This window comes from Kitasatospora sp. NPDC058478, assembly GCF_042720345.1.
Taxonomy (GTDB): domain Bacteria; phylum Actinomycetota; class Actinomycetes; order Streptomycetales; family Streptomycetaceae; genus Kitasatospora.
In genome coordinates, this window is record NZ_JBHXML010000022.1 from 60,609 (window position 1) to 113,239 (window position 52,631).

Sequence of the window (52,631 nt, forward strand, 5' to 3'; positions counted from 1 at the left end):
GGTGGATCAGGCCCAGATTGCGGGCGCCCCCGGGGATTGCGAGCTCGTCGAACAACTCGACGTTATTTTTGTTGTTCTGGGTGCGCTGGCCCCGGGGATGATCCCCGGGGCCGCCTCCGTACCGCGGCTCGAACGAGCGTCGAGCGGTGCTGCTCAGGCCTAGCTGAACGAGTCGCCGCAGGCGCAGGAGCCGGTGGCGTTCGGGTTGTCGATCGTGAAGCCCTGCTTCTCGATGGTGTCGACGAAGTCGACGGTGGCGCCGCCCAGGTACGGGGCGCTCATCCGGTCGGTGACGACCTTGACACCGTCGAAGTCCTTGAGCACGTCGCCGTCGAGCGAGCGCTCGTCGAAGAACAGCTGGTAACGCAGGCCGGAGCAGCCACCGGGCTGGACGGCGACGCGAAGTGCGAGGTCGTCGCGGCCCTCCTGCTCCAGCAGGCCCTTGACCTTGGCCGCGGCGGCATCGGTAAGGAGGATGCCACTCTCGACGGTGGTCTCGTCCTGGACGGTCATCTGCTTTCTCCCGGTCTTTGACGACGGTTTGCCCCCAGTGCCAACCAACGGCCGTCCGGATTCATTTCCCGAACGGCGATTGTCTTCGTCGGCTTGCTGGTGGCGGAATTTCCGTGGGCCGGGTGTGCCACCCGTGTCCCCTACGCTCCCCATGCTCGCACAACCCGGGAGGGCGGGTCACCGCCCGAGCCGCGGAATCCGGGGAACCGGCCCCGGGCCGGGCCGGCGGACGCCAGGATGGTGGCCATGATCCTGCGCCAGGTCAGGGACACCGCCGCAGACGCGGAGGCCGTCCAGGAGCTCTCCCTCGCCGCGTTCGCCGATCCGGCCCTGCCCGGTCCGGCGGCCGTGCCGACCCCGTTGCAGCTGGCCCGGACGAGACATCTGGCGCGCACCGATCCGGAGGGCTGCTGGCTGGCGGAGAGCGGCGGGGAGCCGGTCGGCGCGGTGCTGTCGATGCGCCGGGAGGGCCTGTGGGCGCCGTCCCTGTTCGCGGTCCGGCCGCAGGCGCAGGGCAAGGGCGTCGGGCGGCTGCTGCTGGAACGGGCGGCGGCGCACTCGCGGGGCTGCCTGCGCGGGATGGTCTGCGCGTCGGCGTCCCCGGCGGCGGTCCGCCGCTACCGGCTGGCCGGGTTCACCCTGCACCCGGCGATGCGGCTGACCGGGCGGGTGGACCGGGCCGGGCTGCTCGACCCGGGGGACATCCCGGTGCACCGGGGCGGCGCCGTCCACCGGTACCTGCTGGACTCGGTGGACCGGCGGCTGCGCGGGTCCGCGCACGGCCCGGACCACGAGCTGATGCTGGGCCACTTCGAGGAACTGCTGATCGCCGACGCGCTGGCCGGCAGCGGCTACTGCTACCGGGACGGCGGCGAGGTGAAGCTGCTGGCGGCCACCACCAAGCGGATCGCCGCCCGGCTGCTGCGCGAGGCGCTGGCCCGGGTGCCGGACGGGGTCGAGGCGCGGGTGGAGTTCCTGACCGCCGAGCAGGAGTGGGCGCTGGACGTCGGCCTGGAGGTGGGGCTGACCCCGCAGAGCCGGGGCTTCGTCGGGCTGCGCGGGATGCGGCCGCCGGCGCCGTACCTGCCGAGCGGCGCCTTCCTGTGAACGACGGGACGACGGGACGATCGGACGACGGGACGACGTGGCCCCCGCCGGCTGCCTGCTCCGACGGGGGCCACGGGTCACCGGGGGCCGATCAGGCCATGGTGTCCAGGATCTCCCGGACCATGTCCATCGTCGTGCCCGGGTGCAGGAAGGCGAAGCGGGCGACCGTCTCGCCGTCCCAACCGGTGGGGGTGACGAAGCCGATCTGGTCCGCGAGCAGCTGCTGCGACCAGCGGTAGTAGTCCTCGTTGGTCCAGCCCTTGCGCTTGAAGCAGACGGCCGAGAGCTGCGGGTCGAACAGCAGCTCCAGGTGGTCGGTGTCGCGGATGAGCTGGGCGGTGTCCCGGGCGAGCGTGAGGCCGGCCTCGATGGCGTCGGTGTAGGCCTGGGTGCCGTGGACGGCGAGGGAGAACCACAGCGGCAGGCCGCGGGCGCGCCGGGTGAGGTGGTAGGCGTAGTCGGTGGGGTTCCACTCGTCGCCCTCGGTGTGCAGGACGTCGAGGTAGGAGGCGTCCTGGGTGTGCACGGCCCGGGCGAGCTGCGGGTTGCGGTAGATCAGCGCGGCGCAGTCGAAGGGGGCGAACAGCCACTTGTGCGGGTCGACGACGAAGGAGTCGGCGTGCTCGATGCCGTTGTAGCGCTCGCGCACCGAGGGGGCGAACAGGCCCGCGCCGCCGTAGGCGCCGTCGACGTGGAACCACAGGTCCCGCTCGCGGGCGACCTCGGCCAGGCCCTTGAGGTCGTCGACGATGCCCTCGTTGGTCGTCCCGGCCGTGCCCACGACCGCGATGACGGTCTCCGGGTTCGGGTCGGCGGCCAGCGCGGCGCGCAGCGCCTCGCCGGTGAACCGGCGGTTCACGGTGGGGACCTTGAAGGCCTCGACGCCGATGATGTTGAAGGTGTTCTTGACCGAGGAGTGGACCTGGTCGGCGACGGCGATCCGCAGCCGCGCCTCCGGCCCGACGCCCAGCTTGCGGCGGGCGGTGTCGCGGGCGACGACGAGGGCGGAGAGGTTGCCCGCGGAGCCGCCGGAGACGAAGGTGCCGCCGGCCGAGGCGGGCAGGCCGGCGCGGTCGGCGATCAGGCGCAGCACCTGGTTCTCGGCGGCGATCGCGCCGGCCGCCTCCAGCCAGGAGATGCCTTGCAGGGACGCGCAGGAGACCACCATGTCGAAGAGCAGCGCGGCCTTGGTCGGGGCGCACGGGATGAACGACAGGTAGCGCGGGCTGTCGGCGGAGATCACCGCGCGGGACAGCTCGTGGTCGTAGAGCTTGAGCACGTCGGCGGGGGCGTTGCCGTCCGCGTTCAGCAGACCGGCCAGCTGGGCGCGCAGGTGCTCGCCGTCACCGGGGTGGTCGAGCGGGACGGGGTCGTACTGCAGCCGGTCCCGCATGTAGTCGAAAACCAGGTCGACCAGTTCGTTGTCGGGCCGGTGCATGCGGTCGGGGGCTGCGGACACGGCTGTCCCTCTCGGCTGTGGGATGTCGGGGGATGCCCGGTCGGCGGGGCGGTTCACCGCGTGGACCGGACGTGATCAGCGTAGGCAGCGGGAGGGGTTCGCCGCGCGTCGGAACCCGGCTGGTCAGGCAGCTTTCGGGCGTCTTCGGGCCGGTCCGCGCAGGATTCCTGCGCACCGGCCGGAGGGGGCCGGACGGGGCGCGCCTCAACCGATGAGCTGGGAGAGGACGACCGAGGAGCGGCTGCGCTGGACGCCGGGCTCGCGGCGGATGCGCTCGATGACGGCCTCCAGGTGGCGCATGTCGGCGGCGCGCAGGTGGACCAGGGCGTCCGGGTCTCCGGTGACCGTCCAGGCGGCGATCACCTCGGGGAACTGGCGCAGGCTGGCGAGGATCTCCTCGGGGGCGGTCCGCTCGCGGCAGTAGACCTCGACGAAGGCCTCGGTCTGCCAGCCGAGCACCGACGGGTCGAGCACCACGGTGAAGCCCCGCACCACGCCGCGCGCCCGCAGCCGGTCGATCCGGCGGCGCACGGCGGTGGCGGAGAGGTTGACCTGGAGGCCGATCTCGGCGTACGAGGCGCGGCCGTCGCGGCCGAGCCGGGCGAGCAGGAGCCGGTCGGTCTCGTCCAGGTCGGCCCCGACCACCTCGTGCGCTCGGCTGCTGGTCATCGGTGCGGGGCTCCACGGGTCGTACGGGTCGGTTGCGGCCTCGGGCGGCGGCCCTCGGACGGAGGGCGGTAGGGGCGGCTGCCGAAACGGTTCGCCAACCATTCTGGCGGATGTCAGGAGCGAGTTCACCGCTCGCAGATGACGGCCGGTGGTCCGCCGCCGGTCGGCAGCCGGTCCGCCGTCAGTCGGCCAGCAGGACGATCTTGCCCCGGGTGCGGCCCTCGGCGCTGAGCGCCTGGGCGGAGGCCGCCTGGGCGAGCGGGAAGGTGGAGGCGACGGTGACGGTCAGCCGGCCGTCGTCGGCCAGCGCGGCCAGTTCGGCGAGGTCCGCGGCGTCCGGGCGGACCCAGACGTAGTGGCCGCCGAGGGCCTTCACCCCGAAGTCGGTGATCGAGGCGATCCGGCTCTGGTCCGCCACCAGGCTCGCCGAGAGCGGGACGGCGCCGTGGCCGACCAGGTCGAGGGCCGCGTCGACCCCGCCCGGGGCGAGCGCCCGGACCCGGTCGGCCAGGCCCTCGCCGTAGAGCACCGGCTCGGCGCCGAGGCCGCGCAGGTAGTCGTGGTTGCGCTCGCCCGCGGTGCCGATCACCCGGGCGCCGAGGGCCCGGGCGATCTGGACGGCCAGGTGCCCGACCCCACCGGCCGCGGCGTGCACCAGCAGGGTCTCCCCCGCCCGCAGCCGCAGCGCCTTGAGGCTCTGCAGCGCGGTGAGCCCGGCCAGCGGCAGGCCGCCGGCCTGGGCCCAGTCCAGTGCGGCCGGCTTGCGGGCGAGGGTGCGGACCGGGGCGGAGACGAGTTCGGCGTAGGTGCCGTGCTCGACGGTGTCCTTGCGGACGTAGCCGTAGACCTCGTCGCCGGGCGCGAACTCGGTGACGCCGCCGCCGACGGCGCGGACCACGCCGGCCAGGTCCCAGCCCATGACGAGCGGGAAGTGCACGTCCAGCAGGCCGTCCAGGGCGCCGTCCCGGATCTTCCAGTCCACCGGGTTCACCCCGGCCGCCCGCATCTGCACCAGGACCGAGTCCGGGCCGACCTTGGGGTCGGGCAGGTCGGTGTACTCGACGACTTCGGGGCCGCCGTAGCGGTTGATCGCGATTGCCTTCATGGCCTCAGCCATACCCGGGCCCGGCCGGATATCGATTCGGCCACGCGAGGACCACCCCAAAACGGTCATCCGGCTCCGCCGGGGGTCCGATTCGGCGAGCGGTTCTCGTCACATCGACAGGATGGCCATCGTCACTCTGACGCTAACCGGTTATCATAGATAGCGTCAGATAGACGAAAAGGCTTCAGGCTTGATCGGCCGCACAGAAGGGCACCCGCCCGTGACCACCACCATCACCGAGACCCACGGCGTCGACCCCACTCCGACGCCGCTCGCTCTGCTGCTGCTCGGCCGCGAGGCCGACCCGAACAGCGAGCGCGGCGTCGAGTGCCCCGGCGACCTCCCCCCGGCCTCCGACCCGAACCTCGTCGAGCGCGCCCGCGCCGCCAAGGCCGCGCTCGGTGACCGGGTCTTCATCCTCGGACACCACTACCAGCGCGACGAGGTGATCGAGTTCGCCGACGTCACCGGTGACTCCTTCAAGCTCGCGCGCGACGCCGCGGCCCGCCCGGAGGCCGAGTACATCGTCTTCTGCGGCGTGCACTTCATGGCCGAGTCCGCCGACATCCTGACCGGTGACGCCCAGCAGGTCGTCCTCCCGGACCTCGCGGCCGGCTGTTCGATGGCCGACATGGCCACCGCCGAGCAGGTCGCCGAGTGCTGGGACGTGCTGACCGACGCCGGCATAGCCGACGTCACCGTCCCGGTCTCCTACATGAACTCCTCCGCCGACATCAAGGCCTTCACCGGCAAGCACGGCGGCACCATCTGCACCTCCTCCAACGCCGAGCGCGCCCTGGAGTGGGCCTTCGAGCAGGGCCAGAAGGTGCTGTTCCTGCCCGACCAGCACCTCGGCCGCAACACCGCGGTGCGCGATCTGGGCCTCTCGCTGGACGACTGCGTCCTGTACAACCCGCACAAGCCGAACGGCGGCCTGACCGCCGAGCAGCTGCGGGACGCCAAGATGATCCTGTGGCGCGGCCACTGCTCGGTGCACGGCCGGTTCAGCGTGGACTCGGTGAACGACGTGCGCGCGCGGATCCCCGGCGTCACCGTGCTGGTGCACCCCGAGTGCAAGCACGAGGTCGTCTCGGCCGCCGACATGGTGGGCTCGACCGAGTACATCATCAAGGCGCTGGACGCCGCCGAGCCCGGCTCCAAGTGGGCCATCGGCACCGAGCTGAACCTGGTCCGCCGCCTGGCCAAGGCCCACCCGGACAAGGAGATCGTCTTCCTGGACCGGACGGTCTGCTTCTGCTCCACCATGAACCGGATCGACCTGCCGCACCTCGTCTGGGCGCTGGAGTCGCTGGTCGAGGGCCGGGTGCCGAACGTGATCACCGTCGACCCGGAGACCGAGAAGTACGCCAAGGCGGCGCTGGACCGGATGCTGGCCCTGCCGTAGCCGGCCCGGCCCGACCCGGCCGCCGGAACACGGCGACACGACGAAGGGCGGGTCCCCTCCCACCGGAGGGGACCCGCCCTTTCGTCTGGCACCGGCCGCGGCGGCTACTCGGGGTAGCCCGGGATCACACCCTCACCGTCGGCCATCAACATCTCGCGGACCTCGTCGATCGTCGCCTCGGCGCTCGGCAGGATCAGCTCGGACGGCGCCAGTGAATCCAGCGGCACCGGGGTGCCGAACTGCTTCACCGCGTCCAGCAGCTTGCCGTAGGCCCGACGGAAGTGCTCCTCGTCCCCCGACTCCACTGCGGTGACGAGCTCGGCGTCGAGCTCGTTGAGCAGGTTCAGATGGGCCTCGCCCACCTCGTACTGCCCCTCACCCATGACCCTCATGATCATGCCGTGCGTCTCCCTGGTTCGTGGGATGGAGCTCAGATCACTTGTTGTAGTTGATGCGCGGGGTGTCCTGCTGGGGGTGGGCCTGCGGCTGCTGCGGCTTGCCCTGCTCGATCGCGGCCGGACCGGAGGACGGGCCCCCCAGCTCGGCCTTCATCCGGGCCAGCTCCAGCTCGACGTCGGTGCCGCCGGCCACCCGCTCCAGCTCGGCCTCGATGTCGTCCTTGCGGCCGAGACCGCTCGCGTCATCGAGCGCACCGGACGCCAGCAGCTCGTCGATCGCACCGGCCCGGGCCTGCATCTGGGCCGTCTTGTCCTCGGCCCGCTGAATGGCCAGGCCGACGTCGCCCATCTCCTCCGAGATCCCGGAGAAGGACTCGGCGATGCGGGTCTGCGCCTGAGCGGCGGTGTACGTGGCCTTGATGGTCTCCTTCTTGGTGCGGAAGGCGTCCACCTTGGCCTGCAGCCGCTGGGAGGCGAGCGTGAGCTTCTCCTCCTCGCCCTGGAGGGCCTGGTACTGCGTCTCCAGGTCGGTGATCTGGGACTGCATGTTGGCCCGGCGGGTCAGCGCCTCGCGCGCGAGGTCCTCACGGCCCAGGGACAGCGCCTTGCGGCCCTGGTCCTCGTACTTCGCCGACTGCTGCTGGAGCTGGGTCAGCTGGAGTTCCAGGCGCTTGCGCGAGGTCGCGACGTCCGCGACGCCACGCCGTACCTTCTGCAGCAGTTCGAGCTGCTTCTGGTAGGAGTAGTCGAGCGTCTCTCGGGGATCCTCCGCCCGATCCAAGGCCTTGTTCGCCTTGGAGCGGAAGATCAACCCCATACGCTTCATGATTCCGTCGCTCATGGGCCTCGGGTGCCCCCTTCTCCGGCCTGCGGTCTCTATCTCGATACCAGACACGACGAGTGTATGTGCAGCGAGCCCGTCGCCGCAGTGCACCTGCCTGCTACAAGACTGCTACAGCGACCAGCGGAGTTCCTCCTCCCCCGGGTGGATCCGCCTCTCATCCCCTCCATAGTCCATCCGATTGATCCCCTACGGGAAGGGGCCGGGAAACCCCGGCGGGCGGCCGACCTCGCGGATCGATACGCGTTTGGGTCCGAGGGGACCCCGAGAAGCCGCCCGGCACCCCGTACGCTGGTGGTGTGTTCCGACGCCGTTCAGATGATGCAGCCGCCTCCGCCACCGTGCTGGAGAAGCCGGACGAGACCCGCCACCCCCAGGCCAAGAAGGGTCGGCCAACGCCCAAGCGCAGTGAGGCCGAGGCCCACCGGCGTACCCGGGTGACGGTGCCCAAGGACCGCAAGGAGGCCGCCCGCCAGGCCCGCGAGCGGATGCGCTCCGAGCGCGAGAAGCAGCGCACCGCGCTGATGGAGGGCGACGAGCGCCACCTGCCGGCCCGTGACAAGGGCCCGGTGCGCAAGTTCGCCCGTGACTACGTGGACGCCCGCTGGTCGCTCGCCGAGTTCTTCCTGCCCGCCGCCGTGGTCATCCTGGTGCTGAGCATCATCAAGGTGCCCGCCATCCAGCTGCTGTCCACGCTGCTGTTCCTGCTGTTCTTCGTGCTGGTGATCCTGGACTTCGTCCGCCTCGGCTTCGGTCTGCGCAAGCAGTTCGCCGAGCGCTTCGCCGGCCAGAACACCCGCGGCGCGGTCGCCTACGGCCTGATGCGCATCCTGCAGATGCGCCGGCTGCGACTGCCCAAGCCGCAGGTGCGGCGCGGGGAGAAGCCCTGACCGCCGAACCGGTGGACTCCGGCTGGGCCCCGCCTTCCTGGGAGGGGCCCGGCCTGTACGCGTTGCCGGGGCAGGGGGACGGCGGCCACGACCGGATCGGCCAGGAGCGCCGGCTGCCCTCGCGCAGCGGCTCCTTCGCCGGCGGTACCGGCGCCTGGCTGGACCGGCTCGGCGGACTGCGCAACTTCGTCCGCCAGGAGCTGGTCTCCCGGCAGCTCGCCGAGCAACTGGCCGGCCGCACCGCGCAGCGCGTCCTCGACATCGGCTGCGGCCAGGGCACCCAGGCGCTGCGCCTGGCCCGGGCCGGCCACTACGTCACCGGCATCGACTCCGACCCGGTCGCGCTCGGCGTCGCCCAGGGGGCGCTCGCCGAGGAACCGCCGGAGGTCGCCGGCCGGCTGCAACTGCTCAGCGGCGACGCCCACCAGTGCGGGCGCTGGTTCGGCCCGCGCAGCTTCGACGTGGTGCTCTGCCACGGCGTCCTGATGTACCTGCCCGCCCCCGACCCGATGATCGCCTCGCTGGCCCGGCTGCTGGCCCCGGGCGGGCTGCTCTCGCTGCTGGTCCGCAACCGCGACGCGCTCGCCCTGCGGCCCGCCGCCGCCGGGGACTGGCGGGCCGCCCTGCACGCCTTCGAGAGCGACCGGTACTACAACCGGCTCGGGCTGGCCGCCCGCGCCGACCGCCTCGCCGACCTCACCGTCACCCTCTCCGAGGTGTCGGTGCCGCTGAAGCACTGGTACGGCGTACGGGTCTTCACCGACAACGCGCCCGACGACGCGGCCCCGCCGGTGGACGGGCGGCAGCTGGCCCAGCTGCTGGAGGCCGAGGACCGGGCCGGCCGCACCGACCCGTACCGGCAGGTCGCCGCGCTGCTGCACGTGGTCGGGGCCAAGTAGCGGCCCCGCGACGGCGGTTACGCCTCGTGCAGGCTCATCGAGTAGATCACCCGGTCGTCGTCCAGCAGGACCGCCGTGTCGATGCCGTCCTCGGCGAGCTGCTTCCAGGACTCCCCGATCCAGGTCTCGGCGTCCCCCTGGCCCGCGAACTCCTCCTGCGCGCCCTCCGGCACCACCGCGGTGCCGTCCGCCTTCTCGTACCGCCACGTCCAGACCATGCCCGGCTCCTCCCACCGACGACGCTGCCTGCGTGCTGCGCACCTTAGCCTGCCCGGCCCGATCTTCCGTATGCCTGGCCGGACGCTCCGGATGCCCGGTCGGGCAGGATGGGCGGCATGGCGATCCACCACCCGCTCCCCCGCACACTGCTGCTCGGCGGCGCCCGCTCCGGCAAGTCCACCCGGGCCGAGCAGCTGCTCGCCGACCACCCGGACGTCCTGTACGTGGCCACCGGCGGCACCCGGGACGGCGACGCCGAGTGGGCCCAGCGGGTCGCGCTGCACCGCGAGCGGCGGCCGGCGAGCTGGCGCACCGCCGAGACCTGCGACCTGGAGGCCGTGCTGGCCGACCGGACCGACCCGGCGCCGGTGCTGGTCGACTGCCTGGCGCTGTGGCTGACCGCCGTGATGGACGAGTGCGGCGCCTGGGACGACGCGGTCTGGGCGGCGGGTGGGGAGGCCGCCGTCCAGCGGCGCTGCGAGGCCCTGGCGCGGGCCTGGGCGGCCACCGGGCGCACGGCCGTCGCGGTCAGCAACGAGGTCGGGATGGGCGTCGTCCCGGCGACCGCCGCAGGCCGGCGCTTCCGCGACACCCTGGGCCGGCTGAACATGGCCGTGGCGGACGCCTCCGAGCGTGTGCTGCTGGTCGTGGCCGGGCAGGTTCTGACCGTCAAGCCAGCCGCCGCCTGAACATCTGCGGCGTGTAGCCTTCCGGACGATGGACACGACCGTGGATCTCGATACGTTCTCCTCGCTCGTCGAGCGCCCCGACGAGAGCGCCCGACGGGCCGCCGAGGAACGCTGGCAGGAGGCCGGCCGGCCGCGCGGCGGGCTCGGCAAGCTGGAGGAGCTGGGCAGCTGGCTGTCGTCCGTACAGGGGCGATCCCCCGTGCGGCCGGTGTCGGCCCCCAAGGTGCTGCTGTTCGCCGCCGACCACGGCGTGGCCGCGCTCGGGGTGTCCCGGCTGCCCGCCAAGGGCGGCACCGCCGCGCGGGTGCGCGCCGTCCTGGACGGCACCGCGCCGGTCACCCGGCTGGCCCGGCGCTACGGCGCCGAGGTGCGGGTCGTCGACGTCGCGGTGGACGCCGACCCCGCCGACTTCCCGGACGACGTGGTCACCCACCGGATCCGGCGCGGCTCCGGCCGGATCGACGTCGAGGACGCGCTCACCCCCGCGGAGACCGCGCGGGCCTTCCGGGCCGGCATGGCCGTCGCCGACGAGGAGGCCGACGCCGGCACCGACCTGGTGCTGCTCGGCGACCTCGGCGTCGGCGCCACCACCGTCGCCGCCGTCCTGGTCGGCGCGCTGTGCGGAACGGACGCGGCCGCCGTCACCGGGCGCGGCTCGGGCGTCGACGACCGGGTCTGGATGGTCAAGTGCGCCACCATCCGCGACTCCCTGCGGCGGGCCCGGCCCGTCCTGGGCGACCAGCTGGCGCTGCTCGGCGCCACCGGCGGGGCCGACTTCGCGGCGATCACCGGCTTCCTGCTCCAGGCCGCGGTGCGACGGCTCCCGGTGGTGCTGGACGGCGTCGTCTCGGCGGCCTGCGCGCTGGTCGCGCAGCGGATCGCCTTCCGGGCGCCGGAGTGGTGGCGGGCCGGGCAGTCCAGCGGCGAGCCCGCCCAGGCCAAGGCCTACGACCGGCTCACCCTGACGCCGCTGCAGGACCAGGGGATCACCATGGGCGAGGGCCTCGGCGCGCTGCTGGCCCTGCCGCTGCTCCAGGCCGCGGGCGACGCGCTCGCGGACGAGGCCCCGCGGCCGTTCGTGCCGTCGGCGCCGAAGGAGCAGCCGAAGCTGCCCTCGGCGGCGGACCTGCTGCGGCGGATGTAGCAACCCGCGGCAACCTGTGGCACCAGGATCATGGGCGCCCCGTCCGGCACATCGGACGGGGCGCTTCCGTTCGGAGGGAAACACGTCGTGCAGGGCGCCAGTTGGGCCGAGGGGCTCCGGTTCGGGTTCGGGACGCTGTCCGTGCTGCGGGTGCGGGTGGAGCGGTGGGACCGGGCCGCGGCGGCGCGGGCGATGACGGCGGCCCCGGTGGTGGGGCTGGTGCTCGGCGCGGCGGCCGCCGGGGCGGGGTCACTGGTGGCCTGGCGGGCCGGCGGGCTGCTCGGGGCGGTGGCGGCGGTGGGGGTGCTGGCCGCGCTCACCCGGGGGCTGCACCTGGACGGTCTGGCGGACGTGGCCGACGGCCTGGGCAGCGGGAAGCCGGCCGAGGACGCGCTGCGCATCATGAAGCAGTCCGACATCGGCCCGTTCGGCGTCCTGACCCTCCTTCTCGTGCTGCTGGCCCAGATCGCGGCGCTGGCCGGACAGTTCGCCGAGTCGACCACACGCGGCGCGCTCGCGGTGCTGGCGTCGGCGGTGACCGCGCGGTGCGCGCTCGCCTGGGGCTGCCTGCGGTCGGTGCCGGCCGCCCGGCCGGGCGGCCTGGGCGCGATGGTGGCGGGCACCGTGGCACCCGCCGGAGCGGTCGCGGGGACGGCCGCCGCGGCGCTCGCCCTGGCCGCCCTCGGACTGTTTGACGGATCGTCAACCCTTCGCATCCCCACGGCCGTTGTGCTCGGCGTGGGCTGCGCCCAGCTGCTGCTCCGGCGCTGCGTACGGCGGTTCGGCGGAATCACCGGGGACGTGCTCGGCGCGATGGCGGAAACCGCCGCGACCGCTTCGCTGTTCGCCCTGGCGTTGCTCGGCTGACACCGGGCGGCGCGTGATCCCACCATGCGGACTACCATGCGGGGAGCACCGCAGCCCTGCACCGTCGCAGGTCCTGCCCGCCCGGCCTGACCCGAGGAGCCGGGGCCTCTGGTGTGCGTGGCCGCGACCTGCGCGGGTGCGCGCGCCAGGGGGCCCGGACCCGGGGCGTGCCGGGCGGTCCGGCCTGCGACGGCGGGTTGCGCCGGTGCGGCAGCCTCGCCGCAACCGGCCGTGGACCGCGAAAGAACAGGACGCATTACGTGACTGCATTGTCTGTGAGCACCTCCTCCGCCGCCTCGCTGCGCGCGGACGCCCTGGTGGTCGGTGTCGCCAAGGGCCCCAAGGGCATCGTGCTGGCCCCCGGCTCCGAGGCCGTGAACGAGGCGTTCGAGGGCAAGCTGACCGAGGTCCTCAGCACCCTGGGCGCGACCGGCGCCGAGGGCGAGGCCGTCAAGGTGCCCTCCCCCGCCGGCCTGAAGGCCGCGCTCGTGCTCGCGGTCGGCCTCGGCGAGGCCGCCGAGACCGGCTACCAGCTGGAGGCGCTGCGCCGCGCCGCTGGTGTCGCCGCCCGCACCCTGGCCGGCGCCAAGAAGGCCGCGCTGGCCCTGCCGGCCGAGTCCGCGGACGAGGTCGAGGCCGTCGCGCTGGGCGGCCTGCTCGGCTCGTACGCCTTCGGCACCTACAAGGCCGACGGCAGCGGCAAGGAGCCGGTCGGCGAGCTGGTCGTGCTGGCCCCCCGCAAGGGCAGCAAGGACGCCAAGGCGGCCGTGGAGCGCGCCGCCGCGGTCGGCGAGGAGATGAACCGGGCCCGTGACCTGGTCAACACCGCGCCGAACGACCTGAACCCGAAGAGCTTCGCCGCGATCGCCCAGGCGGCCGGCAAGGAGCACGGCCTCAAGGTCGAGGTGCTCGACGAGAAGGCGCTGCTCAAGGGCGGCTTCGGCGGCCTGCTGGGCGTCGGCAACGGCTCGGCCAACCCGCCGCGGCTGGTGAAGGTGGCCTACACCCACCCGAAGGCGAAGGCCACGCTGGCCTTCATCGGCAAGGGCATCACCTACGACTCGGGCGGCATCTCGCTGAAGCCGGCCGGCCACAACGAGACCATGAAGTGCGACATGGCCGGCGCCGCCGCCGTGTTCGCCGCCGTGGTGGCCGCCAAGCGCCTGGGCCTGGCCGTCAACGTGACCGGCTGGCTGGCGCTGGCCGAGAACATGCCGTCCGGCTCCGCCACCCGCCCCGGCGACGTGCTGCGCATGTACGGCGGCAAGACCGTCGAGGTGCTGAACACGGACGCCGAGGGCCGTCTGGTGCTGGCCGACGCGATCGTGCGCGCCGGCGAGGAGAACCCGGACGTCATCGTCGACGTGGCGACCCTGACCGGCGCCATGGTGCTGGCCCTGGGCAACCGCACCTTCGGCGTGATGTCCAACAACGACGAGCTGCGCGCGACCCTGCACACCGTCTCGGGCGAGGTCGGCGAGCAGTCCTGGCCGATGCCGCTGCCGGCCGAGCTGCGCAAGGGCATGACCGAGTCGACCATCGCCGACCTGGCGAACATGGGCGAGCGGATGGGCGGCGGCCTGGTGGCCGGCCTGTTCCTGAAGGAGTTCGTGGCCGAGGGCATCGACTGGGCGCACCTGGACATCGCCGGCCCGGCGTTCCACGAGAGCGCTCCGTTCGGCTACACCCCGAAGGGCGGCACCGCGAGCGCGGTGCGCACCCTGGTCCGGTTCGCCGAGCAGACCGCGGCGGGCGGCAAGGCCTGATCAGGCACCCGAGTCGACGGGGGTCCGGCGCGCGTGCGCCGGGCCCCCGTCGGCGTTCGCGCGCGGGTCCGCCGTGGGTTCGCGCGCGGGTCCGCTGTCGGCCCGTCGCGGGTCCGTCACGTTCCGGCGCCGGTTACCTGCGAGTAGGCCGGGACCTCGCCCCGCACCTCTGTTCGCTGCGGGCGAAACTTTGTTCCACCCTGCGGAAGACGCGGCGCCGCAGGGCCGCCCCGACGCCCGTCCGGCGGCTGTCAACCCCGCGTTGAGCTGCAATGATGCCCTTCCGTCGGGGGTATTCCCGCCCCGGTGACCGCTCTGTGGGACACCCCTGGGGTGGACCCGGACATCAGCCACCGCGAACAAGTGCGAAGATGTATTTCCGGCACGACTGGGCGCCTCACAAAGGCTTCCGACCCACCGGACCGCGACCGGCCCGGCGACCCACCCCATTGCATGGAGGACGTGACGTGGCGAACGACGCCAGCACCGTTTTCGACGTAGTCATTCTCGGAGGCGGAAGCGGCGGTTACGCCGCGGCGCTCCGCGCCGCTCAGCTGGGCCTGAGCGTCGCCCTGGTCGAGAAGGGGGAGCTGGGTGGCACCTGCCTGCACCGCGGCTGCATCCCGACCAAGGCTCTGCTGCACGCCGCCGAGATCGCGGACGAGACGAAGGAGGCCGCCGAGTTCGGCGTTCTGGCCACCTTCCAGGGCATCGACATCAACGGCGTCCACAAGTACAAGGACGACGTCGTCGCCGGCCTGTACAAGGGCCTCCAGGGCCTGGTCGCCTCCCGCAAGGTCACCTTCATCCAGGGCGCGGGCAAGCTCTCCTCGCAGACCTCGGTGGACGTCAACGGCCAGCGCATCGAGGGCCGCCACATCCTCCTGGCCACCGGCTCCGTGCCGCGCTCGATCCCGGGCCTGGAGATCGACGGCAACCGCGTGATCTCCTCGGACCACGCGCTCAAGCTCGACCGCATCCCGAAGTCGGCCGTCATCCTCGGCGGCGGCGTGATCGGCGTCGAGTTCGCCTCCGTCTGGAAGTCCTTCGGCGTCGAGGTCACCATCGTCGAGGCGCTGCCGCACCTCGTCCCGCTGGAGGACGAGAACTCCTCCAAGCTGCTGGAGCGCGCGTTCCGCAAGCGCGGCATCAAGTTCGAGCTGAAGGCCCGCTTCTCGGGCGTCGAGTACACCGAGGCCGGTGTCCGCGTCTCCACCGAGAACGGCAAGCAGATCGACGCCGACCTGCTGCTCGTCGCCATCGGCCGCGGCCCGGTCTCGTCCGGCCTCGGCTACGAGGAGAACGGCGTCGCGATGGACCGCGGCTACGTCCTGGTCGACGAGTACATGCGCACCAACGTGCCCACCATCTCGGCCGTCGGCGACCTCGCCCCGACCCTGCAGCTGGCCCACGTCGGCTTCGCCGAGGGCATCCTGGTCGCCGAGCGCCTGGCCGGCCTCAAGCCGGTGCCGATCGACTACGACGGCGTCCCGCGCGTGACCTACTCCAACCCCGAGGTGGCCTCCGTCGGCATCTCCGAGGCCAAGGCCGTCGAGCTGTACGGCAAGGAGAAGGTCGTCACCCTCAAGTACAACCTGGCCGGCAACGGCAAGAGCAAGATCCTGAAGACCGCCGGCGAGATCAAGCTCGTCCAGGTCAAGGACGGCGCCGTGGTCGGCGTCCACATGGTCGGCGCCCGCATGGGCGAGCAGGTCGGCGAAGCTCAGCTGATCTACAACTGGGAGGCCCTGCCGGCCGAGGTCGCGCAGCTCATCCACGCGCACCCGACCCAGTCCGAGGCCCTGGGCGAGGCGCACCTGGCGCTGGCCGGCAAGCCGCTGCACGCGCACGACTGATCACGCCACCACCCCCCATTTCCAGTACGCAAGACTTGATAGGAGTCGCTGAAACCATGGCGGTCTCAGTAACACTGCCCGCGCTGGGCGAGAGCGTTTCCGAGGGCACCGTCACCCGTTGGCTGAAGGCCGAGGGTGAGCGTGTCGAGGTCGACGAGCCGCTGCTCGAGGTGTCGACCGACAAGGTCGACACCGAGATCCCGTCGCCGGCCTCCGGCATCCTGGCCTCGATCAAGGTCGGCGAGGACGAGACCGTCGACGTCGGCGCCGAGCTGGCGATCATCGACGACGGCTCCGGTGCCCCGGTCGCCGCTGCGGCCCCGGTCGCCGAGGCCGCGCCCGTCGCCGCCCCGGCCCCGGTCGTGGAGGCGCCCGCCGCCCCCGCCCCGGTCGCCGCTGCCGCCCCGGCGGCTCCGGCTGCCGCTCCGGCCGCCGACGCCACCCCCGTCCTGCTGCCCGCACTGGGCGAGTCGGTCACCGAGGGCACCGTCACCCGCTGGCTGAAGGCCGAGGGTGAGACGGTCGAGGTCGACGAGCCGCTGCTCGAGGTCTCCACCGACAAGGTCGACACCGAGATCCCGTCGCCGATCGCCGGTGTCGTGGTGAAGATCCTGGTCGGCGAGGACGAGACCGCCGAGGTCGGCGCCCAGCTCGCGCTGATCGGTGCCGCGGGTGCCGTCGCCGCCGCCCCGGCCCCGGTGGCCGCTCCGGCTCCGGCCCCGGTTGCCCCGGCCCCCGTCGCTCCGGCCGCCCCGGTCGCTCCGGCTGCTCCGGCTCCGGTTGCCCCGGCTCCGGTCGCCGCCGCCCCGGCCCCGGTGGCCCCGGCCGCGCCCGCTCCGGTCGCCGCCCCGGCTCCCGTCGCCCCGGCCGCGCCGGCTGCCCCGGTGGCCGACGCCGGTGACGCCTACGTCACCCCGCTGGTGCGCAAGCTCGCCGCCGAGCACGGTGTCGAGCTGTCCTCCGTCGCCGGTACCGGCGTCGGCGGCCGCATCCGCAAGCAGGACGTCGTCGCCGCCGCGGAGGCCGCCAAGGCCGCCCCGGCCCCGGTCGCCGCCGCCGCTCCGGCCGCTGCGCCGAAGGCCGCCGCCGCGCCGTCCGCCCTGCGCGGCCAGACGGTCAAGATGACCCGCATGCGCAAGGTCATCGGCGACAACATGCTGAAGGCCCTGCACGAGCAGGCCCAGCTGACCAGCGTGGTCGAGGTGGACGTCACCAAGATCATGTCGCTGCGCGGCAAGGCCAAGGAGGGCTTCCTCGCCCGCGAGGGCGTCAAGCTGTCCCCGATGCCGTTCTTCGTCAAGGCCGCCGCCCAGGCGCTGAAGACCCACGCGGTCGTCAACGCCCGGATCAACGAGGCCGAGGGCACCATCACCTACTTCGACACCGAGAACATCGGTATCGCGGTGGACTCCGAGAAGGGTCTGATGACCCCGGTCATCAAGGGTGCGGGCGACCTCAACATCGCCGGCATCTCGAAGAAGACCGCCGAGCTGGCCACCAAGGTCCGCGACAGCAAGATCACCCCGGACGAGCTGTCCGGCGCCACCTTCACCATCAGCAACACCGGCTCGCGCGGTGCGCTGTTCGACACCGTGATCGTGCCGCCGAACCAGGTCGCCATCCTGGGCATCGGCGCCACCGTCAAGCGCCCGGTGGTCATCGAGGCCGACGGCGGCACCGCCATCGGCATCCGCGACATGACCTACCTGTCGCTCTCCTACGACCACCGCCTGGTGGACGGCGCCGACGCCGCCCGCTACCTGGTCGCGGTCAAGGAGATCCTGGAGGCCGGCGAGTTCGAGGTCGAGCTCGGCCTGTAAGGCATCACTGCCGGTCCGCGGTTTCGGCTGCACGGAGCCCCGCGTCGTCCCTGGACGGCGCGGGGCTCCGCCGTTGCCGGTGTGTCCGCCTGCCGTCCGCCTGCTCCTGGCCGCGCCTGGCCGCCTCCGACCCGCGCCCGGCTGCGTCGAACATCACCAGCGTTTCGCCGGGCCATGGCATGCGCGGGGGCTGGCGAACGGGGATGCTGGAGCGGTGATGGACGAGACCGACTTCTGGCAGATGATCGACGAGACCCGGGAGGACGCCGACGGCGATCCGGACGAGCAGGCCGACCGGCTGGTGGAACGGCTGGTCCAGCTGACCCCGGACGACGTCATCGACTTCGCCCGGCTGTTCGAGGCCCGGTTCCAGCGGGCCTACCGCCACGACCTCTGGGGCGCCGCCTACCTGCTGCTGGACGGCGCCTCCGACGACACCTTCGACTACTTCCGCTGCTGGCTGATCGGCCAGGGCCGGGACGTCTTCGAGGGCGCTCTGTTCGAGCCGGACGACCTGGCGGACCTGCTGCCCGAGTTCGACGAGGAGGAGGACGGCGAGGCCGAGGACCTCGGCTACGCCGCCGACGAGGCGTACGAGCAGCTGACCGGGCTGCCGCTGCCCGAGGTGGGCGGGCGACAGTCCGGCCGACCGGCCGGGGCCGCGCTGGACTTCGACGACCCGGACGTCATGGCGAAACGGTTTCCCAAGCTCTGGGAGCGCTACGGGGATTAGGGCAGGCCACAGGTTCTGTCCGGCCGAACGGCGCGTCAGACACGCCCACGGCGTGAGCGGCGCCGGACGCGTCAGGCGGTGCTGCCGCCGCCGGACGTGCCGTCCTGCTTGACGCCCTTGAGGATCTGGTCCAGCACGGACGCGTCCGGCGCGCTCGGGGTGTCGTCCACCCCGCCCTCGAACACCACGAAGCCGCCGCCCTTGGCCGGGACGGCGGCCAGCAGGACGTAGCCCTGGGTGCCGTCCGCGGTGCGGATGTGCCAGCGCACGGCGTAGCCGGACACACCCGCGACGGTCGTGTAGCCGGAGCCGGAGTCGGTGTGCGAGCTGATCCCGGTGAAGATCTGGCCGGCGTACGCAGGCATGGTGGCCTCGGCGGCCGTCTTGGCGGTGACGCCCTGGACGGTGTCGGTCTCGACCGAGAACTGGCCGCGGATGCAGGAGTTGCCGTCCGGGCAGGTGTAGCGGCCGGTGCCCAGGTAGACCGTGGAGTGCGGGGAGTTGGGCGCCACGTCCCAGCCGTCGAGCACCGGGACGGTGATCGCGTGCTGGGCGTCCGGGACGGTGCTCCTGACGGTCGGCGCCGGTTTGGGCGCGGGCGTCGGGGCGGGCGTGCCCGCCGTGGGGCTCGGGGCGGGGCCGGCGCCCCGGGTGATGGTGACCGTCGGGTTCGGGGTCGGGTCGGCCTGCGGGGAGCCGCCGCCGCTGAGCACGATCCCGGCGACGATCCCGCCCACGGCCAGGACGGCGACCGCGATGCCGACGACCAGGCCGGGCCTCATCCGGCCGGGCGCCGGCTGCTGCGGCGGGTAGCCCGGCGCCGGGTAGCCGTAGCCCGCGCCCTGGGCGGGGTAGCCGTCCTGGGCCGGGTAGTAGCCGTCCTGGCCCGGGTAGCCGTAGCCCGGGGCGGGGGCGCTGCCCGGGTAGCCGTGGCCGGGGGCGTCCTGCGGGCCGCCGTAGCCGTACCCGGGCTGCCGGCCGGGGGGCTGCCAGCCCTGGGTGGGGGCGTCGGCGAGTTGGCCGGCGCCGCCCTGGAGCGGGCGCACCTCGCTGGTCCAGGCGTTGCCGTCCCACCAGCGCTCGTGACCGGGGGTGCCGTCCGCACCGGGGACCGGGTACCACCCGGGGGGCGTCGAGTTGCTCACGGCCGTACGGTACCCGGCGGGGTGCTGGTCCAGACAGAGCGGATCGGTCACGACTCTGCACCGCCCGCCGACCTGACTGATCGTCAGTTTCGGCGGACGGAAAGGCCGGTCGGGCTTGTCAGTGCGCCAGGCTGCGGGCCATCAGGACGTCGTCCACGTACGACCCGTCGATCAGGAACTCCTCCGCGAGCGAGCCCTCGACGACGAAGCCGCAGCCCTCGTAGAGGCGGCGGGCCGGGGCGTTCCAGCCGAGCACCCGCAGGGTCATCCTGCGCGCGCCCGCGGCCCGGGCGGCCTCGCAGGCCGCCTCGACCAGGCGCCGGCCGACACCCCGGCCGCGGGCCGTGCCGTCGACGACCAGGCCCTGGATCTGCCGGACGTGCCGGTTGCTGGCCAGCGGGGTCGGCGGGACCTGGCGGACGTAGCCGACCACCCGGCCGTCCAGGAGGGCGAGCAGGTACTGCTCCGGGGTGTGCCGTTCGTCGAAGACGCCGTCCCCCTCGGGCGGCTGCGGGGAGACGTCGGCCAGCGGGGACCAGGCGGCACGGTTGAGAACGGCGAGTTCGACCTCGTCCTCGGGCTGAGCTGGGCGGATGATCAGATCGTCCTCGTGCATGCGCGTCATGCTAGTGAGGCGCATGCCGACATGACAGGGCTTTGGGAACTGGGAGGATGGACGCATGCGCATCGCTGTCACAGGCTCCACGGGATTGATCGGCTCGGCTCTCGTCCGCTCCCTGCTGGCGGACGGCCACGAGGTGGTCCGGCTGGTCCGGCGCCGCTCCAGGACGGGCCCGCAGCCCGACGGCAGCACGGCCATCGGCTGGAACCCGCTGCTCGGCCAGGTCGAGCAGGACGGGCTGGCCGGGGTCGAGGCGGTCGTGCACCTGGCCGGCGCCGGGGTCGGCGACCACCGCTGGACGGACGCCTACAAACGGGAGATCCGGGAGAGCCGGGCACTCGGCACCGAGACGCTGGCCGTCGCACTGGCCGCGCTCAAGGAGCCGCCCCGGGTGCTGGTCAGCGCCTCCGCCGTCGGCTGGTACGGGCAGACCGGCGACCGGGTGATCGACGAGGACTCCCCCGCCGGCGACGACTTCCTGGCCGAGGTCTGCGTGGAGTGGGAGGCGGCCGCACGGCCGGCCGAGCTCGCCGGCATCCGGGTCGTCCACCCGCGCACCGGGATGGTGCTGTCCGCGGCCGGCGGGGCCGGCGCGCGGCTGTTCCCGCTGTTCAAGCTGGGGCTGGGCGGGCGGCTCGGCGACGGGCGGCAGTACTGGAGCTTCATCTCGCTGGCCGACCAGGTCGCCGCGCTGCGGTTCCTGATCGACCGGGACGACTTCTCCGGCGCCGTCAACCTCACCGCGCCCGATCCCGTCACCAACGCCGAGCTGACGGCGGCGCTCGGGCGGGTGCTCCGGCGGCCGACTCCGTTCCCGGTGCCTGAGGCGGTGCTCAAGGTGGTGCTCGGCGAGCTGGCGGTCGAGGTGGTCGGCAGCCACCGGGTGGTGCCGCGGCGGCTGCTGGACGCGGGCTTCCGCTTCGCGCACCCGGACGTGGACGCGGCGGTGCGCGCGGCGCTGTAAGTGGCGCCGTGCGTGGCGGTGGGGGCGACCGGTGGCGCGGAACCCTGCCGTCCGCCGCGGGTTTCCGGCACGGGCTGCACGGCGGGGCTCCGGCACGTCCCGCTGCGTACGGCGGCTACGGCATTCGCCCTGGCCAGGGGCATATGCCGGGCGGAGATCGGGTGGGGGTCGGACGGGGCTCCGGGAGGGGGCGCATGGGAGCACACACCGGGCGCGTCGCACGCCCCCGGTGACCGTGCGCGCCCGCCAACCCCGGAACCCGGCCCCAACGGCGCACTGTCCGTGACCGCGCTCCCGCCCGGTGCCGCACGCCCCCTCTCGACCCTTGGATCGGGCCCGATGCGCTTGTCTGATGCTCACACTGACTGGGCATCACACCGTCGGACCGTGTCCCGGCACCCCGCTGCCTGCGTCGGCCGGAGCCCCGGGACCAGGGAGGGAGCACGCCAGTGCCCACATACGACTTCACCCGCCGCGCCCGCCGCCCGTCCGACCCTGACGTCATCGTCATCGGCGCCGGACTCGCCGGCCTGGCCGCCGCACGCACGCTCACCGGCCGCGGCCTCACCGTGCAGATCCTTGAGGCCACGGACCGGATCGGCGGCCGGATGGCCACCCGCGAACTGGACGGATTCCGGCTCGACGACGGCAGCCACCTGCTGAACACCGCCTTCCCCGAACTCCGCCGCGTCCTCGACCTCGACCGCCTCGACCTGCGCCCGCTCGCCGCCGGAGTCCTCGTGCACAGCGGCGGCCGCCGCTACCGCACCGGGGACCCGCAGCTCACCACCGCCCGGCAGGCCGCCACCCGCGCCCCACTCGGCAGCCCGCTGGACAAGGCCCGGCTCGGCAGCTGGCTCGGCCGGCTCGCCACCACCCCCGCCAGCCGGCTCAAGGCCCGCCCGGAGACCACCACCGCCCGCGCGCTGGCCGGCCACGGGCTCGCCCCGCGCACCCTCGACGGCTTCCTGCGGCCACTGCTCAGCGCGCTGCTCAGCGATCCCGCCCTCGGCACCAGCAGCCGGATCGCCGACCTGGTCCTGCGCTCCTACGCGCGCGGACGACTCTGTCTGCCCGCCGGCGGGATCGCGGCCGTGCCGGCCCAGCTGGCCACCACCCTGCCCGCCGGCACCGTACGCACCGGGGTGCAGGTCACCTCGATCACCGCCGACGGCGTGGAGACCGCCGCCCACGGGCGGATCGGCGCCCAGGCCGTCGTCCTCGCCACCGACGCCCGCTCCGCCGCCGAACTGCTGCCCGGGCTACGGCTGCCGGACTTCCACCCCGTCACGACCTTCTACCACGCGGCCGACCGCACCCCACTGGGCGAGGCCGTCCTGCTGCTCGACGGCGACCGGCCCGGCGGGCAGCCGCCGCTGGTCTCGCACTCGCTGGTGCTCAGCGAACTGCACCCCTCCTACGCCCCCGCCGGACAGGCGCTGATCGCCACCACCGTGCTCGGGCGGCGCTCCTTCGACGCGGGCGGCCCGGCCGGACTGGAACCGGCGGTCCGGGCCCGGCTCGCCGAGCTGTACGGCGCCTCGACCACCGGCTGGCAGTTCCTGAACGTGCGGCACGTCCCGGACGCGCTGCCCGCGATGCCGCCGCCGCACAATCCCAGGCGCCCGGTGCGGGTGCTGGCCGGGCTGTACGTCGCCGGGGACCACCGGGACACCAGCACCGTGCAGGGCGCGCTGGTCTCCGGGCGGCGGGCGGCGCAGGCGGTGCTGCGCGACCTCGGCGTCCCGGCCAACGCCCGGGAGGCCGAGGCGGCGGCCTGAGCCCGTCGGGGTCGGCCCGGCGGGCTCCCGGCCTGGTTCCCGGCCCGGCTCCCGGCCCGGCGGGCTCCCGGCCTGGCTCCCGGGACACGCTGACGGCCCGCCGGTGGGTGACGGACCGGCGGCATGCCAGGATGCCGACATGACCGCTCATCGGATGATTTACACCGTCCGGCCGGTTGCGCGGTGAGCGCCGCCGTCCAGCCGGTGGCCCTGATCCTGATCCCCGCCGCGGCCGTCGCCGCGCCGCTGCTCGCCGACCGCCTGCTGCGGTGGATCGCCGTCCCGACCGTCGTGTTCGAGATCCTGCTCGGCGTCCTGATCGGCCCCGACGTCCTGAACTGGGCACGCGTCGACGACCTGGTCAACGCGCTCTCCCAGTTCGGCCTGGCCATGCTGATGTTCCTGGCCGGGTACGAGATCGACTTCGCCAAGCTGCGCGGCGGCCCGCTGAAACGGGCGGGCACCGCGTGGCTGGTCTCGCTCGTGGTGGCGCTCGGCGTGGGCGCGCTGGTCAACCGGGACCCGCTGAACGGCGCCTTCGCCGGGCTCGCGCTCACCACCACCGCCCTCGGGACCATCCTGCCGATCCTCCGCGACTCCGGCGAACTGCCCACCCCCTTCGGCTCGTTGGTGATGGCCACCGGGGCGGTCGGCGAGTTCGGGCCGATCATCGCGATCGCCATCCTGCTCAGCGGCAACTCCCCGGTCCGGACGGCCGTCATCCTCGGCGCCTTCGCGGTGATCACCGCCGTCGCGGTCCTCGGCGCACGCCGCCCCCGGCCCGCCTGGGCCACCCGGCTCATCGAGCGCACCCTGCGCACCTCCGGGCAGTTCGCCGTCCGGGCGGTGATCCTGGTGCTCGCCGTCATGGTGGCCGCCGCGATCTGGCTCGACCTGGACATGCTGCTCGGCGCCTTCACCGCCGGGATCGTCTCCCGGCTGCTGCTCTCCGACATCCGCCGGGCCGAGGAGGAGGTGATCGAGGCCAAGCTGGAGAGCATCGGCTTCGGTTTCCTGGTGCCGGTGTTCTTCGTGGTCAGCGGGATGAACTTCGACCTGTCCGCCCTGCTGGACGACCCCGGCACGATACTGCTCGTCCCGGTGTTCCTGCTGCTGCTCCTGGCCGTGCGCGGACTGCCCGCCGGGCTGCTCGCCCCGGCCGGACTCGGCCGGCGGGACCGCACGGCGCTCGGGCTCTACGGCGCGACGGCGCTGCCGCTGGTCGTGGTGATCACCACCATCGAGGTGGACGACGGCCACCTGCCGTCCTCGACAGCGGCCGCGCTGGTCGGCGCCGGCATGCTCTCGGTGCTGGTGTTCCCGCTGGTGGCGCAGCGGGTGCGCGGCGGCGTCCGGCCGCCCTCGCCGGAGGCCGGGCAGCCGCGCGTCCGGGCCGAGAGCTGGTGACCCGCTTCGCTCCCGCCCGTCGCCGAGGTGCTCGGAGCCGTCGCCGGGATGCTCCAGCCCGTCACCGGGGCGCCCGGAGCCGTCGCCGGGCGGATGGGCCCTTCGGCCCGGGGCGGACCCGGGCCGGACGGGTTTCCAGGGCCGCCGGAGCTCGCCCGACCGGCCCCTCTGCGACAGGTCCTCAGATCACGCCGGCCTGGCGGGCCGTCTCCTCGAAGGCACGGGCCACCGGACTGCCCCGGTAGGGGGTGAGGCGGCGGTGGAAGTCCCGGACGTACTCCAGCGAGCGGGCCGAGCGCATCTCCCCCGCCGCCCGCAGCGCGTCGGTGGCCATGGTGCAGGCCTCATCGAGGTCCCCCATGCCGAGCCGGGCGGTGGCCAGCACCAGCCGGCAGAAGATCCGGCTGCGCGCGTAGGCGGGTGAGCGCAGCCGCAGCGACTTCTCGGCGTGCTGCGCGGAGGTGCGCCACTGCTGGAGGTCGCGGTAGCAGTGGGCGAACTCGTCGGAGAGCTGGGCCTCGTCGAAGTACCGCGCCCAGGAGGGAAGTTCGTCGCCGACCCGGGCCGCGGCCAGTGCCCGCTCGGAGCGCACCAGGGCGGTGGTGCAGGCCCGGACGTCGCCCAGCAGGCCGTGCCCGCGCGCCTCGGCGGTGTGCATCAGCGACTGGACCACCGGCGGCACGGCGGTGCCCACGCCCTGCTGGGCGACCCGGGCCAGTTGGACGGCCTCCCGGCCGTGGCCCAGGTGGACGGCCTGCTGGCTCATCGTCACCAGGACGTACCCGCCGAGCGCGCGGTCCCCGGCGGCCTGGGACAGGCGCAGCGCCTGGACGAAGTAGCGCTGGGCGAGGCCGTGCGCGGCGATGTCGAAGGACGTCCAGCCTGCCAGCCTGGTCAGGTCGGCGACGGCGCCGAACAGCGCCCGGCCGATCTGCTCGCCGTAGCGGCCGCGCAGCATCGGCTCGGCCTCGCTCTCCAGGTAGCGGACCAGCGCCTGCCGGGCGTGCCCGCCGCCGTAGGCGTGATCGAGCGCCCGGAAGAGGTCGCCGACGGCGCGGATGGCGGCGATGTCGCCGCGGCCGACCCGCAGGGCGGGGCGCGACTCGCGGGCCGGTTCGGTGTACGGCGGCTCGACGGCGGTCGGCGGGCGCCGGCTCTGGGTGGGCACCCGGCCGATGGTGGGCCCGGCGGGGCCGGCCGCGCCGGGCACGGGGCGGATGCCGGGGGCCCCGTGGTGGGCCTGGCTGCGCGCCGGGCTCGGAGGGGGAGCGCCGGGCGCGGGGGGCACGCTCTGGGCGGGTGCGGCGGGTGCTCCGGATGCCGCCGTCACGGCGGATGCTGCGGTGCCGGCGGTACCGGCAGCGGCGGCGGACGGACCGGCGGGCGGACCGGTGGCGGCGTCGGGGCGGACCATCGTCGAGCCGTCCCGGGCGACGCGCTCGTCGGTACGGCCGATCAGCCAGTCCCGGCTGGGGACGACCAGGCCCGCCGGGGTGAAGGCGATCCGGCGCAGTTCGGACTGCGGGCCGTTGTCCTTGCGCCACATGCTCGCCACGATGTCCACCGCCTCCTGCGGGGTCTCGGCGAACTCCAGGCCCGCGTACACCGGGGCGCAGGCGTCCAGGCCGAGGTCCTGGGCGGTGAGGCGGCGGCCGAGGCGGCGGGTGAAGACCTCGGCGATCAGCGCGGGGGTGGCGCCGCGGGGCTGCTGGCCGCGCAGCCAGCGGGTGACCGAGGTCTTGTCGTAGCGCAGGTCGAGGCCGTGTTCCAGGCCGAGCTGGTCGACCCGGCGGGCCAGGCCCGCGTGCGAGAAGCCGGCTTCCTCGATGAGCGCGGCGAGTTGGCCGTTCTGCGGGGACGGGCCGGAGTGCCCGGAGTGGCCGCCGACCGGCCCGGGCGCGGGGACGGCGGGTTCGTGCCGGTCGGTTGTGGCCTGCGCGGGCAGCCGCAGTTCGTCGGCGGTCGGGGCGTCGGCGGTCAGGGCGTCGGGGGCGTCCGGCAGGGTCCGGCCGACCGGGCCTCGGTGGTGGCCGAGCGGGTCGAGCGGTCCGTACGCCGGGCTGTCGGTTGCAGGCCGTTGGGGCATGTCAGTCAACACCTCTCGGACGTCGCACCGGGCTCTACCAGCACTTCGGCTGCCTGGGGCGGCGCCCCCTGTCGGGAATCGGCGTGAATGTAGCGAGCATTCGGGCGCTATGGGTGGATCTGACCGAGCAATCCTCCGAACGGGTGAAGCAATCGCGCCCATTGTGGGGAAGCGCGGGCGGCGCGGGTTTGGCCTTTCGCGGTCGAACCGTCGATCGACCATCATGGCGGTGAACACCACAGCCCACCGGGATGCTGTGGTGGACCACCACATGGGAGCCGGGCCCCCGGGTTTCCTAGCGTTCTCGGCCATGGACACCACTACAGCCCGCCCGCTCGACGGCCGGACGGCCCTGGTCACCGGGGCCGCCTCGGGCATCGGCCGGGCCTGTGCCGAGGCCTTCGCCGGGGCCGGCGCCCGGGTCTACGTCGTCGATCTCGCGGCCGGCCCGGCCCGGGAGCTCGCCGAGCGGATCGGCGGCCGCGCCGTCGTCGCCGACCTCGCCGACCCCGAGGCCGTGGAGGCCCTGCCGGCCGACGCCGACATCGTGGTCAACAACGCCGGCCTCCAACACGTCGCGCCCGTCCACGAGTTCCCGCCCGACCGCTTCACCCTCATCCAACGCGTCATGGTCGAGGCGCCGTTCCGCATCCTGCGCCGCACTCTCCCGCACATGTACGAGCGGGAGTGGGGCCGGGTGGTCAACATCTCCTCCGTCCACGGTCTGCGGGCCAGCGCCTTCAAGTCCGCCTACGTCACCGCCAAGCACGCGCTGGAGGGCCTCAGCAAGACCGTCGCCCTGGAGGGTGCCCCCTACGGCGTCACCAGCAACTGCATCAACCCGGGCTACGTCCGAACTCCCCTGGTGGAGAAGCAGATCGCGAGCCAGGCGCTCGCCCACGGCATCCGCGAGGACGAGGTCGTCGAGCAGATCATGCTCGAACGCACGGCCGTCAAGCGTCTCATCGAACCCGAGGAGATCGCCCAACTCGCCCTCTGGCTCTGCTCCCCGCCCGCCTCCTACATCACCGGCGCCAGCCTCCCCGTCGACGGCGGCTGGACGGCGCACTGAGCAGCGGTACCTGGCCGCCCTCCCCAGGCCGACCCCCGGGACTATGTGGGTGGCCCACATAGTCCCGGGGAACGCGCCTCCCTACCTTGTGGCGACGTCCCTTGGGGCGGCGCCCCTTGTGGCGACATTCCTCGGGGCGACGCCTCTCGGGGCGACGCCCTCCCCCCGGCCCGGAAGTGGTGACCATGAACGCCTCCGCACCAGCCACGGCAGCCACCCGCTCACTCCCTCGGGTCGTGGCCGCCAGTCTCATCGGGACCACCATCGAGTGGTACGACTACTTCTTGTACGGAACAGCGGCCGCGCTGGTGTTCAACAAGCTGTTCTTCCCGAACACCGATCCGCTGACGGGCACGCTGCTGTCCTTCCTCACCTACGCGATCGGGTTCGCCGCGCGGCCGGTCGGGGCGCTGGTGTTCGGGCACTTCGGGGACCGGGTCGGGCGGAAGAAGCTGCTCGTCGTCAGCCTGCTGCTGATGGGCGGGTCGACCACGCTGATCGGGGTGCTGCCCACCTACAGCTCCATCGGGGCGGCGGCGCCGGTGCTGTTGACGGTGCTGCGCCTGGTGCAGGGCTTCGCGCTCGGCGGGGAGTGGGGCGGGGCGGTGCTGCTGGTGTCGGAGCACGGGGACCAGCGGCGGCGCGGGTTCTGGGCGTCGTGGCCGCAAGGCGGGGCGCCGGCCGGGAACCTGCTGGCGGCGGGGGTGCTGTCGCTGCTGACGGCGGTGCTGTCGGAGGACGCGTTCCTGTCGTGGGGGTGGCGGGTGCCGTTCCTGCTGTCGGCGGTGCTGGTCGGGGTCGGGCTGTGGATCCGGCTCGCGGTGGACGAGTCGCCGCTGTTCAAGCAGGCGCTGGCGGCCCAGCAGCAGCGGAAGACCGTCGAACAGCCCCCGCTGGTGGCGGTGTTGCGCAACCACTGGCGGGAGGTGCTGGTGGCGATGGGCGCACGGATGGCGGAGAACATCTCGTACTACGTGATGACCACGTTTGTGCTGACGTACGCCGTCACCCACGCGCACTTCTCCAAGCAGACCGCGCTGAACGCCGTACTGATCGGCTCGGCGATCCAGTTCGCGCTGATCCCGCTGTTCGGAGCACTGTCCGACCGGGTCGGACGCAAACCGGTGTACCTGGTGGGCGCGGTCGGGGTGGGCATCTGGGCGTTCGTCTTCTTCGGGCTGGTGGACACCAGGTCGTTCGGACAGCTGGTGGTCGCGGTGACGGTCGGACTGGTCTTCCACAGCGCGATGTACGCACCGCAGGCGGCGTTCTTCTCCGAGCTGTTCGCCACCCGGATGCGGTACTCGGGCGCCTCGATCGGGGCCCAGTTCGCCTCGGTGGCCGCCGGCGCGCCCGCGCCGCTGATCGCGACCGCACTGCTCAAGGACTACGGCAACGCCACCCCGATCTCGGTGTACGTGGCGATCGCGGCGGCGATCACCGTGCTGGCGGTGCTGTGCGGGCGGGAGACCAGGGGCAGCGACCTGGCGGACGTCGAGGCGGCGGTGGAGGCGGACGGCGCCGCCGTGGCGGCCAAGCCCGCCACCGCCTGACGGCCGAGCCGCTACGATCGCGCTTCCGCCGGACCCGACGCCGATTGGCGGCACGCACCATGAACCACCCTCACGAAAGCGCCGCGCCCGCGCTGCGGCGGCTGCTCGACCTGCTCGCCTCCGGCGCCGCCACCGAGGACTTCGCCGACGTGCTGGCCGACGCCCGCCGCCGCGGGGCGCCGGCCGCCGTCCTCGCCGAGATCGACGACGCCACCTGGCAGGCCCTGCGGGTGCACCGCACGCTGCGTCAACACCGGCGCCGGGAAGCCGAGTTGACCGCCCTGTTCGACACCGCCGGGGACCTCGCCGCCTCCCGGGAGCTGGACACCGTGCTCCAGGCGATCGTCCGCCGCGCCCGGATGCTGCTCGGCACCGACACCGCGTACCTGACCCTGCCGGACGAGGCCGCGGGCGACACCTACATGCGGGTCACCGACGGCTCGGTCTCCGTCCTGTTCCAGACCCTGCGGCTCAGCCTCGGGCACGGCCTGGGCGGCCTGGTCGCGCAGACCGCCCGCCCGTACGCCACCCCCGACTACCGCACCGACGAACGGTTCCACCACACCGGCACGATCGACGCGGGCGTGCTCGACGAGGGCCTGGTGGCGATCATCGGGGTGCCGCTGCTGCTCGGCGGCGAGGTCATCGGGGTGCTGTTCGCCGCCGACCGCTCGCCCCGCGCCTTCTCCCCCGACGAGGTGGCGCTGCTGTGCACGCTGGCCGCGCACGCCGCGATCGCCCTGGACACCGCCAAGTCGCTGGCCGACACCCGGGCCGCGCTCGCCGAACTGAACAGCGCCAACGAACTGGTCCGCGCCCACTCGGCCGCCGTCCAGCGCGCCGAGCAGGCGCACGACCGGCTCACCGACCTGGTGCTGCGCGGCGCCGAGGTGCCGGACGTCGCCGCCGCCGTCGCGACCCTGCTGGGCGGCGAGATAGCCGTCCTCGACGCCGAGGGCGAGCCGCTGGCCGGGCGGTCCGCACCCGCCGGCGAACTGGCGGAGGCGGTCGCCGCGTCCCGGGCCGAGGGGCGGTCCGTCCGGCACGGCGAGCTGTGGGTGTGCGCGGTGCTGGCCGGGCACGACGCGCTCGGCACCCTGGTGCTGCGCGGACGCCCCGGCCTCGACGACGCCGACCGGCGGCTGTTCGAGCGGGCCAGCGTGGTGACCGCGCTGCTCCTGCTGCTGCGCCGCTCGGTGGCCGAGACCGAGAACAGGGTCCGCGGCGAACTGCTCACCGACCTGCTCACCGCCCCCGACCGCGATCCGGCCGGGCTCACCGCGCGCGGCCGCCGGCTCGGCGTCGACCTCGCCCGCCCGCACCTGGTCCTGGTCGCCGAACCGGCCGAACCCGCCGGACCCCCCGTCCCCGACCGCGGCCGGCTGGCCGGCGCCGCCCGGCGGTACCTGTTCGGCTCCCGGGGCGTCAGCGCCGAGCACGGCGAGGCGGTGGTGCTGCTGGTGCCGGAGGCCGGCGACCCGGAGGAGGCCGCACGGCAGGCCGCCGAGCGGCTGGCCCGGCTGGCCGGGTTCCCCGTCACCGTGGGCGCCGGCCGCCCGGCCGCCGGCCCGCCCGCGCTGGCCGCCTCGTACGCCGAGGGCCTGCGCTGCGTCCGGGCGCTGCGGGTGCTCGGCCGCGCCGGGGAGGGCGCCTCGGCCCGCGCGCTGGGCTTCCTCGGGGTGCTGCTCGGCGACGGGCACGACGTGGACGGCTTCGTCGGCTCGGCGCTCGGCCCGCTGCTCGCCTACGACGCCCGCCGCGGCACCGAACTGGTCCGCACCCTGCGCGCCTACTTCGACTGCGGCGGCAGCCTCACCCGCGCCAAGGACGAACTGCACGTCCACGTGAACACCGTCGTCCAGCGGCTGGACCGGGTCGAGGCGCTGCTCGGCCCGGACTGGAACCACCCCGAGCGCTCGCTCGAACTCCAGCTGGCGCTGCGGCTGCAACTGCTGGCGGGGGGCTGAACGGGTCCTTGCGGCCGTGATCCTTCCGGGCGCCCGAACGGTCCGGTTCGGCCTCCTGCACGGCCCGTACGGGCGGCTGAACCGTCCGCACGGGCGTGGGCGTACAGTGGCGAGGTTGGTCTCGAACGCCTGGCAAGGAGCGGCAGCGGTGAGCGAGAACGTGCGTTTCGTTCGAATGGGGACAGGCGAGGGCGCCATCGCCTACCAGGAGGCCTGGGAGGAGCAGCAGCGCCTGCACGCGCTGCGGGTCGCGGACGAGATCCCCGACACCGTGCTGCTGCTGGAGCACCAGCCCGTCTACACGATGGGCAAGCGCACCAACCCCGCCGACCTGCCGCTCGACGGCACCCCGGTGGTCGAGGTCAACCGCGGCGGGGAGATCACCTGGCACGGCCCCGGCCAGCTGGTCGGCTACCCCATCGTCAAGCTGCCCGACCCGATCGACGTGGTCGCCTACGTCCGCCGGCTGGAGGAGGCGCTGATCCGCGCCTGCGCCGGGTTCGGCGTCGGCACCACCCGGGTCGAGGGCCGCAGCGGCGTCTGGGTGCTGGGCGACTCCATCCCGGACGCCGTGGTGGACCCGGCGCAGGTGGTGGACATCGGCAAGCTGACCCTGCGGATGGGCCTGCCGCTGGGCATCGACCCGCGGCTGGCCGGCCCCGAGTACGCGCCGTCCAACGCCGGCCAGCGCGGCGACGACCGCAAGCTCGCCGCGATCGGCGTCCGGGTCGCCCGCGGGGTCACCATGCACGGCTTCGCGCTCAACTGCGACCCCGACATGACCTGGTTCGACCGGATCGTGCCGTGCGGCATCCGGGACGCCGGCGTCGCCTCGCTCGCCGGCGAGCTGGGGCGCGACTTCACCGTCGGCGAGGCGCTGCCGGTGGTCGAGCGGCACCTGGCGGACGTGTTCGCCGAGCTGCCCGAACCCGCGCTCACCCGCTGACCCGGGCCCGGGTCCTCGCCCGGGCTCTTCCCCGGGCCCCACTCCGGATTGCCCCCCGGGAATCTACCGGCCAGTAGCGCTGTTGCCCTGCGATTGCGGGGCAACAGGCCGCGCGAAGGCCTTACAACCACAGGCGTACCCTGGGGGTACCCCGTCTAGTTCTAGGAGTCGCACGTGTCCGCTGTCGCGCCCGACGGCAGGAAGCTGCTCCGCCTGGAGGTCCGCAACAGCGAGACCCCCATCGAGCGGAAGCCCGAGTGGATCAAGACCCGCGCGAAGATGGGGCCGGAGTACAACGCCCTCCAGTCGCTGGTGAAGAAGGAGGGGCTGCACACCGTCTGCCAGGAAGCCGGCTGCCCCAACATCTTCGAGTGCTGGGAGGACCGCGAGGCGACCTTCCTCATCGGCGGCGACCAGTGCACCCGCCGCTGCGACTTCTGCCAGATCGACACCGGCAAGCCCGCCGAGTTCGACCGGGACGAGCCGCGCCGGGTCGCCGAGTCCATCGTCACGATGGACCTCAACTACGCCACCATCACCGGCGTCGCCCGCGACGACCTGCCGGACGGCGGCGCCTGGCTGTACGCCGAGACCGTGCGCCAGGTGCACGCGCTGACCGCCGACCGCGAGAGCGGCCGCACCGGCGTCGAACTGCTGATCCCCGACTTCAACGCGGTGCCCGAGCAGCTGGCCGAGGTCTTCTCCTCCCGCCCCGAGGTGCTCGCGCACAACGTCGAGACGGTGCCGCGGATCTTCAAGCGGATCCGCCCGGCCTTCCGCTACGAGCGCTCGCTCGACGTCATCACCCAGGCCCGCGCGGCCGGGCTGGTGACCAAGTCCAACCTGATCCTCGGCATGGGCGAGACCCGCGAGGAGGTCAGCCAGGCGCTGGCCGACCTGGTCGGCGCCGGCTGCGAGCTGATCACCATCACCCAGTACCTGCGCCCCTCGCTGCGCCACCACCCGGTGGAGCGCTGGGTCAAGCCGCACGAGTTCGTCGAGCTCCAGCAGGAGGCCGAGGAGCTGGGCTTCGCCGGGGTCATGTCGGGCCCGCTGGTGCGCTCCTCCTACCGGGCCGGGCGACTGTACCGGCAGGCGCTGGAGCGGCGCGCGCAGGCCGCGGTCTGATCCGGCCGGGTCGGCTGGGTCGGCTGGGCTGATTGAGCCAGCAGATTCTGATGATCCTGCTGATCCGGTGCTTTTGAGCCATCCGGTGCGCGAGCGAAGGGCGGAGCCTCGGCTCCGCCCTTTCGGTTTCACCGCGCTTTGACTGCCTGGTCACCGCCTGGTAACACGGGATGGTGACGATGGACTCGTTGCGATCGTTCGATTCTTCTCAGCCACGAGGGGAGCTGTTCGGCATGCGGATGCGCATCCGGTCGGTGGGGGTCGCGCTGCGGCTCGCCGAGAGCGTCCTGCTGGCGGGTGGCCAGCAGCAGGCCCGGCGCAACGCCTGGGCGGCGGTCTGCGAGAACCGCCGGTACGCGGCGGACCGCCGACACGACGCGCGGGCGGCGACGACGTCACCGCCACGACGGTGACGTTCTCGACTCGGCTCTCGACTCGGCTCTCGACGCGACCGCTCCGGAGGCCGTTCACCGTCGCCGACGGTCGCTGTGTGCGACGGCACAGGGCACACGAGTCACGGATCGAGGCGAACGGGTACCGGGCTTGGATATCCCGTACCCGTGCCACGTACCATGAGCGTTATGGCGAGGGAAACATCCGAGAACCCCGGGCGACTGAAGCAGATCCGCCTGGCTTACACCATGACCAAGAAGGTCGACACCAAGATCGGCCTGATCATCGCCGGCGTCGGCCTGCTGACCTTCGGCGTGTTCCTCGCCATCGGCTTCGCAATCGACCACCCGATCTACCTGGGCATCCTGGGCTTCATCGTGGCCTTCCTGGCCATGGCGATCGTCTTCGGGCGCCGGGCCGAACGCGCGGCGTTCGGACAGATGGAGGGGCAGCCGGGCGCCGTTGCGGCGGTGCTGAACAACATCCGACGCGGCTGGAGCTCCAACTCCACCCCGGTCGCGGTCACCCGCAACCAGGACGCGGTCTACCGCGCGGTGGGCCGGGCCGGAATCGCGCTGATCGGCGAAGGCAACCCGAACCGGGTGCGCCAGCTGCTGGCCTCCGAGAAGAAGAAGATGGCCCGGGTCGTCGGCGACGTGCCGGTGCACGACATCGTGGTGGGTACCGGCGAGGGCGAGATCCCGCTCAAGAAGCTGCAGATCCACCTGATGCGACTGCCCCGCGCCATCACCGCGTCCCAGGTCACCGAGACCAACGACCGTCTGCGCGCCCTGGGCGACCTGCTCTCCAAGGCGCCGATCCCCAAGGGCCCGATGCCCAAGGGTGCCCGGATGCCCAAGGGCGGCCAGGCCCGCTGACGCTCCCCCGACCACAACACTGAACGGCCCCGCCGCGGAGATCCCGCAGCGGGGCCGTTCAGTGTTGTGCGGCAAGGCCGTCCGGCCCTGGATCCAGGCTGGGTTCCGGACTGGATCCGGACCTCGACAGATCCGGACTAGATCCGGACCTCGACGGTGCCGACCGCCTTGTCGTGCAGACCGCGGGTGTCGCGGTCCCAGACCAGCGGCGGCACCACCAGGCAGAGCAGCAGGGTGCGCAGCAGCACCTGCGGGATGGTCGCGCGGCCGCCGTCCAGACGGATCACCCGGAGGCCGAACAGCCGCTTGCCGACGGTCGTCCCGGTGGTGGCGAGCAGCACCGCCGCGACCAGGAAGTAGAGCGGGCTGGTCCACAGGTTCGCCTCGGCCGGGCTGCCCTTGCCGATCAGCCCGTAGGCGATCAGGGCGACCAGCCAGCCGTCCACGAACAGGGCGCCGATCCGGCGGCCCGGGCCCGCGATCGAGCCGGGGCCCTCCTTGGGCAGGCCGAGGCGCTCGCCGCGGAAGCCGAAGTCGGCTCCCATCTTCTCGGCGGCCGCCTTCGGGCCGTCGATCCACGATCCCAACGCTTCTCTGGTGTCCACGAATCCACACTAACCGGGCGACCCGTCCGCGCCGCCACCGGCTCCCCCGAACGCCACGGGCGGGTGAATCGTGCCGCCGGAGCTTTCCAAGTGGTCCAGACCACTTGTGGAGAGCCGAGCCTGACGGCGGTGCGTTTTGCCCCGTCCCGTACATCTTTGCCACCCGATCGGCGGGCGTGGTTAACATTTATGAAACGGCCGGGTCACCGGCCGGAAACGGCCCGTTCCTAGGGTGAGCCCCATTCGCACGCCGAGGAGGATGGATGTTCAACAACGCCGCCGAAGTGAAGCAGTTCATTCAGGACAACGACGTGAAGTTCGTCGATGTCCGCTTCTGCGATCTGCCTGGCGTCATGCAGCACTTCTCCGTACCTGCGGCGACCTTCGACCCGTCCGAGATCCTGATGTTCGACGGCTCGTCGATCCGCGGCTTCCAGGCCATCCACGAGTCCGACATGGCCCTGGTCCCGGACCTCGCCACGGCTCGGCTCGACCCCTTCCGGGTCGAGAAGCACCTCAACATCAACTTCTTCATCCAGGACCCGGTCACCGGCGAGGCCTACAGCCGCGACCCGCGCAACGTCGCCAAGAAGGCCGAGGCCTACCTCGCCTCCTCCGGCATCGCCGACACCGCATTCTTCGGGCCCGAGGCCGAGTTCTACGTCTTCGACTCGGTCCGCTTCGAGACCAGCGCCAACGCGTCCTTCTACCACATCGACTCGGAGGCCGGCGCCTGGAACTCCGGCGCCGCCGAGGGCGACGTCCGCGGCTACAAGGTCAAGTACAAGGGCGGCTACTTCCCCACCCCGCCGGTGGACCACTTCGCCGACCTGCGGGCCGAGATGTCGCTCGAACTGGCCAAGTCCGGCCTCGAAGTCGAGCGCCAGCACCACGAGGTCGGCACGGCCGGCCAGGCCGAGATCAACTACAAGTTCAACACCCTGCTGCACGCCGCCGACGACCTGATGCTGTTCAAGTACATCATCAAGAACGTCGCCTGGCGCAACGGCAAGACGGCCACCTTCATGCCCAAGCCGATCTTCGGCGACAACGGCTCGGGCATGCACGTCCACCAGTCGCTGTGGACCGAGGGCTCGCCGCTCTTCTACGACGAGCAGGGCTACGCCGGCCTCTCCGACACCGCCCGCTACTACATCGGCGGCCTGCTCCGGCACGCCCCCTCGCTGCTGGCCTTCACCAACCCGTCGGTGAACTCCTACCACCGCCTGGTCCCGGGCTTCGAGGCGCCGGTCAACCTCGTCTACTCCCAGCGCAACCGCTCGGCCGCGATCCGCATCCCGATCACCGGCTCCAACGCCAAGGCCAAGCGCATCGAGTTCCGCGCGCCCGACCCCTCCTCCAACCCGTACCTGGCCTTCGCCGCCATGCTGATGGCCGGCCTCGACGGCATCCGCAACAAGATCGAGCCGCTGGAGCCGGTCGACAAGGACCTCTACGAGCTCGCCCCCGAGGAACACGCCAACGTCCCGCAGGTGCCCGCCTCCCTCCCGGCCGTCCTCGACGCCCTGGAAGCCGACCACGAGTACCTGCTCGCCGGCAACGTCTTCACCCCGGACCTGATCGAGACCTGGATCGACTTCAAGCGCACCAACGAGATCGCCCCCATCGCCCTCCGCCCCCACCCCCACGAGTTCGAGCTGTACTACGACCTGTAGAAGCTCCTCCGACCTGCGGAAACGCAGTTCGACCTCTCATCGTTTCCGCAGGTCAGACGAGGTTCTGACCTGCGGAAACGCCTGGAGAGGGGTCGGCTGCGACACCCCTGGGGCTCGCGATGTGGAATGAGAGTGCACTGGGTTCGATCTCCGCAGGAGTTCTGTGTAGTGCCGGCGGCTCGGGCAGCGCCGCCTCGTTCTTCTGATCCTGTCCCTACCGTCTACGCGGCATGAGTCCGGACCGTCTACGCGGCATGAGTCCGGCTTCGAAGGCGACGATCGCCAGGTGGACGCGGTCCCGGGCTTCGAGCTTGGCGAACAGGCGCGCGACATGCGTCTTCGCGGTCGCCGCGCTGATCACCAGCCGCTCGGCTATCTCAGTGTTCGACAGTCCCTGTCCGACCAGTGCCAGCACCTCGCGCTCCCGGTCGGTGATCCCCGCGAGGAGACGTGGGTCCGCAGCGGGCTCGGCGTCCGGTTCGGGGGCCGCGGGACGGGACGTCCCGGCGAAATCCGCGATCAGCCGTCGGGTCACGCTCGGTGCGATCAGCGCGTCGCCCGCGGCCACCACACGGATCGCTCCCAGGATCGCGTCCAGGGCCATACTCTTGAGCAGGAATCCGCTGGCCCCGGCGCGCAGTGCGCCGTAGACGTACTCGTCGTCGTCGAAGGTCGTCAGCACCAAGACCTTGGGCGGGTCCGGTTCGGCGGTCGCCTGCCGGGTCGCCTCGATCCCGTCCATATCCGGCATCCGGATGTCCATCACCACGACGTCCGGCCGCAGTTCACGCACCAGGCGCACCGCCTCGCGGCCGTCGCCGGCCTGGCCGACCACCTCCAGGTCGTCGGTGTCGCCGATCAGGATCCCGAGCCCGACCAGCATCAGCGGCTGGTCGTCGACCAGCAGCACCCGCACGCTCATGCCGGGAGCCTCGCAGCCACCCGGAATCCGCCCTCCGAACGCCGGCCCGCGCTGAACTGGCCGGACAGCAACGTCACCCGCTCGCGCATGCCGAGCAGGCCGAAGCCGCTGCCGCCGGCCCCCGCCGTGAACCTCGGACGGCCCGGGCCGCCGAGACCGTCGTCCCCGTCGTCCACCACCTCGATCGTCACCCCTTCCGGCTCGTAACCGACCGCGACCCGGCACGTCCGCGCACCGGAATGCCGCACCACGTTCGTCACCGACTCCTGGACGATCCGGAACGCCGACAGTTCGATCTCCGGCGGCAGTGGACGCCGCTCGCCCCGCCAGGTCACGTGGACCCGCACCCCGGCGCCGGCCGTGCGTTCGGCGAGCTGCGGGACGTCGGCCAGGCTGCTGGCTGGCGCCAGCGGAGCGGCCTGCGGCATGGCGTCATCCGGCTCGGCGCGGCGGAGCGCCCCGAGCATGCGCTGCAGCTCCAGCAGCGTCTCCCGGCTGGTGGTCTCGATGCCGGTCAGCGCCTGCCGCGTCTGCTCGGGCTTGGTCTCCACGACCCGCGCCGCCGCTCCCGACAGCACCGTGATGATCCCGATGCTGTGCGCGACGCTGTCGTGCAGCTCGCGGGCGATCCGCAGCCGCTCGGCCAAGACGACGCGGGCCGCGGTCTGCTCCTGCAGGGCTTCGAGGTATTCACGGCGTTTGCGATACACGCCCCCGAAGACCCACGCGACCGCGAACCACAACGCGAACCCCCCGGCCCACTGGACCGCGTCGCTGACGGACTGCTCGCGGGTGTGGATGTCGTTGACGAGCGCGGCCGCGACGCCCGCGACGGAGCCGACGGCGGCAGCCTTCGGCCGCCGGACGGCGAGGTACCCGCCCAAGCCGACGAGCAGGACGAACACGATCGAGGGCCGCGCGCCGAAGGCGTCGCCGAGGACTGTTTCGCCCAGGACCGCCGCGAAGACCGCCGCCGGCAGGCGGCGCACCAGCAGAACCGGCAGGGCGAGCACGATGTACAGACCGATCATCTGGGCGGGCTCGAGGTCGGGGAACCGGAACAGGCCGTTCTCAGGGGTCGGCATCGTCAAGGGGAGCATCAGCGCGTACAAGCAGGCAGTGGCCAGTACCACGGCCTGTGACGTCAGCCAGGTCACGCGCTTCGATGTCGAGAGACGCTGGAGAAGCTGTTCCATACGGAGATCGTATTCAGTGGCATCGGCTCTGCGCGTCGCCCCGGGGATGTACGCCGGATACGCCCCCGGGCCGATGACCTGGGAAGAGGTGACATCCGCCGGCCGACGCGGTGGATCGTGGTCCGTTCCTAGGTTCATGGCCATGACGAATGCACCGATGATCGACCTCCGCGACGCGACGAAGAAGTACGACGACGGCCCGCCCGCACTGGCCGGCGTCACCTTGTCCGTGGCGGCTGGTGAGTGCGTGGCGATCCTCGGCCATTCCGGCAGTGGCAAGTCCACGCTGCTGAACCTGATCGCGGGTCTGGACAAGCCTTCCAGTGGCACCGTGACCGTCGACGGCACCCGCGTCGACCAGCTCGGCGAGGCCGGTTCGGCGAAGTACCGCCGGGCCTCCATCGGCATGATCTTCCAGTTCTTCAACCTGCTGGACGACCTGACCGTATTGGACAACGTCATGGTTCCGGCGCAGCTGGCCGGGATGGGCAAGCGCGAAGCGCAGCGGCGGGCCGTCGAGCTGCTCGGCTCGCTGGACATCGACCGGCATGTCAATGCCTATCCGCAGCGGCTGTCCGGCGGGCAACGGCAGCGGGTGGCGGTGGCCAGGGCCCTGATGAACGAGCCGGCGCTGCTGCTGGCCGATGAGCCGACCGGCGCCCTGGACTCGAGCTCGGCCGAGGACGTGCGCCAGCTGCTGCTGGAGCTGAACAGCGATGGCCAGACCATCCTGCTGGTCACCCACGACGTGCAGTTGGCCGCGAGCACCGCGCGCCGCACGATCGAGTTGGTGGACGGCGCGGTCGAGCGGGACGTGGTCAACACCGCCGGCGGCGCCACCGTCAACAGCTCGGCGGGAGCGGTCCGGTGAGCGCCCTGGGCAAGGTCGTACGTTCCGGCGTGGGCCGCCGTCGGGTCCAGTCCATCGTCATGGCCCTGACCACGTTCGCCGCGGTGACGTCCTCAGTACTCTCCCTCGGTCTGCTGACTGTCGTGCAGGCCCCGTTCGAGCACGCTTTCAGTGCCCGGAACGGGGCGCACCTGGCGGTCCAGTTCGACAGTTCGAAGGTCACGGCCGCGCAGGCCACCGCCACCGCGCACGCCGCCGGCGTCACCGAGGCGGCCGGGCCGTACCCGGTCGCCGCCGCCCTGGACACAACCATCGGCACGGACTGCCCCAAGAACGATTTCGCCGGTACTGACAACCATCCGATCACCGTCACCACCCGGCCCGACCTGGGCAGCACCTCCGGGATGGACCAACTGGCGCTGACCCAGGGGCGCTGGCCGACGAGCCCGGACGAGATCGCCCTGCCGTGGCAGCACTACGCCACCGACTGCTTCGGCAGTTCAGTGGTGTTCTCCTCCCTGCCGGGCAAGCCGTCGTTCAAGGTCGTCGGCTTCGGCGGCTCGGTGACCGACAGCGCGACCGCCTTCGCCACCGCCGACGGTTTCGCGCGGCTCACCGCCGCCGGTGCCAAGTCCGACGAGCAGATGCTCTACCGGTTCGCCGAGGCCGGGACCGCCACCGACATCGCCACCGACAAGCAGGCGGTGGCCGCCGCCGCGCCGGCCGGCGCGGTCGAGGGCGGACAGTCGTACCTGACCACGGAGCAGCAGGCGACCGGCAACGCCAAGGCCTACGTGCCGTTCCTGATCGGCTTCGGGATCCTCGGGCTGTTCATGTCGGTGCTGATCATCTCGATCGTGGTCAGCGGGGCTGTGGCCTCGGGAATCCGGCGCATCGGGATTCTGAAGTCGTTGGGCTTCACCCCTTCGCAGGTGGCCCGCGCCTACACCGCGCAGGCCATGATCCCGGCGACACTCGGCGTGGTGCTCGGCACGGTTTTCGGCAACCTCCTGGCTGTGCCGATCCTGGACGGGGCCACCAAGCAGCTCGGCGCGGCCCGTACCACGATTCCGTTGTGGGTCAGCGCCGTGGTGTCGCTGGGCACCCTGCTGACCGTCGGCGTCACAGCTTTGATCCCGGCACTGCGAGCCGGCCGGATGTCGACGGTGCGGGCCCTGGTGGTCGGCCGCGCCCCCAAGGCCGGGGGCGGTCAGGCGGCGCAGCGTCTGGCCTCGCGGCTGCCGCTGCCCCGGGCCATGTCGCTGGGGCTGGCCCAGCCGTTCGCCCGGCCGGCCCGGGCCGTACTGGTCGGTACGGCGGTGCTGTTCGGCGTGGTGAGTGCCACGTTCGCGGTGGGGCTGGGGACCGGGTTCAACAAGTACCTGGACGCCAGCACCTCAGGCTTCAACGTCGCGTCGGAGATCGTGATACCCACAGCCGACGTGGGCGTGCCCTGGGGTCTCTACGGCCCCAACGACCCGCGCACCCCGCACCTGGACGCCGCCGAGGTGGCCGCCGCGCTCGCCGGAATCCCGGGCACGAAGGCCGCGTTCGGCTGGGGCGAAAGCGGCGCGGCCATGGTCGGCGCTCCGCCCGGCGGCGAACCGCCGAAGGTGTTCACGGTCACCGGCGACTTCTCCTGGACGCACCTGGAGCTGGTGTCCGGCCGCTGGTACTCGGCGCCCGGCGAGGCCGTGGTCGGCGACAAGCTGGCCACGACGGCGGGGATCCACGTCGGTGACGACGTCACCGTGACGCAGCAGAACAAGCAACTGCCGCTGAAGGTCGTCGGCATCAACTTCGACACCAACCAGGGCGACTACACCGTCATGACGGACGCGGCCACCTTCACCGCCGCCGGTCTGCCCCCGCACATCGACCAGTTCAACGTCGAGCTGACCGACAACGTCAACGGATCGGACTGGTCCACCTCGGCCGCCGCCGCGCTGACCCCGCTGAACGCCTCGGTCCAGTCGAACTCGAGCTCGGGCAAGAACATCGTGATGCTCACCATGAGCGCCCTGGTGGCCACGCTCACGCTGATGATGATCGCGGTCGCCGCGGTCGGGGTGCTGAGCATGGTGGTGCAGGACACCCGGGAGCGGGTCCATGATCTGGGGATCCTCAAGGCCCTCGGGATGACACCCAAGCAGACCATCGCGATGGTCCTGACCTCGGTGACACTCACCGGCCTGATCGCCGGGCTGATCGGGGTCCCGCTCGGGGTCGCGGTGGAGAAGGCGACGCTGAACCCGATGGGGAACGCGATCGGCCGGCACCTGCCGCCGAGCGTGACCCACACCTACACCGCCGGGCTGCTCATCCCCCTGCTGGCCGGCGGGATCGTGATCGCCCTGCTCGGGGCACTGCTGCCGGCCGGCTGGGCGGCCCGGTCGCGGACCGCCACCGCGCTGCGGACCGAGTAGGACCGAGCAGAGCCGCTGGTCGCCGCGGCAAGAACGCCAATGCCGACCTCCCCCGGTTGACACCCTCGAGAGGTCGGCATTCCGGCGTTTCGCCTCAACACAGAGGCACTGGATGACGCGAGCAATGTGGACGGCGCATACGAGCCGGTTCGAAGTTCGGTAGCACTGCGTAGCGCCCTGCAGCGACCAGCCAACGTGATCCCTCGTCACTGCCCCGCACTTCTCGACTCATCTCATCCGTCGAAGCCCCCGCGTGTGCACTGGTTGTGAAATGATCTTCCATGCGACCATCATTTGCGCAGGTCAGAGGCATTTTCGAGCTGCACTACGACCTCTAAATCGCGGTTGCCGGTGCGGGCATGGAGCCTGTTCAGGGCCCCGTCGCGCTCTTCTCGGGCGCGACGGGGCCCTGTCGGCGGGTGCGGCCGATCGGGTGGAAGTGGGGGGGGTGTGCGTTGCGTCGGGGGAAGGACGGTCGGGCGGTCGGATGAACTTCCCAGATGCGCATTCACTTCCGGACCGGGCGGATCGCCTCGGTGCTGGCCCTGCTGGCCGGTTCGCTGCTCGGCAGCAGCGTGCTGGCGCCGCCGGCCCAGGCCGCGATCTCTTTCACCAAAACCGTCGACAAGGCGACCGCCTCCCCGGGGGAGAACGTCACCTACACCCTCCGGTACACCTGCTCCATCACCGAGTGCACCAACGGGCGGATCGCCGACACCCTGCCGTCGAACATGCAGTTCGTCGGCTGGACGCCCGACCCCTCGTCGGTGGACCAGGCCGCCTCCACCGTGCCCGCCGCGGGGGCGATGGGCGGCGCCATGGACATCAGGCTCAAGGACCTCAGTCCGGGCACCACCGCCACCATCACGGTGACGATGAAGTACCCGAACTTCACCACCCCCGACGGGGCGGCCTCCACCAACTCGGCCACCATGACGGCCACCGGTGAGCCCAGCCAGACCGCCTCCGCCGACACCAAGGCCCAGGTGCAGCCGCAGTACACGGTGACCAAGGGCATCCAGACCTCCAGCGGCGACGGGCGCACCGTCACCTACCAGTTCAGCGCCTGCGCCACCGACCTGGTGCCCAACGTCGACCTGGACACCAGCCGGCTGCTGGACACCCTGCCGCCCGGCGCCGTGGTGGACACCGGCCGCTCGCCCGGCTGGAGCCAGGTCGCGCCCGGCCCCAACACCTGGGGCTACGACATCGGGGAGTTCCGCTCCGGCAACGGCCGCGGCGGCTGCCGGCTGCCGGGCGTGCTGGTCGTCAACTACCCGGAGGCCGACTTCCCGGACGGGACGACCTCCGACAACACCGTGGACCTGTACGGCGACCCGATCGGGCCGGACGCCGAACGCAAGCTCGACACCGCCGGCACCACCACCGGCCAGTTCCGGCCCCCGGCCACCGGTGTGACGGTGACCGCCAGCAAGGTGTGGCGCGACGGCGTCACCTCCGGTGACATCAACTCCTTCAGCCTGTCGGCCACCAACACCTCCGGCCCGGCCACCAGCCTGACCATGACCGACCCCGGCGCCGGCACCACCGACGGCCTGTACAACTGGCTCTTCCCGCAGTCCCTCCAGCTGGAGCCGTGGAACCCGACCAGCATCGGGCTCACCCTGCAGTACCGCCTCGACGGCGACCCGACCTGGCTGACCTTCAGCCCGTCCAGCCCGCTGGACGGCTCCAGCACCCGCCGGATCACCTTCGTCCAGGGCGCCGGCGACCCGGCCCGCGACGAGCTGGGCATCCCGGCCGGCCGCCGGCTCGACGGCCTCAGGTTCACCTGGGACGGCCCCATCCCGACCGGTTGGAGCCCGGGCAACTCGGTGCAGGTGATCGCCCAGGTCGTCACCCCCGGCCACGACGGGCGCCCGGCCCCCAGCCCGCTGACCAACTGTCTGGACACCACCGCCGGCGACGGCACCAGCACCTCCGCCGCCAACGCCTGCGCCTCGACCACCGTCACCGCCGCCACCAACCTCGGCGCGGCCAAGACCACCGTCGCCGGCGAGCTCTCCGCGCCCGGCGGCATGGCGACCTTCCAGGTGATCCCGTACAACCGCAGCGGTCGCGACCTGACCCGCCCGCTCGTGCTGTACGACGTGCTCCCGGCCGGTGTCGTCTACGTCGAGGGCTCGGCCCGGCCCGACCCGGCCTACCCGGACGCCAAGGCCCCCCAGTCGATCACCGTCACCCCCGGCCCGGACGGCCGCCAGATCGTCCGGATGGAATGGCCGCCCGGCGCGCCCGACATGATGTACCTGCACGACGCGCTGGCCTACCGGATGCTCTTCGACGTCCAGGTCGCCAGCAGCATCCGCTCCGGCGAGCTGACCAACGACCTCTACGTCACCGTCGACCACCCGACCGCGCCGGTCGCCTGCATGTTCTCCGGCTCCGACAGCGGTGTCCCGGACCTGCTGGACCTCAACGGCAACGGCGACACCTCCGAGCTCATGTGCCACGACTCCTCCCGGATCCAGGTGGACGTGCCGAGCGTGCTGCGCTCGTACAAGGAGGTCATGGGCGACCTGGACGCCGACTACGTCAGCATCGGCAGCGCCACCCCCGGCGGCCGGATCTCCTACCGGATGACCGTCCGCAACGACTCCCCCGACCCGGTCACCGACTTCATCGCCTACGACAGGCTCCCCACCCCGGGCGACAACTACGTCCTCACCCAGGACGCTCCGCGCGGCAGCGCCTGGACCCCGTCGCTGAGCCAGCCGATCACCACCAGCGACCCGACCGTGGGGGTCGAGTACACCACCGACCCCAACCCGTGCGTCGACGCCGCCCTGGTCAACCGGACCGGCTGCAACGCCGGCGCCACCTGGAGCAGCACCTTCCCCGGCCCGGGAACGGCCACCTGGTTCCGGGTCCGCCGCCCCGGCAGCCTGGCCTCCGGCGAGGCCTTCACCCTGACCTGGCCCATGGTCGCCTCGGTGGACGCCCCCGACGGGGAGTACGCCTGGAACAGCTTCGCCTTCACCGCCACCGACGCCGGCGGCCGCCAACTGCTGCCCGCCGAGCCGGCCAAGGTCGGCGTCGCCGTCAAGCAGATCAAGCCCTCCGACAACGCGCTCGGCGACTTCGTCTGGCAGGACGTGGACGGCTCCGGCATCCAGAAGCCCGGCGACCCGGGCATCGCCGGCGTCACCGTGAAGCTGCTCGACGGCAACGGCCAGCCCGTCCGCGACAAGAACGGCAAGCCGGTCACCACGGTGACCGACCAGAACGGCCACTACCTCTTCGACCACCTGCCCGACGGCAGCTACGCGGTGCAGTTCGACCTGTCCACCCTGCCCGCCGGCGCCACCGTCACCAAGCGGGGCGTCGGCACCGATCCGGCCAAGGACTCGGACGCCGACCCGGCCACCGGCATCACCCAGACCGTCACGCTCAGCGGAGGGCAGCGCGACCTCGACCTCGACATGGGCGTGATCCTGCCGACCACCCCCACCGGGTCACCGTCGCCTTCCCCTTCCCCGTCGCCGTCCTCCTCGCCGTCCCCGACGTCGTCCCCGTCCCCGTCCCCGTCGCCGACGTCCTCGCCCTCGCCGACGCCGTCGGCGTCCCCCTCGCCGACCGCGACCCCGTCCGGCAGTACGACCCCGACCGCCGGCCCGACCCACAGCGCGAGCCCGTCGGCGAGCGGCGGGACGCTGCCCAACACCGGCAGCTCGGCGCCCGACGCGTTGATCGCAGCCCTCGGCGCTCTCGCCGTCCTGGGCGGTGTGGCGCTGTGCGCGATGGTCTACCGCCGACCCGGACGACACAGCTGACACCGACGACGGACAACTGAACACCCGACCGACACCAGTGGCGCCGCCCCCAGCGGCGCCACTGGCGCGTTGTCGGAAGCGGGCAGGCGGGCAGGCAGGCGGGCAGGGCTGGAACCGGGGGCTCGGGCTGCGGGAGTTCACCCGGGGAAGGCCTACGGGCGCTCCGGGGTGAGCGCCAGGACGGCGAGGTCGTCGGCGAGCAGGCCGGCGTACTCGTGGACGTCCTGGGCCAGGAAGGAGACCAGCCGGTCGGGCGAGGTGGTGCCGAGGGCGGCCAGCCGGGGGGCCAGCGGGTAGAAGGCGCCGGTGGCGTCGCGGGCCTCGCTCACGCCGTCGGTGTAGAGCAGGACGGTGTGGCCCGGGGGCAGGGCGACGGCGGTCGGCTTGCCGCGCTCGTCGGGGGGCCCGAGGTGGGCGAGGCCGAGCGGGAGCTCGTCCGCGCAGGACACCGGGGTGATGGTGTGCTCGGTGAGCAGCAGCGGGGTGGTGTGGCCCCGGTTGACGATCTCCACGCAGTCGGAGCCCGGCCGGTACTGCAGCAGGACGGCGGTGACGAACAGCTCGTCGTCGCCCCGGTCGGCGGCGTCGCGCAGGACGGCACGGTCCAGCTGGTCGGCGAGGTCGACCAGGTCGGGGGTGTCGTGGGCGGTCGCCCGGAAGGCGCCGAGCACGTCGGCCACCGTACGGACGGCGCCGAGGCCCTTGCCGCGGACGTCGCCGAGCAGCACCCGGACGCCGAAGCGGGTGTCGCACACCTCGTACAGGTCCCCGCCGACCAGGACCTCGGCCTGGGCCGGGCGGTAGAGGCCGGCCACCCGCAGGCCGCCCGCCCGCTCGGGCACCGGGCGCAGCACGGTGCGCTGCAGGGTCTCGGCGACGGTACGGGCGTGCAGCAGGGTGCGGTTCTGCCGGGTCCGCTGCCAGGACAGGGCGGTGCCCATCACCCCGGAGAGCAGCGTGGCGATGTAGACCCAGACGTGGTGCTGCTCGTTGATGTGGCCCGCCCGCACGGCCAGCACCAGTTGCAGCGCCAGGGCGCCGACCGTGGTGGTGGCGGTCAGCGCCGGGCCGTAGCTGAACGCCGCCACCACGGGCAGCGCGGTCAGCAGGAAGCCGGCCGCGACCGCGTCCGGGACGATCGCCTCGGCGGCCAGGTCGAGCAGCAGCAGGAGCACCGGCAGCCAGGGCACCCAGCGCGGTGCCCGGGGTTCCACGGCCGCCGGATGCTGCGGGCGGGGTGCTACGGGCACGGTGGAGTCCTCCTGCCCGACCGGTCCGGTATGACCGGTTCGTCCCTCCATGCTCTCCTACGGAGGACCCGGCCACGAATGGCCGAACGTCCCGGTTTCCGGGGCCGACCGGGCCCGGAAGCGGGGCGTCAGGGCCGGTCGACGGACGGTGACGGAACCCGCCCCGGCCGGCGGGCGGGGCGGGCGGGCGGGCCGACTGGCGGTCAGCGGCGAGAGGGTCGTCAGCGGACGATCACCGGCAGGGTCTCGAAGCCCCGCAGGACCAGGCGGTCCCGCCGGGCCGGCACGCCGCCCGGGGCGAGCCGGGGGAAGCGGTCGAGCAGGGCGGGCACCGCGACCTCGGCCTCCAGCCGGGCCAGCTGGGCGCCCAGGCAGTAGTGCGGGCCGCCGCCGAAGCTCAGCGGCTGGCTGTCCCGCCGGGTCGGGTCGAACACCTCCGGACGGTCGTACCGGGCCGGGTCGTGGTTGGCCGCGCCGAGCAGCAGGAGCGCCACGTTGCCGACCGGCACGGGCAGCCCGTCGACGGCCAGCCCCTCGGCCAGCGCCACCCGGGAGGTGAGCTGGACCGGGGAGTCGAAGCGCAGCACCTCGTCGGTGAAGCCCGCCGGGGTGATCGCGCCGCTGCGCAGCCCGGCGGCCGCCTCCGGGTGGCGGAACAGCAGGGCCAGGCCGTTGCCGAGCAGGTTGGTGGTGGTCTCGAAGCCGGCCACCAGCAGCAGTACCAGGTTGGCCAGCAGCTCCCGGGCGGGCAGCCGCTCCGGGTCGTCGGCGGCGATCCGGGCCAGGTCGGTGACCAGGTCGTCCTGCGGGCGGGCGAGGCGCTCGGCGGCCAGCTCGGTGAAGTAGCCGGCCAGTTCGTCGGCAGCCTGGTCAGCCTTGGTGAGCTCGGAGCGGTCGTCGATGAACTCCAGGGCGACGGTGAGGTCGGAGGCGAGGTCGCGGAAGCGGTAGCGGTCCTGCTCGGGGACGCCGAGCAGTTCGCAGATCACCCCGACCGGCAGCCGGAAGGCGAAGGCGTCCATGAAGTCCACCGGCGAGCCGTCGGCGCCCTGCTCGGCCATCTCGTCCAGCAGCCCGGCGACCGCCGCCTCCACCGCCGGGCGCAGCGCGGCCACCCGGCGGGCGGTGAAGACCGAGGCGATCAGCGAGCGGACCCGGGGGTGGTCGGGCGCGTTGCGCTGCAGGATCGAGCGGCCGAACAGCGCCATCGACGGGTGCTCGGCGAATTCCGGGGTCAGCTCCGCCATCATGTCGGCGGTCGCGACGGCGAAGGCGGGGGTGCGCAGCACCTTGTCGGCCGCGGTGTGGCCGGCCACCAGGAAGGTGTCCGGCCCGGCGGGCACCGCCGCGCCCAGCGCGTGTGCCCGCGCGTACAGCGGGTACGGGTCGGCCCGGCCCTCGCTGGTCAGCAGTTCCTCGATGATCGCCGCGCCGTCCATCCGGTGCTCCCCTCCCAGAGGCCACGTTCCTGCTGCGTGAACCACCGGAGGGTGCAGCGGAGTTCCCGTCCGGCGGGGGTACCGGGCCGGGCCGGGGGCTCGCCCGGCCCGGCCCGGGTGCGCGTCCGGCGGGGGCGCCGGGCCGGGCGGGTTGGCGCCCGGCCGTCGGGCGGCTCGGTAGGGTTGCCGGTATGGAGATCTGGATCAACCCGCGCTGCGGCAAGTGTCGGTCGGCGCTCGGCGAGCTGGAGGCCGTCGGGGCCGAGTACACCGTGCGGCGCTACCTGGAGGACCCGCCGACCGCGGCCGAGCTGGAGCAGGTGCTGGAGCGGCTGGGCCTGGAGCCGTGGGACATCACCCGCATCGACGAGCAGGTCGCCAAGGACCTGGGGATGCGGAAGTGGACCCGGGAGCCGGCGGACCGGGATCGCTGGATCGCGGCGATGGCCGAGCACCCGATCCTGATCCAGCGCCCGATCATCACCGCGGACGACGGCCACGCCGTCGTGGCCCGGACCCCCGAGGCGGTCAAGTCCGTCCTGCCGTAGCAGCGCCGCGTCCGGAGCCTCCGACGTGTCCGAGGCGTCCGGGGCCGGTCAGTGCAGTTGGATCCGCTGCACCGGCCGGCCCGGGTGCCAGTTGAGGATCCACAGGTGGCCCTCCCCCACGGCGGTGTGCACCACCTGCTCCAGGTCCAGCCGGAAGGCGTGGAAGGCGGTCGGCGGCGGCTCGGGCAGATCGGCCGCGTAGGCGGACAGTTCGGCCTCGTCGGTGATCTCGACCGCGCGGCCGGAGACCTTGGAGTCCCCGCCGGCCATCGTCTCGTCCCCCGGGTGGGCGTGCAGCGCGAAGCGGGCGTCCCGCTGGAGGTCGCGCGCCTTGGCCGAGCCGTACATCGACCCGAGCATCAGGTCGGCGCCGACGAAGCCGACCTCCGTACCGCTCACCCGGGGCGAACCGTCCTTGCGCAGCGTCGCCAGGACGTGGTGCTTCTCGGCTTCGAACCGGGCCCGCACGAGGGGGGCCAGCTCGGGTGCCTGCTGCTCGAAATCCTGCCAGGTGACCATGGCGCCAGTCTGGCACCGGGCACCGACAACCGCCGGGCGCCAGGGGCGACCTCCGGGTGTCAGGGGCCGGTGCCAGACTGGCGGGGTGACCACCACGACCACGTACATCGCGTTCCTGCGGGCGATCAACGTCGGCGGCCGGACGGTGCGGATGGAGCGGCTGCGGGCGCTCTTCGCCGAGTTGGGGCTCGGGGGCGTGCGCTCCTACATCCAGAGCGGCAACGTCTTCTTCACCACCGACGAGCCGGACCGCGCCGCCCTCACCCGGCGCATCGAGGAGCACCTGGAGCGGTCCCTCGGCTACCCGGTGCCCGCGCTGCTGCGGACGGTCGACGAGGTGGCCGCGCTGCTGGCCGCCGAGCCGTTCAAGGGCGTCGAAGTGACGCCCGACGTCCGGCTGGTCGTGGCCTTCCTCTCCGAGCCGCTGCCCGCCGACCTCGCCGTCCCCCGTCTCTCGCCGAAGGGCGACCACGAGGTGGTCGGCGCCGACCCGGGCGCCGCGTACGTGGTGGTCCACCTGCGGGACGGCAAGTGGGTCACCGGGGAACTGTTCGGCAAGGCCTACCGGGGTGCGGTCACCTCCCGGTTCCTGCACACCACCGAGAAGATCCTGGCGGCCGCCCGGAAGGGCTGACCCCCTGCCCCCCCGCTCTGCCCACCCCGGCACCCAGGCACCCGGCCGCCCGGAACCGCGGTGGCGCACCGGGCGTCTGGAGTGCAGTGACGTACTCACCGTGCGCCGGCACCCGGCGTGATCTGGACAGTCCGAGCCGGCCGAGCCGACAATCGGGCCATGACCTCTCCTGAGTTCCGCACCGGCGCCGTCCGGCCCTCCGGCGCGGTCCGCCCCTCGGACGCCGAACGGGACCAGGCGCTCGGGGTGCTCAAGGACGGAGCGGGCAGCGGACGGCTGTCGCACGACACCTTCCTCGGCCGGATGGAGATCGTCCTGCACGCCACCAGCCGGGGCGAGTTGGACGAGGCGATGACCGGGCTGCCGACCGGGAACCCGGTCGAGCGCTTCCTGCTGCGGACGGTCGGCCGGGTCTCCGCGTTCGGGGACCGGCTGCGCCGGGCCTGGCGCACCGAGCGGCTGCCCGGGCTGAGCCTGCCGGAGACCGGGGCAGGGCAGTTGACGATCGGTCGGTTCCCCGGCTCGGGGCTGCGGCTGCACGACGCCTCGGTGTCCCGACGGCACGCCGAACTGCGGCGCGAGGGCGGCGGCTGGATGCTGTACGACCTGGGCTCGACCAACGGCACGCACGTGAACGGGCGCCGGATCGCGGGCGGGGTGCGGGTCCGGCCGGGCGACCAGGTCCGGTTCGGGAACCTGGAGTTCCGGCTCGCCTCCGACTGAGCCGCACCCCCGGCCGGTCGGTACGGCCTGAGCGGGCGCCGGGGAGGCGCCGGGGAGGCGTCGGGCGGGCGGGCCGGCGATGTCAGCCGTGGGTGACGTGCAGTTCGGCGTAGCGGTCGCCCTTGTCCGCCTTGCGCAGGGTGACCTTCGCCGTGCCGACGGCGGTCTCGGCGCCCTTGCCGACGGTCTTCCGTTCGTCGCCGACCGCCACCTCGACCGTGCTGTCGGTGATGTGGCCGACCGTCATCTTCACGGTGCGGTCGCCGCCGAAGACCTGGAGGGTCTTGAAGGCGTCGGCGCCGTCGGTGCGGACGACGACGTCGCAGCTGTCGTCGTCGAGGCAGAGCGCGACACCGCCGTCGCAGGCGGTCAGTCCGGCGCCGAGGGCCAGGACGGCGCCGGCGGCGAGGAGCGCCCGGCGGTGGACGGCGGGCCCGAAACGGCGCCGGGCAGGGGTTCGGTGGGAGTTCGGGGTGCTCGCTGTGGTCATGGCGTCGACGGTAGGCGCCCGGACGCGCCCCGCCATCGGCCGTCGGCGGTACGCACCCCCTGGCCGGCCCCGGAGCGCCCGAACAGCCGCGACCCCGAGGGCGATGGGTCGAATCCCCTAGGGGACGAGGGGAGTTGGAACTGCGGGTGTCGGATTCCGGAGAGGCTCGGCATATGCCTCAGGGGTATGCCACGCGCGTAGATCGACGGGCCGCGAAAAGGACCGGCGCTCAGTCGGCGACACCGCCCAGGTCGCTGCCCAGCGCACCGGCCGGGCCCCACAGCGGCGCCATGCAGCGCTGGTAGGTGGCCTGCCAGTGCGGCCAGTTGCGGGCCACGTCGTCGTCGCACTCGGCCAACAGCCGCTCCACCAGCGCCGGTTCCACGCCCTCCAGCAGCCAGGCCAGCGCGTCCGCCGTCCCCGGGCCGTCCGCCGAGCGCAGCAGGTCCATCAGCTCGCCCAGGCCGCCGAGCCGGGAGCCCTCCGGGACCACCCGCTCCATCCGGGGCAGCAACTGGCGCTCCTCGATCCGCAGGTGCGTCTCCAGCCGGGCCGCCAGGTCCTCCATCGCGTACGCCACCGGCCAGGCGCTGCCGGTGTCCCGGCTGGCGATCCGCACCAGCGTGGTGACCCGGGTGAACGAGTGGTCGAGGTTGTGGTGGTCCGCCTCCAGCCAGTTGAGCAGCAGCCGCAGCTCGGGGGCGAAGCGGCGCACGATCGGCCAGATCCGGCTGTCCTGCTGCTCGTGGTGGCAGGTCAGCATCGCGGTCACGAAGCTCCAGTGCCGCAGCAGCGCCTCGCCGGCGTCGTCCTCGCCGGGCTGGAGCAGCCGCAGGGCGTTGGGCAGCCGGGCGAGGTCCCGGCGCAGCGCGGCGTGCACCAGCCGCAGTCCGGCGAAGCGGGCCGTCACCGGCTCCTCGCCGACGGCCCGCACGGGCACGGCCGCGCCCCGGGTGTCGACCCCGGACCCCGCCTGCTCGGGCACGGAGGGGGACGGCTGAGGCAGTAGATGGATCGGCATGGCACTCTCTTCACGACGTCGTGGGGCGGGCGGGGCCAGCCGGTGGAGCGGCCCCATCCAAGGTGCTCACAGTCGATCAAAAGTGAATCAATGTCCGATTGACGCGCAGGTCACAGGCATGCGCGCGGGGGAAACGGCGCTGCGCGGGAGCCGCCCCGCGCTCGCCCGCCCGGCCTCCGGACGCTGCCGGCACGCCGTGGGCCCGGGGCACCTGGG

46 protein-coding genes are annotated in these 52,631 nt (G+C 72.9%); 28 read left to right on the forward strand and 18 right to left on the reverse strand.

What is annotated here, in order from left to right:
- Positions 1–159 precede the first annotated feature (159 nt).
- On the reverse strand, positions 160–513 hold the full coding sequence (gene erpA / locus ACFWPT_RS14610) for an iron-sulfur cluster insertion protein ErpA (RefSeq protein WP_030391519.1): 354 nt from the start codon (positions 511–513) through the stop codon (positions 160–162).
- A gap of 246 nt (positions 514–759) precedes the next feature.
- Here erpA and ACFWPT_RS14615 point away from each other — a divergent pair, with 246 nt between their 5' ends.
- Positions 760–1,620 (forward strand): GNAT family N-acetyltransferase, encoded by an 861-nt coding sequence (locus ACFWPT_RS14615; protein WP_380482029.1) that lies wholly within the window; start codon positions 760–762, stop codon positions 1,618–1,620.
- A 91-nt stretch (positions 1,621–1,711) separates the two neighbouring features.
- Here the strand turns inward: ACFWPT_RS14615 and ACFWPT_RS14620 are convergent, their stop codons facing one another.
- From ACFWPT_RS14620 to ACFWPT_RS14630, 3 genes are all read right to left on the reverse strand, one after another.
- The gene (locus tag ACFWPT_RS14620; protein ID WP_244293334.1) at positions 1,712–3,079 is read right to left on the reverse strand and encodes a pyridoxal-dependent decarboxylase; all 1,368 of its coding nucleotides are present in this window, start codon (positions 3,077–3,079) and stop codon (positions 1,712–1,714) included.
- Positions 3,080–3,283: 204 nt separating this feature from the next.
- On the reverse strand, positions 3,284–3,748 hold the full coding sequence (locus ACFWPT_RS14625) for an Lrp/AsnC family transcriptional regulator (protein WP_063347298.1): 465 nt from the start codon (positions 3,746–3,748) through the stop codon (positions 3,284–3,286).
- 181 nt (positions 3,749–3,929) lie between these two features.
- A complete protein-coding gene (locus ACFWPT_RS14630; RefSeq protein WP_063347299.1) occupies positions 3,930–4,853 on the reverse strand; it encodes an NADP-dependent oxidoreductase in 924 nt (307 codons plus the stop codon).
- A gap of 232 nt (positions 4,854–5,085) precedes the next feature.
- Here ACFWPT_RS14630 and nadA point away from each other — a divergent pair, with 232 nt between their 5' ends.
- The gene (nadA, locus tag ACFWPT_RS14635) at positions 5,086–6,258 is read left to right on the forward strand and encodes a quinolinate synthase NadA (protein ID WP_063351058.1); all 1,173 of its coding nucleotides are present in this window, start codon (positions 5,086–5,088) and stop codon (positions 6,256–6,258) included.
- A gap of 104 nt (positions 6,259–6,362) precedes the next feature.
- Here the strand turns inward: nadA and ACFWPT_RS14640 are convergent, their stop codons facing one another.
- Together ACFWPT_RS14640 and ACFWPT_RS14645 are read right to left on the reverse strand one after the other, a co-directional pair.
- Complete coding sequence (locus ACFWPT_RS14640) at positions 6,363–6,656, reverse strand: hypothetical protein (RefSeq protein WP_380482031.1); 294 nt, start codon at positions 6,654–6,656, stop codon at positions 6,363–6,365.
- Positions 6,657–6,693: 37 nt separating this feature from the next.
- Positions 6,694–7,497 (reverse strand): PspA/IM30 family protein, encoded by an 804-nt coding sequence (locus tag ACFWPT_RS14645; RefSeq protein ID WP_079135541.1) that lies wholly within the window; start codon positions 7,495–7,497, stop codon positions 6,694–6,696.
- Positions 7,498–7,796: 299 nt separating this feature from the next.
- Here ACFWPT_RS14645 and ACFWPT_RS14650 point away from each other — a divergent pair, with 299 nt between their 5' ends.
- Both ACFWPT_RS14650 and ACFWPT_RS14655 read left to right on the forward strand, forming a co-directional pair.
- The gene (locus tag ACFWPT_RS14650; RefSeq protein ID WP_363372077.1) at positions 7,797–8,387 is read left to right on the forward strand and encodes a DUF3043 domain-containing protein; all 591 of its coding nucleotides are present in this window, start codon (positions 7,797–7,799) and stop codon (positions 8,385–8,387) included.
- A gap of 158 nt (positions 8,388–8,545) precedes the next feature.
- Positions 8,546–9,286 carry a class I SAM-dependent methyltransferase gene (locus ACFWPT_RS14655; RefSeq protein ID WP_107453016.1) on the forward strand — a complete coding sequence of 247 codons (741 nt, stop codon included), beginning with the start codon at positions 8,546–8,548 and terminating at the stop codon, positions 9,284–9,286.
- A 17-nt stretch (positions 9,287–9,303) separates the two neighbouring features.
- Here ACFWPT_RS14655 and ACFWPT_RS14660 read toward each other — a convergent pair whose 3' ends face one another.
- Entirely contained in the window at positions 9,304–9,504 is a 201-nt protein-coding gene (locus tag ACFWPT_RS14660) for a hypothetical protein (RefSeq protein WP_350886321.1), read from the reverse strand.
- Between the two features lie 117 nt (positions 9,505–9,621).
- Between ACFWPT_RS14660 and cobU the strand changes: the two genes are divergently transcribed.
- The 7 genes from cobU to ACFWPT_RS14695 all read left to right on the forward strand — a co-directional run bounded on the left by cobU (position 9,622) and on the right by ACFWPT_RS14695 (position 18,380).
- On the forward strand, positions 9,622–10,194 hold the full coding sequence (cobU, locus tag ACFWPT_RS14665; RefSeq protein WP_380374677.1) for a bifunctional adenosylcobinamide kinase/adenosylcobinamide-phosphate guanylyltransferase: 573 nt from the start codon (positions 9,622–9,624) through the stop codon (positions 10,192–10,194).
- A 28-nt stretch (positions 10,195–10,222) separates the two neighbouring features.
- Positions 10,223–11,338, forward strand: coding sequence for a nicotinate-nucleotide--dimethylbenzimidazole phosphoribosyltransferase (locus ACFWPT_RS14670; protein ID WP_380374675.1), 1,116 nt, complete (start codon positions 10,223–10,225; stop codon positions 11,336–11,338).
- A gap of 87 nt (positions 11,339–11,425) precedes the next feature.
- Complete coding sequence (locus tag ACFWPT_RS14675) at positions 11,426–12,205, forward strand: adenosylcobinamide-GDP ribazoletransferase (protein ID WP_380482033.1); 780 nt, start codon at positions 11,426–11,428, stop codon at positions 12,203–12,205.
- Positions 12,206–12,465: 260 nt separating this feature from the next.
- On the forward strand, positions 12,466–13,971 hold the full coding sequence (locus tag ACFWPT_RS14680; protein ID WP_380482035.1) for a leucyl aminopeptidase: 1,506 nt from the start codon (positions 12,466–12,468) through the stop codon (positions 13,969–13,971).
- A 467-nt stretch (positions 13,972–14,438) separates the two neighbouring features.
- Positions 14,439–15,827 (forward strand): dihydrolipoyl dehydrogenase, encoded by a 1,389-nt coding sequence (gene lpdA, locus ACFWPT_RS14685; RefSeq protein WP_063347308.1) that lies wholly within the window; start codon positions 14,439–14,441, stop codon positions 15,825–15,827.
- A gap of 56 nt (positions 15,828–15,883) precedes the next feature.
- Positions 15,884–17,647: a 2-oxoglutarate dehydrogenase, E2 component, dihydrolipoamide succinyltransferase gene (gene sucB / locus ACFWPT_RS14690; protein ID WP_380482038.1), complete on the forward strand. Its 1,764-nt coding sequence runs from the start codon at positions 15,884–15,886 to the stop codon at positions 17,645–17,647.
- Positions 17,648–17,864: 217 nt separating this feature from the next.
- A complete protein-coding gene (locus ACFWPT_RS14695) occupies positions 17,865–18,380 on the forward strand; it encodes a DUF4240 domain-containing protein (protein ID WP_350885237.1) in 516 nt (171 codons plus the stop codon).
- A gap of 71 nt (positions 18,381–18,451) precedes the next feature.
- Here the strand turns inward: ACFWPT_RS14695 and ACFWPT_RS14700 are convergent, their stop codons facing one another.
- Both ACFWPT_RS14700 and ACFWPT_RS14705 read right to left on the reverse strand, forming a co-directional pair.
- A complete protein-coding gene (locus tag ACFWPT_RS14700) occupies positions 18,452–19,525 on the reverse strand; it encodes a DUF2510 domain-containing protein (protein WP_380482040.1) in 1,074 nt (357 codons plus the stop codon).
- Between the two features lie 118 nt (positions 19,526–19,643).
- Positions 19,644–20,150 (reverse strand): GNAT family N-acetyltransferase, encoded by a 507-nt coding sequence (locus tag ACFWPT_RS14705; RefSeq protein ID WP_380374666.1) that lies wholly within the window; start codon positions 20,148–20,150, stop codon positions 19,644–19,646.
- A 55-nt stretch (positions 20,151–20,205) separates the two neighbouring features.
- On the opposite strand from ACFWPT_RS14705, the gene ACFWPT_RS14710 reads away from it, so the two are divergent.
- From ACFWPT_RS14710 to ACFWPT_RS14720, 3 genes are all read left to right on the forward strand, one after another.
- A complete protein-coding gene (locus ACFWPT_RS14710; protein WP_380482042.1) occupies positions 20,206–21,111 on the forward strand; it encodes a TIGR01777 family oxidoreductase in 906 nt (301 codons plus the stop codon).
- 449 nt (positions 21,112–21,560) lie between these two features.
- Complete coding sequence (locus ACFWPT_RS14715; RefSeq protein WP_380482044.1) at positions 21,561–22,892, forward strand: NAD(P)/FAD-dependent oxidoreductase; 1,332 nt, start codon at positions 21,561–21,563, stop codon at positions 22,890–22,892.
- A 183-nt stretch (positions 22,893–23,075) separates the two neighbouring features.
- Complete coding sequence (locus ACFWPT_RS14720) at positions 23,076–24,299, forward strand: cation:proton antiporter (protein WP_063347315.1); 1,224 nt, start codon at positions 23,076–23,078, stop codon at positions 24,297–24,299.
- A 181-nt stretch (positions 24,300–24,480) separates the two neighbouring features.
- Here the strand turns inward: ACFWPT_RS14720 and ACFWPT_RS14725 are convergent, their stop codons facing one another.
- Positions 24,481–26,385, reverse strand: coding sequence for a regulator (locus ACFWPT_RS14725; RefSeq protein WP_380482046.1), 1,905 nt, complete (start codon positions 26,383–26,385; stop codon positions 24,481–24,483).
- Between the two features lie 310 nt (positions 26,386–26,695).
- On the opposite strand from ACFWPT_RS14725, the gene ACFWPT_RS14730 reads away from it, so the two are divergent.
- The 7 genes from ACFWPT_RS14730 to ACFWPT_RS14760 all read left to right on the forward strand — a co-directional run bounded on the left by ACFWPT_RS14730 (position 26,696) and on the right by ACFWPT_RS14760 (position 34,322).
- Positions 26,696–27,457 (forward strand): 3-hydroxybutyrate dehydrogenase, encoded by a 762-nt coding sequence (locus tag ACFWPT_RS14730; protein ID WP_063347316.1) that lies wholly within the window; start codon positions 26,696–26,698, stop codon positions 27,455–27,457.
- A gap of 185 nt (positions 27,458–27,642) precedes the next feature.
- A complete protein-coding gene (locus ACFWPT_RS14735) occupies positions 27,643–29,010 on the forward strand; it encodes an MFS transporter (protein WP_380423225.1) in 1,368 nt (455 codons plus the stop codon).
- A 59-nt stretch (positions 29,011–29,069) separates the two neighbouring features.
- Complete coding sequence (locus ACFWPT_RS14740) at positions 29,070–30,977, forward strand: helix-turn-helix domain-containing protein (protein ID WP_380336592.1); 1,908 nt, start codon at positions 29,070–29,072, stop codon at positions 30,975–30,977.
- 175 nt (positions 30,978–31,152) lie between these two features.
- Positions 31,153–31,923: a lipoyl(octanoyl) transferase LipB gene (lipB, locus tag ACFWPT_RS14745; protein ID WP_063347319.1), complete on the forward strand. Its 771-nt coding sequence runs from the start codon at positions 31,153–31,155 to the stop codon at positions 31,921–31,923.
- Positions 31,924–32,097: 174 nt separating this feature from the next.
- Positions 32,098–33,051 carry a lipoyl synthase gene (gene lipA / locus ACFWPT_RS14750; RefSeq protein WP_063347320.1) on the forward strand — a complete coding sequence of 318 codons (954 nt, stop codon included), beginning with the start codon at positions 32,098–32,100 and terminating at the stop codon, positions 33,049–33,051.
- 233 nt (positions 33,052–33,284) lie between these two features.
- On the forward strand, positions 33,285–33,464 hold the full coding sequence (locus ACFWPT_RS14755; protein WP_063351061.1) for a hypothetical protein: 180 nt from the start codon (positions 33,285–33,287) through the stop codon (positions 33,462–33,464).
- A gap of 168 nt (positions 33,465–33,632) precedes the next feature.
- Positions 33,633–34,322: a DUF4191 domain-containing protein gene (locus tag ACFWPT_RS14760; RefSeq protein WP_063347321.1), complete on the forward strand. Its 690-nt coding sequence runs from the start codon at positions 33,633–33,635 to the stop codon at positions 34,320–34,322.
- 137 nt (positions 34,323–34,459) lie between these two features.
- Here ACFWPT_RS14760 and ACFWPT_RS14765 read toward each other — a convergent pair whose 3' ends face one another.
- A complete protein-coding gene (locus tag ACFWPT_RS14765; protein ID WP_350885262.1) occupies positions 34,460–34,927 on the reverse strand; it encodes an RDD family protein in 468 nt (155 codons plus the stop codon).
- A gap of 263 nt (positions 34,928–35,190) precedes the next feature.
- On the opposite strand from ACFWPT_RS14765, the gene glnA reads away from it, so the two are divergent.
- Positions 35,191–36,603, forward strand: coding sequence for a type I glutamate--ammonia ligase (glnA, locus tag ACFWPT_RS14770; RefSeq protein ID WP_063347323.1), 1,413 nt, complete (start codon positions 35,191–35,193; stop codon positions 36,601–36,603).
- A 214-nt stretch (positions 36,604–36,817) separates the two neighbouring features.
- Here glnA and ACFWPT_RS14775 read toward each other — a convergent pair whose 3' ends face one another.
- Complete coding sequence (locus ACFWPT_RS14775) at positions 36,818–37,525, reverse strand: response regulator (protein WP_380336598.1); 708 nt, start codon at positions 37,523–37,525, stop codon at positions 36,818–36,820.
- The gene (locus tag ACFWPT_RS14780; protein ID WP_380374657.1) at positions 37,522–38,721 is read right to left on the reverse strand and encodes a sensor histidine kinase; all 1,200 of its coding nucleotides are present in this window, start codon (positions 38,719–38,721) and stop codon (positions 37,522–37,524) included. The genes ACFWPT_RS14775 and ACFWPT_RS14780 overlap by 4 nt, the downstream gene beginning before the upstream one ends.
- A gap of 157 nt (positions 38,722–38,878) precedes the next feature.
- Between ACFWPT_RS14780 and ACFWPT_RS14785 the strand changes: the two genes are divergently transcribed.
- The 3 genes from ACFWPT_RS14785 (at position 38,879) to ACFWPT_RS14795 (ending at position 45,791) form a co-directional block, all read left to right on the forward strand.
- Positions 38,879–39,592 (forward strand): ABC transporter ATP-binding protein, encoded by a 714-nt coding sequence (locus ACFWPT_RS14785; RefSeq protein ID WP_380336604.1) that lies wholly within the window; start codon positions 38,879–38,881, stop codon positions 39,590–39,592.
- The gene (locus ACFWPT_RS14790; protein WP_380482050.1) at positions 39,589–41,997 is read left to right on the forward strand and encodes an ABC transporter permease; all 2,409 of its coding nucleotides are present in this window, start codon (positions 39,589–39,591) and stop codon (positions 41,995–41,997) included. Before ACFWPT_RS14785 ends, ACFWPT_RS14790 begins: the two co-directional genes overlap by 4 nt.
- A gap of 500 nt (positions 41,998–42,497) precedes the next feature.
- Positions 42,498–45,791 carry an SdrD B-like domain-containing protein gene (locus ACFWPT_RS14795; RefSeq protein ID WP_380482052.1) on the forward strand — a complete coding sequence of 1,098 codons (3,294 nt, stop codon included), beginning with the start codon at positions 42,498–42,500 and terminating at the stop codon, positions 45,789–45,791.
- 152 nt (positions 45,792–45,943) lie between these two features.
- On the opposite strand, the gene ACFWPT_RS14800 is transcribed toward ACFWPT_RS14795, so the two are convergent.
- Positions 45,944–47,041 (reverse strand): PP2C family protein-serine/threonine phosphatase, encoded by a 1,098-nt coding sequence (locus tag ACFWPT_RS14800; protein ID WP_363372140.1) that lies wholly within the window; start codon positions 47,039–47,041, stop codon positions 45,944–45,946.
- A 221-nt stretch (positions 47,042–47,262) separates the two neighbouring features.
- Positions 47,263–48,480 (reverse strand): cytochrome P450, encoded by a 1,218-nt coding sequence (locus ACFWPT_RS14805; RefSeq protein WP_380482054.1) that lies wholly within the window; start codon positions 48,478–48,480, stop codon positions 47,263–47,265.
- Positions 48,481–48,671: 191 nt separating this feature from the next.
- On the opposite strand from ACFWPT_RS14805, the gene ACFWPT_RS14810 reads away from it, so the two are divergent.
- Positions 48,672–49,028, forward strand: a complete 357-nt coding sequence (locus ACFWPT_RS14810; protein ID WP_380374634.1) for an arsenate reductase family protein — start codon at positions 48,672–48,674, stop codon at positions 49,026–49,028.
- A gap of 48 nt (positions 49,029–49,076) precedes the next feature.
- On the opposite strand, the gene ACFWPT_RS14815 is transcribed toward ACFWPT_RS14810, so the two are convergent.
- Positions 49,077–49,547, reverse strand: a complete 471-nt coding sequence (locus tag ACFWPT_RS14815) for a pyridoxamine 5'-phosphate oxidase family protein (protein WP_380336642.1) — start codon at positions 49,545–49,547, stop codon at positions 49,077–49,079.
- A gap of 85 nt (positions 49,548–49,632) precedes the next feature.
- Here ACFWPT_RS14815 and ACFWPT_RS14820 point away from each other — a divergent pair, with 85 nt between their 5' ends.
- Positions 49,633–50,181: a DUF1697 domain-containing protein gene (locus tag ACFWPT_RS14820; RefSeq protein ID WP_244293337.1), complete on the forward strand. Its 549-nt coding sequence runs from the start codon at positions 49,633–49,635 to the stop codon at positions 50,179–50,181.
- Positions 50,182–50,340: 159 nt separating this feature from the next.
- On the forward strand, positions 50,341–50,904 hold the full coding sequence (locus tag ACFWPT_RS14825) for an FHA domain-containing protein (RefSeq protein WP_380482057.1): 564 nt from the start codon (positions 50,341–50,343) through the stop codon (positions 50,902–50,904).
- A gap of 82 nt (positions 50,905–50,986) precedes the next feature.
- Here ACFWPT_RS14825 and ACFWPT_RS14830 read toward each other — a convergent pair whose 3' ends face one another.
- Complete coding sequence (locus tag ACFWPT_RS14830; protein ID WP_063347334.1) at positions 50,987–51,394, reverse strand: hypothetical protein; 408 nt, start codon at positions 51,392–51,394, stop codon at positions 50,987–50,989.
- Positions 51,395–51,623: 229 nt separating this feature from the next.
- Entirely contained in the window at positions 51,624–52,415 is a 792-nt protein-coding gene (locus tag ACFWPT_RS14835) for a hemerythrin domain-containing protein (RefSeq protein WP_159398408.1), read from the reverse strand.
- Positions 52,416–52,631 lie beyond the last annotated feature (216 nt).

Excerpts from the sequence above, each read along its gene's own strand:
- ACFWPT_RS14785 (WP_380336604.1), top strand. The coding sequence starts at position 38,879 with ATGATCGACCTCCGCGACGCGACGAAGAAGTACGACGACGGCCCGCCC.
- ACFWPT_RS14740 (WP_380336592.1), top strand. The coding sequence starts at position 29,070 with ATGAACCACCCTCACGAAAGCGCCGCGCCCGCGCTGCGGCGGCTGCTC.
- ACFWPT_RS14760 (WP_063347321.1), top strand. The coding sequence starts at position 33,633 with ATGGCGAGGGAAACATCCGAGAACCCCGGGCGACTGAAGCAGATCCGC.
- ACFWPT_RS14705 (WP_380374666.1), bottom strand. The coding sequence starts at position 20,150 with ATGACGCGCATGCACGAGGACGATCTGATCATCCGCCCAGCTCAGCCC.
- ACFWPT_RS14660 (WP_350886321.1), bottom strand. The coding sequence starts at position 9,504 with ATGGTCTGGACGTGGCGGTACGAGAAGGCGGACGGCACCGCGGTGGTG.
- ACFWPT_RS14805 (WP_380482054.1), bottom strand. The coding sequence starts at position 48,480 with ATGGACGGCGCGGCGATCATCGAGGAACTGCTGACCAGCGAGGGCCGG.
- ACFWPT_RS14830 (WP_063347334.1), bottom strand. The coding sequence starts at position 51,394 with ATGACCACAGCGAGCACCCCGAACTCCCACCGAACCCCTGCCCGGCGC.
- ACFWPT_RS14645 (WP_079135541.1), bottom strand. The coding sequence starts at position 7,497 with ATGAGCGACGGAATCATGAAGCGTATGGGGTTGATCTTCCGCTCCAAG.
- ACFWPT_RS14825 (WP_380482057.1), top strand. The coding sequence starts at position 50,341 with ATGACCTCTCCTGAGTTCCGCACCGGCGCCGTCCGGCCCTCCGGCGCG.
- ACFWPT_RS14630 (WP_063347299.1), bottom strand. The coding sequence starts at position 4,853 with ATGAAGGCAATCGCGATCAACCGCTACGGCGGCCCCGAAGTCGTCGAG.
- glnA (WP_063347323.1), top strand. The coding sequence starts at position 35,191 with ATGTTCAACAACGCCGCCGAAGTGAAGCAGTTCATTCAGGACAACGAC.
- cobU (WP_380374677.1), top strand. The coding sequence starts at position 9,622 with ATGGCGATCCACCACCCGCTCCCCCGCACACTGCTGCTCGGCGGCGCC.
- ACFWPT_RS14735 (WP_380423225.1), top strand. The coding sequence starts at position 27,643 with ATGAACGCCTCCGCACCAGCCACGGCAGCCACCCGCTCACTCCCTCGG.
- ACFWPT_RS14670 (WP_380374675.1), top strand. The coding sequence starts at position 10,223 with ATGGACACGACCGTGGATCTCGATACGTTCTCCTCGCTCGTCGAGCGC.
- erpA (WP_030391519.1), bottom strand. The coding sequence starts at position 513 with ATGACCGTCCAGGACGAGACCACCGTCGAGAGTGGCATCCTCCTTACC.
- ACFWPT_RS14810 (WP_380374634.1), top strand. The coding sequence starts at position 48,672 with ATGGAGATCTGGATCAACCCGCGCTGCGGCAAGTGTCGGTCGGCGCTC.
- ACFWPT_RS14695 (WP_350885237.1), top strand. The coding sequence starts at position 17,865 with ATGGACGAGACCGACTTCTGGCAGATGATCGACGAGACCCGGGAGGAC.
- lipB (WP_063347319.1), top strand. The coding sequence starts at position 31,153 with ATGGGGACAGGCGAGGGCGCCATCGCCTACCAGGAGGCCTGGGAGGAG.
- ACFWPT_RS14780 (WP_380374657.1), bottom strand. The coding sequence starts at position 38,721 with ATGGAACAGCTTCTCCAGCGTCTCTCGACATCGAAGCGCGTGACCTGG.
- ACFWPT_RS14725 (WP_380482046.1), bottom strand. The coding sequence starts at position 26,385 with ATGCCCCAACGGCCTGCAACCGACAGCCCGGCGTACGGACCGCTCGAC.
- sucB (WP_380482038.1), top strand. The coding sequence starts at position 15,884 with ATGGCGGTCTCAGTAACACTGCCCGCGCTGGGCGAGAGCGTTTCCGAG.
- ACFWPT_RS14640 (WP_380482031.1), bottom strand. The coding sequence starts at position 6,656 with ATGATCATGAGGGTCATGGGTGAGGGGCAGTACGAGGTGGGCGAGGCC.
- ACFWPT_RS14835 (WP_159398408.1), bottom strand. The coding sequence starts at position 52,415 with ATGCCGATCCATCTACTGCCTCAGCCGTCCCCCTCCGTGCCCGAGCAG.
- ACFWPT_RS14625 (WP_063347298.1), bottom strand. The coding sequence starts at position 3,748 with ATGACCAGCAGCCGAGCGCACGAGGTGGTCGGGGCCGACCTGGACGAG.
- ACFWPT_RS14815 (WP_380336642.1), bottom strand. The coding sequence starts at position 49,547 with ATGGTCACCTGGCAGGATTTCGAGCAGCAGGCACCCGAGCTGGCCCCC.
- ACFWPT_RS14775 (WP_380336598.1), bottom strand. The coding sequence starts at position 37,525 with ATGAGCGTGCGGGTGCTGCTGGTCGACGACCAGCCGCTGATGCTGGTC.
- ACFWPT_RS14795 (WP_380482052.1), top strand. The coding sequence starts at position 42,498 with ATGCGCATTCACTTCCGGACCGGGCGGATCGCCTCGGTGCTGGCCCTG.
- ACFWPT_RS14755 (WP_063351061.1), top strand. The coding sequence starts at position 33,285 with ATGCGGATGCGCATCCGGTCGGTGGGGGTCGCGCTGCGGCTCGCCGAG.
- ACFWPT_RS14615 (WP_380482029.1), top strand. The coding sequence starts at position 760 with ATGATCCTGCGCCAGGTCAGGGACACCGCCGCAGACGCGGAGGCCGTC.
- ACFWPT_RS14730 (WP_063347316.1), top strand. The coding sequence starts at position 26,696 with ATGGACACCACTACAGCCCGCCCGCTCGACGGCCGGACGGCCCTGGTC.
- ACFWPT_RS14710 (WP_380482042.1), top strand. The coding sequence starts at position 20,206 with ATGCGCATCGCTGTCACAGGCTCCACGGGATTGATCGGCTCGGCTCTC.